The organism is Colwellia sp. 6_MG-2023 (genome assembly GCF_030547765.1).
Classification (GTDB): Bacteria; Pseudomonadota; Gammaproteobacteria; order Enterobacterales; family Alteromonadaceae; genus Colwellia.
Genome location: NZ_JAUOPP010000007.1, coordinates 115,343 through 167,373, shown reverse-complemented (window position 1 = coordinate 167,373; position 52,031 = coordinate 115,343). Strand labels below are relative to the sequence as shown.

47 protein-coding genes and 1 riboswitch (1 of these 48 cut by a window edge) are annotated in these 52,031 nt (G+C 37.2%); of the genes, 46 read left to right on the top strand and 1 reads right to left on the bottom strand.

What is annotated here, in order from left to right; genetic code table 11:
• The 46 genes from Q4503_RS06820 to Q4503_RS06595 all read left to right on the top strand — a co-directional run.
• Positions 1-672, top strand: a 672-nt coding sequence (locus Q4503_RS06820; protein WP_303601790.1) for a flagellin, incomplete at its 5' end; no start/stop codon positions are given.
• Positions 673-958: 286 nt separating this feature from the next.
• Positions 959-1,822: a flagellin gene (locus Q4503_RS06815; protein ID WP_303601789.1), complete on the top strand. Its 864-nt coding sequence runs from the start codon at positions 959-961 to the stop codon at positions 1,820-1,822.
• A gap of 278 nt (positions 1,823-2,100) precedes the next feature.
• Positions 2,101-2,937, top strand: coding sequence for a flagellin (locus Q4503_RS06810; protein ID WP_303601788.1), 837 nt, complete (start codon positions 2,101-2,103; stop codon positions 2,935-2,937).
• A 279-nt stretch (positions 2,938-3,216) separates the two neighbouring features.
• A complete protein-coding gene (locus Q4503_RS06805) occupies positions 3,217-4,083 on the top strand; it encodes a flagellin (RefSeq protein ID WP_303601787.1) in 867 nt (288 codons plus the stop codon).
• A 265-nt stretch (positions 4,084-4,348) separates the two neighbouring features.
• Complete coding sequence (locus Q4503_RS06800; protein ID WP_303601786.1) at positions 4,349-5,215, top strand: flagellin; 867 nt, start codon at positions 4,349-4,351, stop codon at positions 5,213-5,215.
• A 117-nt stretch (positions 5,216-5,332) separates the two neighbouring features.
• Entirely contained in the window at positions 5,333-6,640 is a 1,308-nt protein-coding gene (gene fliD, locus Q4503_RS06795; protein ID WP_303601785.1) for a flagellar filament capping protein FliD, read from the top strand.
• A 9-nt stretch (positions 6,641-6,649) separates the two neighbouring features.
• Positions 6,650-7,042: a flagellar export chaperone FliS gene (gene fliS / locus Q4503_RS06790; protein ID WP_215974147.1), complete on the top strand. Its 393-nt coding sequence runs from the start codon at positions 6,650-6,652 to the stop codon at positions 7,040-7,042.
• A 449-nt stretch (positions 7,043-7,491) separates the two neighbouring features.
• A complete protein-coding gene (locus tag Q4503_RS06785; protein ID WP_215974148.1) occupies positions 7,492-7,803 on the top strand; it encodes a hypothetical protein in 312 nt (103 codons plus the stop codon).
• Positions 7,800-9,215 carry a flagellar hook-length control protein FliK gene (locus Q4503_RS06780; RefSeq protein ID WP_303601784.1) on the top strand — a complete coding sequence of 472 codons (1,416 nt, stop codon included), beginning with the start codon at positions 7,800-7,802 and terminating at the stop codon, positions 9,213-9,215. The genes Q4503_RS06785 and Q4503_RS06780 overlap by 4 nt, the downstream gene beginning before the upstream one ends.
• Before the next feature lie 21 nt (positions 9,216-9,236).
• Positions 9,237-9,674 carry a flagellar basal body-associated FliL family protein gene (locus tag Q4503_RS06775; protein ID WP_215974149.1) on the top strand — a complete coding sequence of 146 codons (438 nt, stop codon included), beginning with the start codon at positions 9,237-9,239 and terminating at the stop codon, positions 9,672-9,674.
• Between the two features lie 8 nt (positions 9,675-9,682).
• Positions 9,683-10,405, top strand: coding sequence for a FliA/WhiG family RNA polymerase sigma factor (locus tag Q4503_RS06770; RefSeq protein WP_215974150.1), 723 nt, complete (start codon positions 9,683-9,685; stop codon positions 10,403-10,405).
• Positions 10,406-10,419: 14 nt separating this feature from the next.
• Positions 10,420-11,283: a flagellar motor stator protein MotA gene (gene motA, locus Q4503_RS06765; RefSeq protein ID WP_215974151.1), complete on the top strand. Its 864-nt coding sequence runs from the start codon at positions 10,420-10,422 to the stop codon at positions 11,281-11,283.
• Positions 11,283-12,275: a flagellar motor protein MotB gene (locus Q4503_RS06760; protein ID WP_252727638.1), complete on the top strand. Its 993-nt coding sequence runs from the start codon at positions 11,283-11,285 to the stop codon at positions 12,273-12,275. The genes motA and Q4503_RS06760 overlap by 1 nt, the downstream gene beginning before the upstream one ends.
• The gene (locus Q4503_RS06755) at positions 12,265-12,675 is read left to right on the top strand and encodes a PilZ domain-containing protein (RefSeq protein ID WP_215974152.1); all 411 of its coding nucleotides are present in this window, start codon (positions 12,265-12,267) and stop codon (positions 12,673-12,675) included. The genes Q4503_RS06760 and Q4503_RS06755 overlap by 11 nt, the downstream gene beginning before the upstream one ends.
• A gap of 39 nt (positions 12,676-12,714) precedes the next feature.
• Positions 12,715-13,719, top strand: a complete 1,005-nt coding sequence (locus tag Q4503_RS06750; protein ID WP_303601783.1) for a flagellar motor switch protein FliM — start codon at positions 12,715-12,717, stop codon at positions 13,717-13,719.
• Between the two features lies 1 nt (position 13,720).
• Entirely contained in the window at positions 13,721-14,050 is a 330-nt protein-coding gene (locus Q4503_RS06745) for a FliM/FliN family flagellar motor switch protein (protein ID WP_215974154.1), read from the top strand.
• Positions 14,051-14,054: 4 nt separating this feature from the next.
• Positions 14,055-14,807 (top strand): flagellar type III secretion system pore protein FliP, encoded by a 753-nt coding sequence (gene fliP / locus Q4503_RS06740; RefSeq protein WP_215974155.1) that lies wholly within the window; start codon positions 14,055-14,057, stop codon positions 14,805-14,807.
• Complete coding sequence (locus tag Q4503_RS06735) at positions 14,804-15,073, top strand: flagellar biosynthetic protein FliQ (protein WP_215974156.1); 270 nt, start codon at positions 14,804-14,806, stop codon at positions 15,071-15,073. The genes fliP and Q4503_RS06735 overlap by 4 nt, the downstream gene beginning before the upstream one ends.
• Positions 15,070-15,849: a flagellar biosynthetic protein FliR gene (gene fliR / locus Q4503_RS06730; RefSeq protein ID WP_215974157.1), complete on the top strand. Its 780-nt coding sequence runs from the start codon at positions 15,070-15,072 to the stop codon at positions 15,847-15,849. Before Q4503_RS06735 ends, fliR begins: the two co-directional genes overlap by 4 nt.
• 3 nt (positions 15,850-15,852) lie before the next feature.
• Entirely contained in the window at positions 15,853-16,983 is a 1,131-nt protein-coding gene (gene flhB / locus Q4503_RS06725; RefSeq protein ID WP_303601782.1) for a flagellar biosynthesis protein FlhB, read from the top strand.
• Positions 16,984-16,998: 15 nt separating this feature from the next.
• Positions 16,999-19,071, top strand: coding sequence for a flagellar biosynthesis protein FlhA (gene flhA, locus Q4503_RS06720; RefSeq protein ID WP_215974159.1), 2,073 nt, complete (start codon positions 16,999-17,001; stop codon positions 19,069-19,071).
• 366 nt (positions 19,072-19,437) lie between these two features.
• Positions 19,438-19,535: riboswitch (cyclic di-GMP riboswitch) on the top strand.
• A gap of 78 nt (positions 19,536-19,613) precedes the next feature.
• Entirely contained in the window at positions 19,614-20,492 is an 879-nt protein-coding gene (locus Q4503_RS06715) for an OmpA family protein (RefSeq protein ID WP_215974160.1), read from the top strand.
• Between the two features lie 20 nt (positions 20,493-20,512).
• Complete coding sequence (locus Q4503_RS06710) at positions 20,513-21,826, top strand: sigma-54 dependent transcriptional regulator (protein WP_303601781.1); 1,314 nt, start codon at positions 20,513-20,515, stop codon at positions 21,824-21,826.
• Between the two features lie 17 nt (positions 21,827-21,843).
• The gene (locus Q4503_RS06705; RefSeq protein WP_303601780.1) at positions 21,844-22,206 is read left to right on the top strand and encodes a flagellar hook-basal body complex protein FliE; all 363 of its coding nucleotides are present in this window, start codon (positions 21,844-21,846) and stop codon (positions 22,204-22,206) included.
• Positions 22,207-22,223: 17 nt separating this feature from the next.
• Complete coding sequence (gene fliF / locus Q4503_RS06700; protein WP_303601779.1) at positions 22,224-23,978, top strand: flagellar basal-body MS-ring/collar protein FliF; 1,755 nt, start codon at positions 22,224-22,226, stop codon at positions 23,976-23,978.
• A complete protein-coding gene (locus Q4503_RS06695; protein ID WP_303495283.1) occupies positions 23,959-25,011 on the top strand; it encodes a FliG C-terminal domain-containing protein in 1,053 nt (350 codons plus the stop codon). Before fliF ends, Q4503_RS06695 begins: the two co-directional genes overlap by 20 nt.
• Entirely contained in the window at positions 25,011-25,637 is a 627-nt protein-coding gene (locus Q4503_RS06690; protein ID WP_215974164.1) for a FliH/SctL family protein, read from the top strand. The genes Q4503_RS06695 and Q4503_RS06690 overlap by 1 nt, the downstream gene beginning before the upstream one ends.
• Before the next feature lie 3 nt (positions 25,638-25,640).
• On the top strand, positions 25,641-26,993 hold the full coding sequence (locus Q4503_RS06685; protein ID WP_303601778.1) for a FliI/YscN family ATPase: 1,353 nt from the start codon (positions 25,641-25,643) through the stop codon (positions 26,991-26,993).
• Positions 26,983-27,402, top strand: coding sequence for a hypothetical protein (locus Q4503_RS06680; RefSeq protein ID WP_215974166.1), 420 nt, complete (start codon positions 26,983-26,985; stop codon positions 27,400-27,402). Before Q4503_RS06685 ends, Q4503_RS06680 begins: the two co-directional genes overlap by 11 nt.
• 618 nt (positions 27,403-28,020) lie before the next feature.
• Entirely contained in the window at positions 28,021-29,736 is a 1,716-nt protein-coding gene (locus Q4503_RS06675) for a cytosine permease (protein ID WP_303601777.1), read from the top strand.
• Positions 29,737-29,838: 102 nt separating this feature from the next.
• A complete protein-coding gene (locus Q4503_RS06670; protein ID WP_303601776.1) occupies positions 29,839-31,374 on the top strand; it encodes a mannitol dehydrogenase family protein in 1,536 nt (511 codons plus the stop codon).
• Complete coding sequence (locus Q4503_RS06665) at positions 31,374-32,294, top strand: carbohydrate kinase (protein ID WP_215974169.1); 921 nt, start codon at positions 31,374-31,376, stop codon at positions 32,292-32,294. Before Q4503_RS06670 ends, Q4503_RS06665 begins: the two co-directional genes overlap by 1 nt.
• A 521-nt stretch (positions 32,295-32,815) precedes the next feature.
• Positions 32,816-33,550: an HAD family phosphatase gene (locus Q4503_RS06660; protein WP_252727639.1), complete on the top strand. Its 735-nt coding sequence runs from the start codon at positions 32,816-32,818 to the stop codon at positions 33,548-33,550.
• Between the two features lie 3 nt (positions 33,551-33,553).
• On the top strand, positions 33,554-34,513 hold the full coding sequence (locus tag Q4503_RS06655) for a sugar-binding transcriptional regulator (RefSeq protein WP_303601775.1): 960 nt from the start codon (positions 33,554-33,556) through the stop codon (positions 34,511-34,513).
• Between the two features lie 115 nt (positions 34,514-34,628).
• On the top strand, positions 34,629-36,269 hold the full coding sequence (gene pgi / locus Q4503_RS06650) for a glucose-6-phosphate isomerase (RefSeq protein WP_303601774.1): 1,641 nt from the start codon (positions 34,629-34,631) through the stop codon (positions 36,267-36,269).
• A gap of 241 nt (positions 36,270-36,510) precedes the next feature.
• Positions 36,511-39,003: an ATP-dependent helicase HrpB gene (gene hrpB, locus Q4503_RS06645; protein WP_303601792.1), complete on the top strand. Its 2,493-nt coding sequence runs from the start codon at positions 36,511-36,513 to the stop codon at positions 39,001-39,003.
• Between the two features lie 74 nt (positions 39,004-39,077).
• A complete protein-coding gene (locus Q4503_RS06640) occupies positions 39,078-41,051 on the top strand; it encodes an alkaline phosphatase family protein (protein WP_303601773.1) in 1,974 nt (657 codons plus the stop codon).
• Positions 41,052-41,139: 88 nt separating this feature from the next.
• Positions 41,140-43,521 (top strand): penicillin-binding protein 1B, encoded by a 2,382-nt coding sequence (gene mrcB / locus Q4503_RS06635; RefSeq protein ID WP_303601772.1) that lies wholly within the window; start codon positions 41,140-41,142, stop codon positions 43,519-43,521.
• A 329-nt stretch (positions 43,522-43,850) separates the two neighbouring features.
• Positions 43,851-44,216 (top strand): YebG family protein, encoded by a 366-nt coding sequence (locus Q4503_RS06630; RefSeq protein ID WP_303601771.1) that lies wholly within the window; start codon positions 43,851-43,853, stop codon positions 44,214-44,216.
• Between the two features lie 27 nt (positions 44,217-44,243).
• Positions 44,244-44,993 carry a M48 family metallopeptidase gene (locus Q4503_RS06625; RefSeq protein ID WP_303601770.1) on the top strand — a complete coding sequence of 250 codons (750 nt, stop codon included), beginning with the start codon at positions 44,244-44,246 and terminating at the stop codon, positions 44,991-44,993.
• Between the two features lie 484 nt (positions 44,994-45,477).
• A complete protein-coding gene (gene thrA / locus Q4503_RS06620; protein WP_303601769.1) occupies positions 45,478-47,964 on the top strand; it encodes a bifunctional aspartate kinase/homoserine dehydrogenase I in 2,487 nt (828 codons plus the stop codon).
• Positions 47,964-48,941 carry a homoserine kinase gene (gene thrB, locus Q4503_RS06615; RefSeq protein ID WP_303601768.1) on the top strand — a complete coding sequence of 326 codons (978 nt, stop codon included), beginning with the start codon at positions 47,964-47,966 and terminating at the stop codon, positions 48,939-48,941. The genes thrA and thrB overlap by 1 nt, the downstream gene beginning before the upstream one ends.
• A gap of 51 nt (positions 48,942-48,992) precedes the next feature.
• Complete coding sequence (gene thrC, locus Q4503_RS06610; RefSeq protein ID WP_215974177.1) at positions 48,993-50,297, top strand: threonine synthase; 1,305 nt, start codon at positions 48,993-48,995, stop codon at positions 50,295-50,297.
• A gap of 22 nt (positions 50,298-50,319) precedes the next feature.
• Positions 50,320-51,033 (top strand): uracil-DNA glycosylase, encoded by a 714-nt coding sequence (gene ung, locus Q4503_RS06605; RefSeq protein ID WP_215974178.1) that lies wholly within the window; start codon positions 50,320-50,322, stop codon positions 51,031-51,033.
• Positions 51,026-51,583 carry a hypothetical protein gene (locus Q4503_RS06600; protein WP_303601767.1) on the top strand — a complete coding sequence of 186 codons (558 nt, stop codon included), beginning with the start codon at positions 51,026-51,028 and terminating at the stop codon, positions 51,581-51,583. Before ung ends, Q4503_RS06600 begins: the two co-directional genes overlap by 8 nt.
• A gap of 1 nt (position 51,584) precedes the next feature.
• A complete protein-coding gene (locus tag Q4503_RS06595; RefSeq protein WP_303601766.1) occupies positions 51,585-52,004 on the top strand; it encodes a hypothetical protein in 420 nt (139 codons plus the stop codon).
• Between the two features lie 20 nt (positions 52,005-52,024).
• Here the strand turns inward: Q4503_RS06595 and Q4503_RS06590 are convergent, their stop codons facing one another.
• On the bottom strand, positions 52,025-52,031 hold the final stretch of the coding sequence (locus Q4503_RS06590) for a GNAT family N-acetyltransferase (protein WP_303601765.1). Its footprint extends 590 nt past the window's final position; the window shows 7 of its 597 coding nt (coding positions 591-597); its start codon lies beyond the right edge, outside the window; its stop codon occupies positions 52,025-52,027.

Genomic DNA, 52,031 nt, shown 5'->3' with positions numbered 1-52,031 from the left:
AATAATGCTATGTCAATGATGCAAACAGCGGAAGGCGCGTTTGATGAGATGACTAACATTGCATACCGTATGAAAGAACTTGCAACACAAGGTGCGAGTGACGCTAATGGTGATAGTGAATGGTTAGCCCAAAGTGCTGAGTTTGCAGCGTTATCAGCAGAGCTAACGAGTATTATGGAAAATACTTCTTTTGGTGGAACTGACTTATTAGATACTGCTGATAAATTTGGTGCGGCTGCTGGCGTGAAATTTCAAGTTGGGTCAAGTGCAGCGGAAACACTTACCGTAAATATTTCAACTGATTTAGCGGCAGTTAAAACAGCAATGACATCTTCATCTACTAGAGCTGCAACAGGTACGACAACAACTGCTGGTACCTTCTCTAATGTTGCTGATGCTCAGGCACAACTTGCTTTAGTTGATACTATTATCAGTTCTGTTGGTACCGCTCGCTCAGCGTTAGGTGCATCAATGAATCGTCTTGAGCATACCATGACGAACGTAACTAACATGAAAGAGAATACGCAAGCTGCGTCATCTACGTTAATGGATGCTGACTTTGCGGCTGAAACGTCTAACATGACTAAGCAGCAATTGTTAATGAACTCAGGTATTTCGGTATTGAGTACAGCGAACAGCACAACACAAATGATTGGTTCATTACTTAACTAATTTTTTGCAATAAATACGTAAGTTTATATCAATGGCTATACTCTTTGGGTATGGCCATTTTTTTAGTCTATTTAGTCTATTCTGTCGCTAATACTACCAAGCTCAGACAGAAAGACAGCTTTTCTTTCTGCTCAATTTCAAGCTTTGTAATTATATTATTTTAAATAATGCATTAAAAATGAAAAAAAGTTTAATTTTATAAATTTAATAGTCGCTATATAAATAAAGTAGCTGATGTTTATTGCCGAATTATAGCGATAAACGAATTAACCCAGAAGGAAATCTCATGGCTTTATCAATTCAATCAAATATGGCATCAATGTCAATTCAAAACCAATTAGGTCGTAGTAACGATAGTTTATCTACGGCGCTAGAGCGTTTAGGCTCTGGTTTTCGTATAAACTCAGCAAAAGATGATGCAGCAGGTTTACAAATTGCTTCACGTTTAAATGCGCAAGTAAAAGGTCAAGAAGCTGGTATTTATAATGGTAATAATGCGATGTCGATGATGCAAACAGCGGAAGGCGCGTTTGATGAGATGACTAACATTGCATACCGTATGAAAGAGCTTGCAACACAAGGTGCTAGTGACGCGAATGGCGCTACTGAATGGGCTGCGCAAAGTGCAGAATATGCTGCTTTGACTGCTGAGCTTAATAGTATTGTGGATAATACGTCTTTTGGTGGAACTAAGTTACTTGATGGCGGTAAATTTGATGCTGCAGTTAAATTTCAAGTAGGCTCAAGCACCGCTGAAACATTAGAGGTTGATATAACTGCTGCATTTGATGGATCGGCTGGTTCAGTAGATGCAGCGATTGATGGTATTGAAGCATCAGGTGGTACTGCAGGTACATTTGAAAATGTGGGTGAAGCGCAAGCTCATTTAGCACTAGTTGATACTTTAATTGCAGGAATTGGCAGTGCGCGCTCAGCGTTAGGTGCATCAATGAATCGTCTTGAGCATACCATGACGAACGTAACTAACATGAAAGAGAATACGCAAGCTGCGTCATCTACGTTAATGGATGCTGACTTTGCGGCTGAAACGTCTAACATGACTAAGCAGCAATTGTTAATGAACTCAGGTATTTCGGTATTGAGTACAGCGAACAGCACAACACAAATGATTGGTTCATTACTTAACTAATTTTTTGCAATAAATACGTAAGTTTATATCAATGGCTATACCCTTTGGGTATGGCCATTTTTTTAGTCTATTCTGTCGCTAATACCACCAAGAACAGACAGAAGAACAGCTTTATCTTTCTGCTAAATATCAAGCCTGGTAATTATATTATTTTTAATAATGCATTAAAAATGAAAAAAAGTTTAATTTTATAAACTTAATAGTCGCTATATATATAAAGTAGCTGATGTTTATTGTCGAGTTATAGCGATAAACGAATTAACCCAAAAGGAAATCTCATGGCTTTATCAATTCAATCGAATATGGCATCAATGTCAATTCAAAACCAATTAGGTCGTAGTAACGATAGTTTATCTACGGCACTAGAGCGTTTAGGCTCTGGTTTTCGTATAAACTCAGCAAAAGATGATGCAGCAGGTTTACAAATTGCTTCACGTTTAAATGCACAAGTAAGAGGTCAAGAAGCCGGTATTTATAACGGCAATAATGCGATGTCGATGATGCAAACAGCGGAAGGCGCGTTTGATGAAATGACTAATATTGCATACCGTATGAAAGAGCTTGCAACACAAGGTGCTAGTGACGCGAATGGTACTACTGAATGGGCTGCGCAAAGTGCTGAATATACAGCTTTGCAAAGTGAGTTAACCAGTATAATGTCAAATACCTCATTTGGTGGCACTGAATTATTAAGTGCTGCTGGTAAGTTTGGTGCGGGCTCACTTACTTTTCAAGTAGGTTCATCAACAGCTGAAAAACTTGATGTAGATATTTCTACTACATTAGCTACAGTAACGACAAACGTTGCGGCAGCAGCAGCTTTTACTAACGTAACTACAGCGCAAACTGAATTAGGTAAAATAGACACAATAATTGAAAATATCGGTACGGCTCGTTCATCACTAGGTGCATCAATGAATCGTCTTGAGCATACCATGACGAACGTAACTAACATGAAAGAGAATACGCAAGCTGCGTCATCTACGTTAATGGATGCTGACTTTGCGGCTGAAACGTCTAACATGACTAAGCAGCAATTGTTAATGAACTCAGGTATTTCGGTATTGAGTACAGCGAACAGCACAACTCAAATGATTGGTTCATTACTTAACTAATTTTTTGCAATAAATACGTAAGTTTATATCAATGGCTATACCCTTTGGGTATGGCCATTTTTTTAGTCTATTCTCTTGCTAATACTACCAAGATCAGACAGAAGAACAGCTTTTCTTTCTGCTCAATTTCAAGCTTTGTAATTATATTATTTTAAATAATGCATTGAAAATGAAAAAAAGTTTAATTTTATAAATTTAATAGTCGCTTATAAATAAATTAGTAGCTGATGTTTATTGTCGTGTTATAGCGATAAACGAATTAACCCAGAAGGAAATCTCATGGCTTTATCAATTCAATCGAATATGGCATCAATGTCAATTCAAAACCAATTAGGTCGTAGTAACGATAGTTTATCTACGGCGCTAGAGCGTTTAGGCTCTGGTTTTCGTATAAACTCAGCAAAAGATGATGCAGCAGGTTTACAAATTGCTTCACGTTTAAATGCACAAGTAAAAGGTCAAGAAGCCGGTATTTATAACGGTAATAATGCGATGTCAATGATGCAAACAGCGGAAGGTGCGTTTGATGAAATGACTAACATTGCATACCGTATGAAGGAGCTTGCAACACAAGGTGCTAGTGACGCGAATGGCACTACTGAATGGGCTGCACAAAGTGCGGAGTATGTTGCCTTGACCGCTGAGCTTAATAGTATAATGAATAATACTAATTTTGGTGGGACAGCGTTATTAGCTGGTGGCAAATTTGAAGCTGGTGATGTGAAATTTCAGGTTGGCTCAAGCACTGCTGAAACATTAACAGTGAATATCTCTGCATCTTTAGATGCTGCGACTGCAGGTTCAGTTGGTGAGGCTCTTGTAGATATTGCCGCTGGTGGTACAACTGGTACGTTCACTGATGTAACAGAAGCACAAGCGCATTTGGCGCTTGTAGATACCTTGATTTCAGGTATTGGTAGTGCACGATCAGCGTTAGGTGCGTCAATGAATCGTCTTGAGCATACCATGACGAACGTAACTAACATGAAAGAGAATACGCAAGCTGCGTCGTCTACGTTAATGGATGCTGATTTTGCGGCAGAAACGTCTAACATGACTAAGCAGCAATTGTTAATGAACTCAGGTATTTCGGTATTGAGTACAGCGAACAGCACAACACAAATGATTGGTTCATTACTTAACTAATTTTTTGCAATAAATACGTAAGTTTATATCAATGGCTATACCCTTTGGGTATGGCCATTTTTTTAGTCTATTCTGTCGCTAATACTACCAAGATCAGCTTTTCTTTCTGCTCAATTTCAAGCTTTGTAATTATATTATTTTAAATAATGCATTAAAAATGAAAAAAAGTTTAATTTTATAAATTTAATAGTCGCTATATATATAAAGTAGATGATGTTTATTGCCGAATTATAGCGATAAACGAATTAACCCAGAAGGAAATCTTATGGCTTTATCAATTCAATCAAATATGGCATCAATGTCAATTCAAAACCAATTAGGTCGTAGTAACGATAGTTTATCTACGGCGCTAGAGCGTTTAGGCTCTGGTTTTCGTATAAACTCAGCAAAAGATGATGCAGCAGGTTTACAAATTGCTTCACGTTTAAATGCGCAAGTAAAAGGTCAAGAAGCTGGTATTTATAATGGTAATAATGCGATGTCGATGATGCAAACAGCGGAAGGCGCGTTTGATGAGATGACTAACATTGCATACCGTATGAAAGAGCTTGCAACACAAGGTGCTAGTGACGCGAATGGCGCTACTGAATGGGCTGCGCAAAGTGCAGAATATACAGCCTTGACTTCAGAGCTTGATAGCATTATGAAAAACACTTCATTTGGTGGTACCTTATTACTAGAGGGTACGGGGAATAAATTTGCTGATGCTGCTGGTGTTAAATTTCAAGTAGGCTCAAGCACTGCTGAAACGCTAACGGTTGATATCTCAGGATCCTTGGATGCCACTACAGGTGTGGCTAAAAATATTGATGATATTCAAGGTCTAACTACAGGTGGTTTTGCATCTGTAGCTGAGGCGCAAGCTCATTTAGCGCTAATTGATACGTTGATTGCAGGTGTTGGTGGTGCTCGTTCAGCGTTAGGTGCGTCAATGAATCGTCTTGAGCACACCATGACGAACGTAACTAACATGAAAGAGAATACGCAAGCTGCGTCATCTACGTTAATGGATGCTGATTTTGCGGCAGAAACGTCTAACATGACTAAGCAGCAGTTGTTAATGAACTCAGGTATTTCAGTATTGAGTACGGCGAACAGCACAACACAAATGATTGGTTCATTACTTCGTTAATAGTTTAATGTACTAATTGATGTTACAAATTAAAATAGCTATTGGTAATATAGCTATTTTAATAAATAAAAATTCATTTGAGTTTTTATTTATTAAAATAAATACTTGGAGAATAAAATGTCTTTATCAGCATTAAGTATTGACCCAGCTAATTTGGCTAGTCAATATACACAAATTGAACGTGCTTCAAAAGATCAGTTGTTGAGTAATAAAAGTTATGAATTTTCTAGTAAAATAAGTGCATTTGATAGTTTAAAAAGCACATTAACCAGCTTTTATGATAGTTTGTCAGATAATCTTGATAGCGATAGCAGCTTTTTAGCAAATTCAGCTACTGTGACTGATGAAGCTGCGCTTAATATTACAACGACAGGTAGTGCATCACCAGGTGAGTATGATGTTTTTGTTGAACAATTAGCACAAGCACACCAAGTGGCACTTAGTTTTGATACCACTTTACCCTTAAGTACTAATGGCGAATTAAATATTGATTTAGCAGGTGATTCGTTCAGTGTTGATTTATCAACACTTGCAGCAGGCGCTTCGTTAAGTGATTTAGCCACTGCTATTAATTCGCATGTTGATAATAAAGGTGCTAAAGCAAGTGTTATACGTTCAGGCACTGAAACATTCTTAGTTATGACTAGTGAAGAGTCGGGTGCTGCAAATCAAATAGCGATTAGCTTTACACCTGCTGCAATTGCTCCTGATATCAATGGTGGTAATATAGCTAGCGCTATCACTGGGCAAACCGAGCTTACCGCAGCACAAGACTCTATCATTAAGTTAGGGGCAACGTCTGCTATTACAATTACCTCTTCAACCAATACACTTGATACTGTTATTGAAGGGGTAACGCTTAACCTAACGAAAGTACAAGCAGCCGGAGATAGTCCAGCGCACGTTTCGGTTGGGCAAGATGTAGAAAATACCAAGAGTAATATTCAAGGTTTTGTAGATGCGTTTAACAATTTATCAAGCAGTATAACAACGAACGATGATTTAAAAAGAGATAACTTAGCAAGTAGTCTAGCGCGTTCATTACGTAATGATTTTCAGGGTACATTCGAAGGTAAAACACTTTATTCGGTAGGGATCGAATTTGATCGTAGTGGTAATTTACAAATAAATAGTGATAGATTAGAAGATGCATTGATTTCTGATCCTGATTTGTTGACTAAGATGCTTACCGGCGATAATGGCATAATGTCGAAATTAGAAAAAAGAATAGAACCTTATACAAAAAGCTACGGCTTAATTACTGATAAAAAAGATACCTTGCAAGCTAGTTTAGATATTATTACTAGACAACAAGAAAGCCATGAATTCTCAATGGAGCAAGTATATCAACGTTATTTATCACAATTTACACAAATGCAGCAGACTATTGCACAATTAGAATCTACAATGGGTCAATTTGGTTAAGGATTAATAATGTTAGACATAAATGACGGCTTTTCGGCTTATAAAAGCACCTCTATTGACGGTCGTGCTGCCGGTGCAGATATTCATAAGTTAGTGTTGATGCTGTTTGATGGTTTTTTAGATGAATTAGAGAGTGTCACTGGCCATATTAATCAAAAGCGCTATGATAAAAAAGCGCAAAGTATTGAAAAAATGATGCGTATTTTGGGGGGGTTAGAAGCCTCACTTGATTTAGAGTCAGGTAGTGAAGTAGCCGTTAATATGCGAAATTTATATGAACACTGTGGACAATCACTTTTACAAGCAAGTTTAAAAAATGATTTAAGCTATATTGATTCTGTTCGTACTGTCATGACTAATCTACAAGAAGGTTGGAAAGGATTAGGTTCACAGGTAGCATAATTACCTAAGAAATATGTTTTTATAAACCAGTTGCATCGCAACTGGTTTTTTATTTTTAAGAGTACTGAATTGTTCTGATCAAATAGATGAATATGTACATTAATAAAATAAAGAATGATAGTTTTTCTATTTTATATAAAAAGTCAGTAAAGCAAGTAGAGTCTCAATAGCTCATCTTGTATAAGTGAATTTGACGATGAAGTCAGGAAAGTGGTTGCTAGAGAGATGTTTATTAAGTTGAATTCAGTTAAATAATAAATGGGTAAATTCTCTTCCATTTACTTCCGTTATGCGGAAGTTCCGCTTCCGCAGAGTTTGAATCAAAGTAAGATTATTTCTTGTATTTCAGTTACTTGACAGTTGGTGTGTTTTTTGCAATATTAATGAATTAAATAAATTTGGTATCGACAGAAGTGTTGTCATTGTGGTTTTGAGCGGAACAATTATTTATGAATCAGTTGCAGGCTGAACAAAAAATACAATCACTTTTATTGTATATGGCAGAATCCATTGAAAAAGGTAATTGGCATAAGATTCGTGAGGCTGATCGTCAATTGATGTCCTTAATTAATGGAATCAAAGAAGCTTCTTGGTTTACATCTTTTGAACCCAAATTAGTCTCATTAAAACGAGATTATGAAAAAAAAATACAACTGATTAATGCTCAAAAAGAAGATATGAGTAAAAAAATGCAACGTCACCAAACAGATAGTGATGGAATACTAGCTTATAAACAATTGACAGAGAGCATTGGGCAATGACGGTTCAACTACGCACACAAACTATAGCGCAACAAGACGTTTTAGGTGATAGCCAAATCAAGGCAAATTCTTCGCAAAGTTCAAATTCATCAGCGAACACAAATACTGCTGACCTGAATGCAGCTACAGCTACGTTAGCGACAACATCGAAGTCGTTGGACTCCAAGCCATCGGAGCACTCTACTGATCCTAGTCAAACATATGATGATGCGGAAGAAGCATTGGTATTTGTATTGCCTGATATTTTGGTAGATGATCAGAGTCTAGAAGCGAGTGATGTCTTGCTTGATAATGAACAACTAGATAGTACAAATAAAGATACGCCGAATGAATTACAAGCATTTATTCAAAACCCTAGAGCGCAGAGCTTTAAAACACAACCGATAACGTTGTCAGAAGATCTTATTGTACAGGCATCGGTGTCAAATAATCTAACCTCTTCTTTGTCAAACATAACGTCAATATCTCCGGTTGAAAATGGAGCCAAAGCTAGTGATGCTAAGTTAGTGGATCCAATAGTTACTCAAATAAATACAATGAGTAAGTTAGATGGCAATGACGTACTGCCACTGTCAACGACTATTCAACCAGCTTCAACCGTTATTAATGACGCAGCAAACGCTACCACAAACCCCGATATTATAAAGCCGTTGATACAAGCAGATAAGTTGCTCTCAAGTAGCCAACAGAGTGAGTTATTAGTGAAACCTTCGGGAGTTAATAATACAGTACAAGACCAATATTTAGCTACGCGACTTTTATCTGAGAATTCATCAAGTAACAGTGGTGTAAGTAATATAAATCATAAGTCTACAACGGCTGATGCTATTAATACATTGGCTTCGTCGGTAGTATTAAATGATGAAAAAGATTTTCAAAAAGGATTAATCCAGCAAGTTTTAAGTAGTGTTGAAAATCGTGAACATACCCTTTCAAAACCTGCTTTTGGATCCACAGCAGAGACTCAAACTGTGAGTCAACAATGGCGTAAAGAGCAATTAACGAGTAACACAAATGAGTGGGGGCAACGTTTACTACATGTTCTTAATGATAAAGTGAGCTTACAAATAGGCCAACAAATACAAAGAGCACAAATACGCTTAGATCCGCCGCAGTTAGGTAGTATTGAAATTGCCATTAGTGTGGAAGGAGATAAAACGACAGTTCACTTAGTTGCAGGTAATGCACAAATACGTGAAGCTATGCAACAAACACTGGATCAGTTACGACATTCACTATCACAAGCTGGTGATGTTACCGTTGAAGTTGATGTAGGGGAAAAACAGCAACAATCCGATAATTCAGGGGATACATCTGAAATGGATATAGCTGAAAATACAGCTATTGAAGAAGAAGCTACTTTAAAAACAACAGAAAATAGTGCCAGAGATTGGTTGAATCGATTAGTTTAAGAATAGTTGGAGTATGGATAAGTGAATAAAGTCGTTATAGGAATTATTGTAGTGGTGTTACTTGCAGGTGCTTTTTTTGCAGGTAAATTGTTAGATAGTCAAGACTCAGAAGAGCAAAGCAAAGGAGAAGTGGTAAGCGCAACCGAGCAGTACTTTGCTATGGAACGTTTTATTATAAGTATTAACGATGAAAATTTGACTCGCTATTTAGTATTAGATTTAAGTCTAGCGATTCCTGCTGATGGACAAAGCTCAATTACTGCAGAAACTTATGCGCCACTTTTGCGTAATGAATTAGTAAAAAGGTTTGTGAACTTAGATCGAGACCATGTGAAAAGTGAGTTTACCGATATAGAACAAATGCAAAAAACACTGTTGGAGAAATTTAACTCGGTATTAAAGACGAAATCGGACCTCGAGTTAAGTAATGTTATTATAACTAATGTTTTTATCCAGTAAGGAAAAGCATGTTAGTTCAAACGGAATGGTCTGAACAAGTCAGTGAAAATAGCACCTTGACTGCAGAAAAAGAAAGTGAATTATTAGCAAAGTATGCTTATTTAGTTAAGCGTGCAGGTGCTCATATGCGCACTCAACTTGGTGTCATTGTTGATGTCGATGATATTCAACAGATTGGTTTGGTTGCCTTACTTTCATCTATACGTCGTTATGGGCGTGATGTAGATGAAAAATTTGCGGCTTATGCGTTCAAATGTATTCGTGGTGCGATGCTGGATGAGTTTAGGCGTGTTGATTGGCGACCTAGACAGTTAAGACAAAAATCCCATAAATTAAGAGATTGTACAAGAGCCTTAGTGAAGAGGCTTGGCAGAGAGCCAAATGATAGTGAGCTGTGCGCGGCATTAAAGGTAAGCCCTGATGAATTGCTAGAACTTCATTATATTACCCAAGCAGAAGCGATGGATAGCTTAGAAAGTTTACTTGATGATGGTGGACAATATTGCTCGCCTACAGATGATACACTGTCAAAAGCTGAATCAGCAATGGAATTACAAGCCGCTATGGCAACACTGCCGGCGCGAAATAAACTGTTACTACAGCTTTATTACACCTATGAAATGAATATGAAAGAAATAGCTTTGACCCTTGAACTTACTGAAGCGAGAGTGTGTCAACTTCATAAAGAGGCATTAGTTGCCTTAACCCGAAAACTCAAACATAGCGAATAACCGAGGAAGCAAATATGCAACGATTGATAGGTTTACTGGTGGTGCTTGGTACCGTATTAGGTGGTTTTGCATTCGCCGGTGGGAATCTAGCCACAATGTGGCAGCCTGCGGAATTTTTAATTATATTTGGCGCTGGTATAGGAGCGTTAATTGTGGGTAACTCAAAGTTTGTATTGCTCGAAATGTTATCACAGCTAAAGTATCAATTATTTAGTAATAAAAACAGTCATACAACAGATCTTTATCACGACATACTCATGGTAATGTACTCATTGCTTGACTTAGTTCAAAGTAAAGGCATCAAGGCATTGGATGACCATGTAGAGAATAGTGAAACAAGCTCGATATTTCTCGCTTATCCTAAAGTGGCCGAGTTTCCACAATTAGTAACCTTTATCTGTGATAACTTTAGACTTTACAGTATGGGTAAAATTAATTCTCATGATTTTGATGCAATATTAGAGCAAGAAATTTATACCATTGAAGAGCAAAAACTAAAACCATCACATGCACTAGGTGATATTGCTGAAGCTATGCCTGGTTTTGGTATTTTGGCAGCGGTTGGCGGGATTATTATTACTATGCAACATCTTGATGGCCCAATGAGTGAGATCGGTTACCATGTTGCTGCGGCATTGGTTGGTACTTTTATTGGTATTTTTGCCTGTTATTGTTTAATGGCGCCTCTATCTACAGCGATGGCCTCGTATGTAAAAAAACAAATGGCATTGTTAGAATGTGTTAGAGCTATGTTGGTTGCGCACGCTAAAGGACATGTTGCTATTGTTGCTATTGATTCTGGACGTAAGCTTATCAATGAAGAAATTAAGCCTAGCTTTACAACCATGGAACAATGGATTAATAACCGAGCAGCATAATGTCAAATTCTGAACTGATTGTAATAAAGCGTGGCCGTCGTAATAAAGGTCATGGTAAACATGGCGGAGCCTGGAAAGTTGCGTTTGCTGATTTTACGTTAGCAATGATGGCTTTTTTTATGGTGCTTTGGATTTTAGCTATTACTAATGATGCAGAGCGTAAAAAAATTGCGCATTATATGCGTACTCATTCAGTGTTTGATGGCAGTCCATCTTTTTTTAAGCAGGGCAATAGTCCTTTTCCTATCGATTTAGGGGGGTCGCCCTCAATTATTGATAATCAAGCCTCAAATCGTCTACCACCAGATAATCCTCTGCCAGGTATAAGTGAATACCTTCAAGTTCCGGAAGGAGATAAAGAACCACTTGCAGGTAATGGAGATAAATTGAATTCGGCTATTGATAGCGAATTTGCTGCTTCATCAGAATTAAGTTTGTTATTAAAAAGTTTTGAAGAGCTTTCGAAGGAAGAGCTATTAAATAATAATATATTAGTTGAAGAGGTACCTTCAGGCTTGAGAATCATTATTAAGGATGATGACAATCATACGATGTTTGCTCCTTCACAAAAAACAATGTCACCTTTTTTTGAGGATTTGTTCTTGTATCTGGGTGGTATGTTCAAAGATATTAACAATAAAATTATAATATCAGGGCATAGTGATGCAAGCCCATTTAAAGGACAAACCTATACCAATTGGGAGCTTTCAGCTGAACGAGCACAACAAGCTAGAAAAATTATGGCTGCGGGTGGTATGCCAGCTTCGAGAGTAATGCAAGTTAATTCATTTTCTTCAAATCGCCTATTGAACAAGAAAGATAAAACAGCAAGTGAGAATAGAAGGGTTGAGTTACTCGTGCTTACATCTGATGCAGAAAAGAAAATTAACGATCTTTTTGCCGACGATAATGTGCAAAATCCTATTAAACAGTCAGCGAGCGCGGCGACAGCAAATAAGCCAGTGATGCGCTTGGAAAGCAATGATGAATGACAATAAGATAACAGAACAAGAGTGGGAAAAAGAAAACCAACGCCTATATAAACGTTGGTATTTAAATCATAAAGATGAGCATTTGTCGTTGGCAATACAACGAAGTGGTATTGCGGTTAAATTAAAGCATCCTTGGCTATTTGGTTATCAAATTTGTCAAGGGGTTATTAAAAATGTCAGTGTTGGTGGTGCAGGGTTATTGGTTCCGGCCGAAAAAAAATTACCAAAAAGAGTAGTTGTTGCTTTTAACCAAATAGAGAGTTTTACTGGTTTGGTTAAGTACAGCAAAAGCATTAATGAGCAGTTGAAATTTGTTGGACTTGAATGGGCAACAAAGAACGAGCAAGAACGAATGGATTTAGTCGCAAACTTGCAGGCTTTATCTAAGCAAGAAAAATAACATGAATGTATTTACATTTTTAATTGGAAAGCGATAGCAATGAAAATTTTATCCCCGTCAAAAAGTAAGCTTATTAAAGCTGAACAAGCGAGTAAATTTGCAGTGCTGCCTTTGACTTTAGAACAAAGAATTCACGAAGCAGCGGTTAAATCTGCTGCAAATGTAAATTTAAATAAGGTGTTAGAAATTGAGCTAGCGAAACTCTTTAATGATAGTAGCTTCTCTATAGAGGTAACCCCTTGTTCGTATACAGCTATCTATAGTTGGTTTAATGAAGCGCCTAGGGTGTTTGTGAAAAGTGCTTCTTTTGTGCCAGAGGATGAAGATACTTATTTGTCGTTCGATTATCAAAGTGCTCATCGGATGGCTGATTTATGTCTCGGTGGCGTGCTAAACTCGGTAAATAAAAAAGCGCCAGTTGATAGCTCAACCCAAGATGACAAGTCAGAATCAGATGATAACTCAGTTCAAGATGAAAAATTAGCGTCAGATGAGAATTTAGCTCAAGATAGTAATTTAGAATCAGTCGATAAGCCAAAGTCTGAACTTAGTGCGACCGAAGCACGAATTTGTGGGCGTCTATTACAAAGGCAAATACAAGGCATACAATATTTATTATTTAAAGAACGTGGTAGCCTTGCTGCAGAAATTTGTAAAGATGAAGCTATTCCTAATTCATTAAATCACTTAGCATTTAAAGTGAGACTTATTCTTGAAGAAGAGGTAGTTAGTTGGTTTATTTGGTTACCTGTTAGCTTTTTTAATACTTCAAAATTAACAAATGCTCAAAACAAGGATGCTCAGCCATTATCTATGGCTTGTAGCCATAAATTTATAGTAAAAGGCCGTGTTGAAATGGCTTCAAAAAGAGTGACACTAAAACAATTAAAAGCGTGTATGAATGGCGCTATTTTACCAATTGAATTAAATACTCCAGCACTATTTAAGCTTGGTAAAACAACATTTTTAAAAGGACAGGTTGCAGAGCAAGATGCAAATCTGACATTTCAAGTTACTGATATACCAGAAAAGAGTGAATTATAGTATGAATGACAATTTAGATGCTGCATTAGATGCCTTAGATTTAGATGATATCGACAATGAGTTAGTTGATAATAAGCAAGACAATAATATGTCTTTATTTGAAGGTGTACCTTTAACGATTACATTAGAAGTGGCCAGCACAGAAATTACCTTAGGTGAGTTAAGTCAAGCTAAACAAGGGGATGTACTTCGCTTAGATAAAGAAGCGGGGCAACCTTTAGATGTTAAAGTTAACGGCGTTTGTTTTGCTCAAGCTGAAGTGGTTATGGTTGATGGTCAATATGGTTTAAAGTTTATCAACGACGAAGAATCATCTACACAGGAATCATAAAGCAATGAGCAAAAGCGCATACATTAAAATAGGCTTTTTGTTATTGACTTTGCTATTGCCTGGTTGGTTAAATGCGCAAGAATTAACGTTATTTTCTTTGAAGTCAACAGAGGAAGGTCAAGATTATAACGTAAAGTTACAAATTCTATTAGTAATGACTCTGTTGAGTTTAATTCCTGCATTACTAATGGTACTCACTTCGTTTACTCGCATTATTATTGTATTAGCTATTTTGCGCCAAGCTATGGGGTTACAGCAAAGTCCGCCTAATCGTGTATTGATTGGGATTGCGCTGATGCTTACTGTGTTAATAATGCGACCTGTTTGGCAAGATGTGTATCATAATGCCTATAAACCATTTCAAGAAGAAACCATTGGCCTTGAAGAAGCGTTACTTAAGGCTGAAGTACCACTTCGAGCATTTATGCTTAAACAAACGCGTGAAAGTGAATTGCATCAGGTATTACTTATTGCCAACGAACCTACGACATTGAGCGCACAAGAAATACCTTTTGAAGTGCTTATGCCAGCGTTTGTGTTAAGTGAGTTAACAACAGCCTTTCAAATAGGTTTTATGTTATTTATTCCATTTTTGATTATAGATTTGGTGGTTGCTAGTATCTTGATGTCAATGGGGATGATGATGTTATCACCGTTGATTATTAGCCTACCCTTTAAATTAATGATCTTTGTGTTAGCGGATGGTTGGTCAATGTTGGCTGGAACGCTAGCTGCAACTTTTGGAATGTTACCATGACCCCTGAAATGGCAATGGAGCTTGTAGCAAGTGCAATTTATACTATTATCGAAATGATTTTAGTGTTAATTGTACCTGGTTTAATTCTTGGCATTATAGTCGCCGTTATTCAAGGTGCTACCTCTATTCAGGAACAAACGCTGACCTTTTTACCGCGAATGATACTAACCCTTTTGATGATAGTCTTTACCGGGCACTGGCTGGTACGGACAATGTTGGAATGGTTTGATAATTTGAAATTTATGATTCCAGGAACACTTGGTTGAATTCATTAATTGAGCTTACTAGTGGAGATATTGTGAGCTGGATGGGTACCATGTGGTGGCCATTTGTGCGTTTTTCAGCATTACTTTGGTCTATGCCTATTTTTGATAGCCCAGTGGTAACACCTAGATCTAGAATTCTACTATCAATGATGTTGTCTTTTTTAATTGCGCCACAATTACCATTGGCTCCGGCAATTGATATTTTCTCTTTTGATGCTGTATTATTAACCGTTGAGCAGGTCATATTTGGCGTATTGATGGGGCTTTCGTTACGTATTCTGTTTGAAGTTATGTCTTTAGTGGGCTTGGTACTGTCAATGCAAATGGGGTTATCCATGGCACTGGTTATGGATCCCGGCAGTGGTAGTCAGGTCGCGTTATTAGGCCAGATATTTTGGTTGATGGCGGCGTTGCTTTTTTTTGCTGCTGATGGGCATTTAATAACGTTGCATGTAATGACACAAAGTTTTACGGTATGGCCGATAGGAACAAGTATTTATGAGGTTGATATTCGTGCAATCCTTAATTTGTTTGCTTGGCTCTTTGCTTCTACCTTGTTGTTATCTTTACCTGGTGTAATTGCAATGTTATTAGTTAATTTAACCTTTGGTGTTGCTAGTAGAGCAGCACCTTCGTTAAATATTTTTGTATTAGGTTTTCCAATGGCTTTGTTAATGGGCTTCTTTTGTGTATTTATGACATTAACATATACTGGTGGTGCTTTTTCAAATCTGACCTACCATGTATTGTCTGTTTTTTCTGAGGCTATGGGATAAGTAATGTCTGAAGATAGTTCACAAGAAAAAACAGAGCAGCCCTCCGAAAAGCGCTTGAAAAAAGCGCGTAAAGATGGTCAAGTTGCGCGCTCTAAAGAATTGAATACCGCTATCTTGTTAATGATTAGTATCGCGGGCTTACTTTTTTTTGCAGATATGTTTTATAGTTTATTGTTAGAGATAATGCATAACACTATGATGTTAGATCATAGTATTCTGGATAATAAAAAATTAATGCCTATAGCGTTAGGTAATGCAATTTTAGATATGCTTTCTACATTAGTACCTTATTTACTTTTAGGGTTTGTCGCTATGTGGATTACGGGTATTTTACCCGGCGGATTTGTGTTTTCTATGAGCTTAGTCGCTCCTAAATTTAGTAAACTTAACCCGCTAAAAGGTTTAGGAAAAATGTTTGGTAAACAGACATTAATAGAGTTACTCAAATCAATTGTCAAAATAACTTTGCTTAGTATTTGTTTGTATACTTTTTTGACGCAATTGTGGGGGCAACTAGTGGCTTTACAAAGCCAAGATCTCTATGTAGCTATTTCTCATGGTATAGAGTTATTATTTCTAGCAATGATTATTACCGTAACATTATTACTAATTGTTGCAGCTATTGATGTACCTATTCAGCAGCATCAAACGCTAAGTAAAATAAAAATGACTCATCAAGAAGTAAAAGAAGAAAGAAAGTCATCAGATGGTAGCCCTGAAATAAAGAATCGAATTAGGCAAATTCAGTATCAACAAGCTAACCGAAAAATAGAAGAACGAGTGCCTAATGCTGATGTCATTATTACCAATCCAACCCATTATGCTGTTGCCATTCGCTATAGTGAAGATAAAGCAAAAGCACCCTACGTTGTTGCTAAAGGGATGGATGAGATGGCTTTACGGATTCGCGAGGTCGCCCGTAATCACAATAAAGAAATTATCGCATTACCTGCGCTTGCACGAGCTGTTTATTTTTCAACTCGTATTGATCAAGAGGTACCAAGAGGACTTTATACTGCCGTTGCCTATGTTTTAACGTATGTTATGCAATTAAAAGCCTATAAACAGGGACGTGGACAAGCCCCAGCCCCATTACCTAAACTTAAAATCCCTGCAAATTTGCAGAAACCATAACTGTGGAGTATTACATTGAACTGGCGTAGCCTTACTCGACCTTATACAGCGATACCTGTATTACTTTTAGCCATTTTATCTATGGTTATATTGCCTTTACCTGCCTGGCTATTAGATACGCTATTTACTTTTAATATCGTGCTTTCTGTTATTGTGTTATTAGTTGCTGTTTCGAGTAAAAGACCACTCGATTTCTCTGTTTTTCCAACGATTTTATTAGTGGCGACCTTAATGAGGTTGACACTTAATATTGCGTCAACCCGTGTAGTTTTACTCCATGGTCATGAAGGTTCAGATGTTGCTGGTCGTGTAATCCAAGCTTTTGGTGAAGTGGTTATTGGCGGTAACTATGTTGTTGGTATTGTTGTATTTATTATACTAATGATTATCAACTTTGTAGTTATTACGAAAGGTGGAGAGCGAATATCTGAAGTTGCTGCTCGATTTACCTTAGATGCTATGCCTGGCAAGCAAATGGCAATTGATGCAGATTTAAATGCCGGCTTGATCGGTCCTGAACAAGCTAAAGAGCGACGTAATACCATTGCGCAAGAAGCTGATTTTTATGGCTCTATGGATGGTGCTTCAAAGTTTGTTCGTGGTGACGCGATTGCAGGACTCATTATTTTAGTTATTAATTTACTTGGTGGTGTCTGCATCGGTGTTTTTCAGCATGATTTGAGTATGGCTGAAGCATTTCAACGCTTTGCATTATTAACCATTGGTGATGGCCTTGTAGCACAAATTCCTTCATTATTACTTGCTGTGGCTGCGGCAATTATTGTTACCAGAATGAATGATGCCGGTGATATTAGTGAAACTGTTGGATCGCAACTATTAGCCTCACCTCGCGTTATTTTTACCGCTGCACTAGTAATGCTGATTTTAGGTGTTGTGCCAGGTATGCCAATGCTTGCTTTTGTGAGCTTTGGTTTACCCTTATTATATGCTGCTTGGCGTTTAGAAAAGTCATCACCAGATGATGGTTTAATAGAAGCTGAAAGTATTACCGAGTCAATATCCAATGAGCAGACTGCACTAAAATGGAACGACATACCTCATGTTGAACAGTTATCTGTTGAGTTAGGCTTTCGACTGGTCTACCTTGCTGATAAAGGTAAAGGTGAAGAACTTGTAAAGACATTACGAGGTGTTCGTAAAAATTTATCGGAACAATTAGGCTTTTTACTGCCAGAAATAAGAATTAAAGATAACCTGAGATTAAACCCACAAGAGTATAAAATTAAACTTGCTGGTATAGCAGTCGCTTCGTCGCAGCTAAATGCTAAACAATTGTTAGCGTTAAATACGGGGGATGTATATGGGCAGCTAGATGGTGAATTAACAACGGACCCTGCTTATGGCTTAGAAGCAGTGTGGATACCAGAAGAGGCGAAAGCTAAAGCTTTAAATATGGGGTATTCAGTTGTTGATTTGGGCACTGTTATTGCGACTCATACTGGTAAAGTTATTAAAGAGCATTTAGATGAATTATTTGGCTATGAGGATATCCAACGCCTCAATGAACGTTTGAAAGAGATTTCACCAGGTCTAGCTGAAGCGCTTGAAAAAGCATTACCGATCAATTTACAACTTAAAGTGATGCGCTTACTTTTACGTGAACATGTTGCGTTAGGTGATATAGTAACAATTGCTGGTACTCTCATTGATAGTGTTGAAGTGACAAAGGATCCTATTTTACTTACTTCTGATGTTCGTTGCGCGCTGCAGCGAGTGTTGGTTAAACAAGTGATGGGTGAGCGAGATGAACTAGCCGTATATAGCTTAGATGAAAAACTCGAACAAACGATGCAAAGTTCTCTTGACCAAGCAATGCAGTCAGGCAAAGTCGCATTAGATAGCTTCCCGGTGGATCCTAATTTACTTGGTCAATTTCAACGTACTATGCCAGCTATTATGGATGATATGAAAAGTAAAGGGATTACCCCTGTACTTATAGTGATTCCTCAGTTAAGGCCTTTATTAGCACGTTATGCTCGTTCGTTTACTAAAGGCAGCTTAAGTGTATTATCTTATAATGAAGTGCCAGATAATGTGAGGGTGAATATTATTGGCTCCTTAGGTTAGCATCGTTATTATATTTTGGGGAAAACCTTTTGCTTTAATAACTGCGCTCAAATATAGTAAATTAGTACTTGTTTTGTTTTTTTAGCATTTATTTTTTAGCATGCACTTAGTTGTCACACTTTTACAGTATCGTTTTGGTTGTGTCTTCATGTGTTATTTGTTAAAAAGTAATACTTGCTTAATTAAATTTATTAAAAAGCTTTTATTTACAACGTATTAATTCCTAATTAAATATGAAGTAAATGCGAATTATGTATGTATATTTGATAATGGGTGATTGCAATTCAGTTGCGGTTACTTATAATGAATAAATCGAAATAGTAATTAATAACTATTTTTTATGGAATCGGGTAGGAATAAACTAAGAAAATTAACTAGCAAACTATTTGAAAGAATAGGACGCAAAACTGCCAGTCTAAAGCTTAATAAAAATAATATTAAGTCAAGATCGTGGAGTTACATTAACTTAGCGGCACTTTTCATCTCATCTTATATGTGATGTTCCGCTTATTGCTAATATTTTACAAGGAACAGGTACATAAATGTTAAATTGTTTCCGTCAATTTTGTATTTTTATTCTCTTTTTTTACACCTTATTATTTACGCAGTACAGTAATGCCGAGCGTAATATTCAACAAACCTATGAAAACAGCACTTGGCAAGTTAGTGGTGATTCTTTTTTTTGTCAGTTATCACAAACCATTGATGAATATGCAGAGTTGAGTGTAACCTCGAGAGCAGGAGAGCCTCAAAACTTGAGTCTTCGATGGTTATTAACTGATCGTGAAATTACCAATGTGCAAGTTTTTACACGTCGAGCAGATTGGCAATCAGCACAAACAATACCCCCTAAAATAATGTTTAATTCATCTGAAATAGAACAGCAGCAAGTCTATTTTTATTCAGGAATCGCCTCGTTACTACGAGCTATTAAACAAGGTTTTTGGCTCGATGCTATTGTTGGTTTTGGTGATGAAGAACTACGTCTAACGTTTGCAAATACCTTTAGCGATAATGTCATTTCAAAGTATCAAGATTGTCGTCACCAACTTTCTCCATTATCGTGGGATCAAGCACGAGATCATGAATTTGAATTTGAACTAGGTGAACGCATAGTAAGAAAACAAGCAGATATTACTTTTTTAAAAGATTTAGCGCGCTTTATAGCATTAGATCCTAGCGTTGAAAAAGTGATGATAGATGGTCATACCGATGATGTTGGTTCACCACTAGCAAATAGACTGCTTTCGAAAGAACGTGCTGATGATGTTGCGGCTCGCTTAGTCGAATTTGGCTTACCAGAAAGTATGTTAGAAGTACGCGCGCACGGTCAGCGTTACCCTGTTGCTAACAATAGTACCATTCTTGGGAAATCTTCAAATAGACGAGTATTAGTTCGTTTATTTAGACGCTCAAATTGATTTCGGGCAAGGAGAAAATAATGGATCAAAAATACCTATTGTGGTTTGCACATACAAAGCCTAGTCAAGAAATTGAAAGCGCTGTAAGTGGTGAAAACTTTAAACTATTGCATACTAATTCACTACCTGATGCAATTAGCTACTGTTTAGACCTAAAGCCTCAGTTGATTTTTATTGATGCTGATAATGACCAAATGTCGCTGGTAGACTTAGTAATACTCATTCGTAGAACTTGTCAACATGGACAAATTATATCCCTTGTTGATTCGTCTCAAAGTGAGCTTGCTTCCTTATCGTTAACTAAAGGCGGCGCAGTTGACTTTTTACTTAAACCTTTTTTTCCTGAACAGCTGAAATTAACTATCCGTAACGCTGATTCTATGAAGCAAGGAGCCGAAGGTTTAATTGCTGTTTCTAATAAATCTCAACAATTACTACGCTTAGCTAACCGCGCAGGGCAGACGAATGCAAGTGTATTAATTATGGGGGAATCAGGAACAGGTAAGGAGAAGTTGGCGCATTTTATTCATAAAGCGTCTGCTCGTGCAAGCCAGCCTTTTGTGGCTATTAACTGTGCCGCGATTCCAGAAAATATGCTTGAGTCAATGTTATTTGGCTATAACAAAGGAGCATTCACAGGTGCTACGAGTAATCAAGTTGGTAAGTTTGAATTAGCAAACGGTGGTACGATTTTATTAGATGAAATTTCTGAGTTACCATTAGAGCTACAAGCTAAGTTATTAAGAGTTATTCAAGAGCGAGAAGTTGAGAGATTAGGTAGTCACCAACGTATTAAGCTCGATATTAGGATAATAGCTTCTTGTAATAAACCACTGCGAGAACAAGTAGAAAAAGGCTTATTTAGAGAAGATTTGTTTTATCGTTTAGATGTACTCCCCCTTAGTTGTCCAACGCTTAGAGAACGCTCTGAAGATATACTCCCACTAGCACAGCATTTTATTACTAAGTATGGCTCAGATAAATTTAGTTTTAGTCCACAAGCCGAAGATATTTTACTTTGTTATAACTGGCCAGGTAATGTTCGAGAGTTAGAAAACGTAATTCAACGAGCGATTGTCATGGCTAGAGGGGTAGAGATCCAAGTCGGTGATTTAAATTTACCGCATTGTTTTCAAAAAGCAGCAAATATTTGTGCTAACCAGTTAAAAAACAATAAAAAACAAGCGGAATTTGATTATATATATGATTTATTAGGTCGCTTTAAGGGACACCGAAAACAGACTGCAGAGGCACTAGGTGTAAGTACTCGTGCACTTAGATACAAACTTGCTGCCATGCGTGAAAATGGCATTGATATAGATGCAATAGCTTAAATGTAAGGAATTTAAAAATGTCACCAATTGAAAGCCAAAGGTTAATGCTGAGTAAAATGACTGATATGCAGCAAATTGCGAGCGATCGCATTATGCCTGCTGATATTACTGCAGATAGAATTATGTCTACTGAAATTAATACTCAGTTTTATGGGAGAAGTGATTCTATTAGCGGAGATTTTAAATCAGTTGTGCGCTCTATTAATGAGCAGCAAAATATTTCAGGTCAAATGATGGCTGCTGTAGATACTGGACGTAGTGATGACGTTGTCGGTGCAATGGTTGCGAGTCAAAAAGCTAGCTTAAGTTTTTCTATGTTAATGGAAATTCGAAACAAAGTGTTAAATGGCGTTGATGATGTCATGCGCATGTCACTGTAATGGGAAAGTATTAAAGTATGAAAGGTGAACTAACAAAAGCTGACTCACAGCCACGTAATGAAGTGAACTTGCGCGAAAAAGTGGTTAACTTTTCCAATAAAATCAGTACAGCAGCGAGTCATGGTGAGAAGAATGTAGCAACAATTGCATTGTTAGCCACCTTAGTTGCAGCTACTATTGTTATTATTTTATGGACTTCCGCAAAAAATTATGTGCCTTTATACGGCAATCAAGAAAGTTATGATAAAGCAAATATTCTTGAAATTTTAGATAAAGAAGAAATTACCTTTCGAATAGATACGGATAGCGGCAATATCTTGGTACCTCAAGAAAAACTTGCTGACGCTCGTATCACTTTAGCAGCAAGAGGTATTAAAGCTTCTATGCCTGAAGGTATTGAAAATATTGGCAGTAAAGTATCAATGGGTACTAGTCAATTTATTGAATCAATGCAATATCAACATGCGCTTGAAGGAGAGCTTGCTCGTACCATTATTAATATGCAAGGAGTACGTAATGCCCGTGTCCATTTAGCTATTCCTAAACGTACATTATTTGTTGGTCGTAATGAGCAAAAAACTGCGGCATCGGTGATGGTTGATTTAGCACCAGGACATGAGCTCAAAGCTGAACATGTAGAGGCTATCATCTCGTTAGTGATTGGCAGTGTACCTGGGCTAGATCCACGTTCTGTTTCTGTTGTTGATCAACGTGGTGAGTTACTTAGTGGTAATTTATATGATAGTACTCCCATCGGTAAAGAGACAGATAAGAAACTCGCTTTTATTGAAAAAGTGGAGCGTAATATCGAGCAACGAGCATCGATCATGCTATTACCTATTTTAGGTGAAGGTAACTATCGAATTCAGGTTTCAACAGAAGTTGATTTTAGTGTTGTTGAAGAAACGAAAGAAGCCGTTGACCCGCAAAATGTTCTTAAGCAAGAGCGATTAAAATCAGACTCAACGGAAGACCAATTTGCCGGTGGTATACCGGGAGCACTTGCGAATCAACCACCATTACCTGAGGCTGATGGGGAAGAAGACAATAATGAACGAATCTCTGAGCGCAGTGAGAGCAGTCGTGAATATGAAAATGGTCGCTCTGTAACACATACGCGTTACGAAGTTGGTCGTTTAACTAATATGAGTCTGTCTGTGCTGGTAAACGAGGCTGCATCAGGCTCTGAAGAGGGCTGGCAACAAGCAAACCTTGATGCTTTAGGTCAAATGGTTAAAACCGCAACAGGATATAATTTAGAGCGTGGTGATCAATTCAATATTACTAGTTTCGCTTTTGTTGAGGCAAAAGTACTCGCGCCTGGCGAAGGTTTACAGTGGTGGCAGATGCCTGAAGTTAGAGAATATGCGCGTTATATTTTCGGTTTATTAATAAGCTTAGTACTTATTTTATTTGGTGTTCGTCCGCTTGTTAACCATTTAATTAAAGGTAAAAATATTACTGCACCTGCTGCAACTCTTGTTGAAAATCAAGTTAATGGCGCTAGCTCAGAGCATCCTTTTGAGCGTCAAAGTACACCGTTGGATGACGCACTTGAGAAAAGTACAACTGAAGAAAATAACACTGCTGGCGCTAACGCAAACGCTAATACTAATACTAACTCTACTATTGCATTACCTAAAGTCGGTAGTGATTTCGAAGAGCAAATTGCGCATATGCAATTATTGGCTAGCCGTGAAACTGAGCGTGTGACATCAGTCATTAAATATTGGGTAGAGCAAGGGGTTGAAAGTGAATCAGGAAAATCATGATGGTATAGATATATCGGTACCGGGTCCAGACCGTGCCGCTATATCAATACCAGCGCTAGACCGTGCCGCTATTTTATTACTCAGTATGGGTGAAGAAAATGCGGCAAGTGTGATACGTAAATTAGGTCGACGTGAAGTTAAAGCTATTTCAGAGCGTATGGCAAAAATATCAAATATTACTAAAAATGATGTTGCTAATACACTGACTCACTTTTTTGATTGTTATCGTAACGAAAGCGGTGTAAATGGTGCTTCTCGTGCATACCTAGAACGTGCTTTAGATAAGGCTGTAGGTCGACGTCTTGCTCGAGGAATGCTTGATGATATTTACGGTGGGGCTATGAATGATGATTTACGTCGTTTGGAATGGGTGCCTGCCGAACTTATTATGCGCTTTTTAGAGCAAGAACATGTACAAATGCAGGCACTATTTTTGGCTTTTTTACCGCCAGAGCAAGCGGCGGCTGTTATATCACTATTTCCAGAGCCAAAACATGATGATTTATTGTATCGAATAGCAAGTTTACGCGAAGTAAGCGAACATGTAATGGACGATATTCGTTTGACAATTGAAGCGTGTATTGAATTTGTTGGTTGTCAAGTTGGTGCACAGGTCAATGGTGTTGATAAAGTAGCTGAAATTATGAGTCGATACAGTGGTAATAAGAGTCATATTATCTCGGTAATGAAAAAGCACGATAATAATGTTGCTGATGCGATTCAAGAGCGTATGTATGACTTTAGTAGTCTAACTTTACAGTCAGACGAAATATTATCTCAACTGTTAAATGATATCCCAGATGAACTTTGGACCATGGCATTAAAAGGGTCGAAACCTGATTTTATGGAACGTCTACTAAGCTCGTTACCTAAGCGTTTGGCGCAAGTATATACACAGCAAATCGAAAATTTATCGGCGCAACCTGTTAGCAAAGTTGAAGCCGCTAGACGGGAAATTATGAACATAATACGAGATATGAGCAAAAAAGGTGAAGTTGATTATAGACTCTACCAAGAAGAAACGGCTGGTTAATGATGAGTGAACCGTTTCGATTTCCTACGCTAACAAAAACCGATCAACAGCAAAGCTTACATCAACGCTTAAAGCAGGCGGAAGAGTTTGGTTGGCAAAAAGGCTTTGATGAAGGAATTCGTCAAAGTATTGAGGAACAAAAAGAAAAAATGGCTCAGGAAGTGAATGAGCGTGTTGAAACTTTAATTAAAGAGCAGATAGATGAGCATAAGCAAACATTACTTTTGCGCTTTAATGATCTATTTGAACAGTCTGAAAAAAATATTAACTTACAATCAGATGACGTTATTAAAGAGTTATGTGTTTTAATTACTAAAGTCACCAAAACGGTTTTAGATTGTGAGCTAAAAATACAGCCTCAGCGCATGATTGTGCTTGTTCAGCAAGCTATAGAGTTATTAGCTGGACGGGATAAGATCAAAGAGGTTGTTTTTTCATCAGCAGATAAAGACTGGCTTGATGGTGCTGCATTAGAGGTGCTTACTACACAAGTTACGTTTGATGAACAACTCTCCCAAGGTGATGTTCAACTAATTGCTGATCAGCAAACACATAGTTTATCATTCTCGCAACGCTTAGATGCCTTGCTAAATGAAGCAACTACAGCACTATTGAGTGATGATTAATTCATGACTAGCACCCTATTAGAGCGCTTAGGAAAAGCAACTTGCGCGTTAACATCTCCACCACTCTTGCAAAGCTACGGCCGTTTGGTCCGTGTAAATGGCTTGACGCTGACAGCAGTAGGAGGTGTTTTCACCATGGGGAAAAAGTATCAAGTTGAGGGTATTGATGGTACTTGGTATGACGTTGAAGTTATTGGTTTTCATGAGTCTGAAGCCTATTTAATGCCATTGAATAAAATTCAAGATTTGTACGCTGGCGCTCGTGTTCGAGTTGCCAGGAATGAGCCTTCTGTCTGTATTGATGAACGATTGTTAGGGCGTGTGCTTGATGCACAAATGAATCCTATTGATGACCTCGGGCCATTAGCAAAAGATCAAGAAAATGTTGCGCTTAAGCTTTCAAAATCGACTCAATTAAACCCTCTACAACGTAAAGGGGTCACTGAGCCATTGGATGTTGGTATTCGAGCCATCAATAGTTTATTTACTGTTGGAAAAGGTCAACGTCTGGGACTATTTGCAGGGTCAGGCGTAGGTAAAAGTAAGCTATTGGGCATGATGACTAAATTTACCTCAGCGGACGTGGTTATTGTTTCGCTTGTTGGTGAGCGAGGTTGGGAAGTTAAGGAATTTATCGAACAAAGTCTCGGTCCTGAAGGCTTAAAAAAAGCAATTATTATCGCTTCACCTGCTGATGATTCTCCTTTACTTAGAGTTAAAGCTGCGGAGTTAAGCCATCAACTTGCTATATATTTTCGAGATAAAAACCTTAATGTGCTGCTACTGATGGACTCCCTAACACGCTATGCGCAAGCCTATAGAGAAATAGGCTTATCTGTAGGAGAGTTACCCGCTTCTAAAGGCTATCCTCCTTCAGTTTATAGTAAATTAACTCAGCTTGTTGAAAGCTCAGGTAATAGCGAAAAAAGCCAGGGCTCAATGACAGCAATTTATACGGTATTGGCCGAAGGTGATGATCAACAAGATCCTATCGCCGATAACGCTCGGGCAATTTTAGATGGTCACATCGTTCTTGATCGTACGCTGGCTGAAAAAGGGCATTACCCAGCGATAAATATTGGTGCTTCTATTAGTCGTGTTATGCCAAATATTGTGAATCCATCGCAATTGCAAAATTGCTATACATTAAAGAAATTATATAGTCGCTATTTACAAGTTCATGAACTTATTCCACTTGGCGCGTATCAAGCAGGTAAAGATGCTGAACTCGATGCCGCTGTGACGTTATATCCAGAAATTGAAAATTTTTTGTGTCAAAAGCTTAATGAAAAAATTGATTTTTCAGACTCAGCTACACAGTTAGAATTAATAATGGGGAAGTATAATGCTAACTAAGTTTAAAGATATGCAAAAAGATAAGCTTGATCAGATGCTAGCTAAACAATCGGAATTACAACAGCGTAGTGCTCAAGAGCAACAACGTTTACAATTATTGCAGCAACATATCGACAGCATGGAAAAGAATGTAAGTATGAAATCATCTATATGCTTGCAAAATCTTTCAGGTATGAAAGTGATCTTGAACAACTTATCTAACCAACAAAGTGCATTAATCACTCAGTCACAAAATGACGAATCACGTCAACAGCAAGCCTGTTTAAAGCAGATGAACTTTACCAAAGGAATAGAAGGGATTGTACAAAGTCGCCATCAAGTCTTACAAGAGCAGTTACAGCAACAAGAAAATAAAGACCTCGATGAAATGGTTATTCAAGGCTATGTTCGCAATAAACAAACAGGTTGAAGCCATTTTTATACCTTGTCTATACCATAAAATAACAAGCTAATCTGACCATAGTTTTGATTAGTATGGCTTAACTTTATTTCACTTCTTCTTCAATGGTGCTTAGCCATCAGCACTTAGATATCACACACTTGTATTAAATACTGTACCCCAAGCAGTCACTCTTTCTACTATTTGATCATATTTTAATTCAAAATCAATTAGATGATCCTTTTCTTATTTTTTATAAGTGATTGTTTTTATTTTTATTTTATAAGTTTTATTACCATGAATACATCAATTAATTTAAAATTTAACTGTAGGTTTATCTACAACTACCATTATTTTTATTAATAAATTTGTTGACTATATAAACTTGTGGTGGGATTATGCTCGGTATCTGGGCATTTGCCCTAGTAATTTATAAAAATAAAATATTTAAACAAAGTGAAGTTATTGCGCTAAATAATAGTTTCATTTTTCTAGGTCTGACTTTGCTGATTGTTACGCAAATACTTTCGATCTTACTGAATTTACGGTTAATACATAAAATAAAAGCAAAATAATAGAGGCGTAAATATGTAACACATATTTATCTCTTAATATTTGTTTATAAAATGAAAATGGGGAAAAAGATAAATGTCTGATATTCAGAGAGATAATTCATTTAGTGATATAAATGAAGAACAAATGCCCGTTGCAAAAAGCAAATTACATGGCTGGAAACATTTCGCTGGTTTGTATGCAGGAGAGCATGTTGCTGCGACCGAATTTGTTATTGGGGCAACCTTTGTTGCCTTAGGTGCATCGACCAAAGATATCCTTTTAGGTTTAGTTATCGGTAACTTATTAGCAATGATGTCTTGGTGGTTATTAACAGCACCTATTGCTGTTGAAACTCGCTTAAGTTTATATAATTACCTTAATAAAATTGCTGGTAATTCAATGACCAAGCTTTATAACTGGGCTAATGTCGTTATTTTCTCGGTTATCTCTGCAGCCATGATCACAGTATCTTCTACCGCGGTCAGGTTTTTATTCGACATACCTGCACAACTTAATTGGTATCCAAATAGTTTTTGGTTTGTGGCAATCGTCTTAGCGGTTGGTTCTATTGTTGTGTTTGTTGCTATGTACGGTTTCTCGACCGTTGCGGACTTCTCTAAAATATGCGCGCCTTGGTTATTTGTTATTTTTATAGCGGGCTCTTTCACGCTTTTCCCTGCCTTATCTAATCATGTTTTAGGTACAACCACCTTAACTGGGTGGGGTGATTTTATGACTATTGGTGATAGCTCTATTTGGACTGGATTTACCAGTGATGGTGAAAAAGGTATTGGCTTGTTTGAAGTTATTGGTTTCGCTTGGGCAGCCAACTCAATTACACACTTTGGTTTAATTGATATGGCGATATTTCGTTTTGCTAAACGTAAAAGTTATGGCTTGTTCTCTGGTGTTGGTATGTTTTTTGGGCATTACTTAGCTTGGATTTCGGCAGGTATTATGGGCGCAGGTGCTGCGGTATTACTTAAAACAAGTATTAGTTCATTAGACCCAGGCGATGTTGCTTATCATGCATTAGGTTTAACTGGCTTTGTTATTATTATTATTGCCGGTTGGACCACGGCGAATGCTAATTTATATCGTGCAGGGCTAGCTGCTCAGTCTATTTTTGTTAATCAATCACGTGAAAAAACAACCGCTATTGTTGGTGTTGTTACCGTAATTATTGCTTGTTTCCCGTTTGTATTCTCTCAAATGTTACCATTATTAACTTACGCTGGTTTATTAGTTGTTCCTGTTGGCGGTATTGTTTTTGCAGAGCATGTATTATTTCCAAAAGTTGGTTTAACGCGTTATTGGGCTAAATACCAAAATATTTCTCGTAGTATACCTGCCATTGCTACTTGGGCTTTAGCTTTAGTTTTTGGTTTTGGTTTAAATATTTTAGACGTAATGTCTTTCTATTACTTATTCATCCCTACTTGGATATTCAGCATTGTTATTTACACCTTTTTAGCTAAGCAATATGGTGCTGATCAAGACTATACCAGAGCAGAAGCGGCAGAATTACTTGAGCAGCAAGAAATTGTCGCTTATCAAGTTAAGCAAGCTACTAACAATAAGCCTTTTATTCTTGATACAAGTGTCATGAGCAAACTATTAAATGTTGTCTCAGTTATTTCATTATTGGTTATTACTGCCTTTGCTTGTCAAGTTATGTTTTTCAGTGAAACCATGGATATTTATGATGTAAATAAAGCGGAATTCGAATTTTACTGTTTTATCTTTACTATCACCTATTTCGCGAGCGCTTATATGTCGCTAAAACGTCAAAAAGCGCTGAACAAGTAGTAATTTAAAAGTAAATAAATACATTCAACAAACTGGATAGCCTGAATTAGCGTTATCCAGCCTATATTTTTAGGGTTAATCCTATACCGTAAGGCAAAGAACATGACTATTACTTCATTAAATGAAACACAAAGCAACTCGTTAAACCAGTTAACATTAGCGAGTTTACCTAGCAATATTGATATTCCTACTTATGATCGTAGTCAGCTTAAGCCGGGTATTGTTCATATTGGTGTTGGTGGTTTTCATCGTGCCCATCAAGCGGTATATATTAATGAATTATTAAAAACACCAGGCTCTGAGCAATGGGGAATTTGTGGTGTAGGTTTATTAGAAAATAATCGCGGTTTACGTGATGTTTTAGTTAAACAAGACTACTTGTATTCTTTAGTGGTACGTCATCCAAATGGCCAAATAGATAACAAAATTATTGGTTCAATGATTGACTTTATCTTTGCACCAGATAGCAAACAGGCAGTGGTAGACAAGCTAGCGCATAACGATACAAAAATTGTGTCGTTAACTATTACTGAAGGAGGTTATAACCTAAACCCTATTACTGGCGATTTAGATTTAGAAAACGAAAGCATAATACACGACATTGCCAATCCTGAAGATCCAACAACAGCATTTGGTTATATTGCTGCAGCATTACAAATACGTAAAAGCCAAGGTATGAAAGCTTTTACTGTGCAGTCTTGTGATAATATTCAACATAACGGTGCCGTAACACGTAAAATGCTACTTACTTTTACTCAGCAACAAGATCCTGAATTAAGTCAATGGATTGAAGATCATGTTGAGTTCCCTAATGCTATGGTCGATCGCATTACCCCGGTAACAACAAAAGCTGATATTGACTATGTGGCAGATACTTTTGGTTTAATCGACGAATGGCCAATTACCTGTGAATCATTTTCACAATGGGTAATTGAAGATAACTTCAGTGATGGTCGTCCTAATTGGGATTTAGTTGGTGCGCAGTTTGTCACAGATGTAACACCATTTGAAAAAATGAAAATACGTTTATTGAACGCAGGTCATTCAGTATTAGGTTTATTAGGTTCAATCCATGGTTATGCAACAATAGATGAAACCGTATCAGATAAAGATTTTGCCCAATATCTACGTGCTTTTATGGACTTAGAAGTTACACCACTACTTGATGAATTAGAGGGTATTGATCTCGATGAATACAAAGACACGTTAATTGAACGCTTTTCAAATCCAAACATTAAAGATAGTTTAGCGCGTATTTGTTCTGAAAGTTCAGCTAAATTACCTAAGTTTTTAATCGCCACCATAAATGAAAACTTAGCGCTTGGGCGTGACTGTTCACTTGCTACGTTAGTTATTGCAACATGGTGTTTATACAGTGACAAACAAGTTAACCAAGCGTTAGAAGCGTTAGATATTCAAGATGCAATGAAAAATGATCTTGCTAAGTATGCGCATAAAACCACTGAAGATAAGTTAGCTTTCTTAAGAATTAATAGCTTGTTTGGTGATCTCATTGAACAACCTGTTTTTAGTGAGTTGTATGGCAACGCGATTGATGAATTATATTTACCAATCAGTAATATCAAAAATATTATGAAGAATACCCTTAACCAAAAACTAGCAGCGGAGAAATTATAATGAATAGCTTATTCATCAATGATAAAGCGCCAAGTGAAATCACCATTAACTGCTTTGGTGAAGTGTTATGGGACTGTTTTACTAGTGGTAAACGTTTAGGTGGCGCGCCGCTAAACGTCTGTTTACGCTTAAATTCTCTTGGTATAAAAGCACAAATGCTCAGTGCTGTAGGTGATGATGTTTTAGGTCATGAAATTGTTGATCAAATAAAAGATCGACAAATGAACACTGATTTTATTGCAATTAATTCTGAAAAGAAAACCAGTACGGTTGAAGTGACATTAGATCAAAGTGGCTCAGCTTCCTACGAAATTGTTGCGGACACTGCTTGGGATAACATTGCCTTAACTCCAGACCTTATTGAGCAAGTGACGTCTGCTGATATTTTTGTTTTTGGTAGTTTAGTTTGTCGTCAAGCTACCTCATTAAATACTTTAAGAGAGTTAATAAAGGTAGCCAAGTTTAAGATTTTTGACGTGAACTTACGCAAACCGCATTACCAACTAGAAACCTTAGTTGAACTAATGCAAGAAGCAGATTTTGTTAAGCTGAACGATGATGAACTTTACGAAATCGCGCATGCTATGGGCTCTAAGTTTAACTCGTTAGAACAAAACCTTGAGTTTATTGCTGAACAAACCAATACACCCTATATGTGCGTTACCAAAGGCTCTCATGGTGCGTTACTTAAAATTAATGATAAAAATTATTATAACTCAGGTTTTTTAATTAAGGTTGTTGATACGGTAGGGGCTGGTGATTCATTTTTAGGTTCTTTGATCTATCAATTATGCAATACAACCAATGCACAATATGCGGTTGATTTTGCCTGTGCTGTCGGTGCTATGGTGGCTCAAAATCATGGTGCGACACCTGAATTATCAATTAAAGATATTGAACAGTTTATCAACCCAATGTAACGACAGTTAATCCATCATTAGTAATAGATGGAGGCTAAAATATCGTTTAAGCCTCCTATTAAACCGTTTATTAAGTGAGATTAATTGGCTAATACAGTCATTATATTGCAGAACTATCATCTGGAGCGACTTAACTTTTAATTAGTACTCCATGGGTAATAATTGAATCAATTTGGTATGATTGTAGTAGTATCTATTGGATTAACTGACTGATTAACTAAGTAATACCAAACGGATTATTAAATTGACCAACTTAGAGCTACATTAGCGAGCTTAGAACAAACACAATGAGTTAATTATAGTCATTCTATATTTCATTCATTTTGTGCGGTTATCAGTTTGCTAATGAGCTCCCGAAGGGCGATTTTATAAGGCTTATATGCCGCGTTATTGATTTTGACAAGGGAATAACCATTCTCTGCAATCAATGCCTTGCCTCTAAGCCTTTTAATTCTCGCTAAGTGATCAATTAATTAGTCCGATTGGTATAATTAACCAAAACTCAATAAGGATAAGTAGAGTTGAACAAATCTATAGCTTTATCTCCACATGAGCCGATAAAATTAATTATCTTCGATTGTGATGGTGTATTAGTCGATAGTGAAATATTAAGTCAGCGTGTACTGCTAGGTATGCTAAAAAAGTTAGACGTTGTTGTCTCTGAAGACTATTTCCTCACTAACTTTTTAGGCTTTAATTTTAAGCATGTCACCGCGAAAGTTTTTGAAGACTTTTCAGTCAAGCTGACGAGTGAATTTCGTGAACGCTATCGAGCAGAACTGATTAACGTGTTTGCTGTAGAACTGCAACAGACCAATGATCTTGAGTGGATGCTATCTCAGCTTAAAATAGACAGTTGTGTTGCGACAAGTGGTAGCCCAGAAAAAGTAAAACACTCGTTACATTATACCAAGCTTGAAGACTATTTTGCTGGCAAGGTATTTACTTCTTCAGAGGTTAAACACGGTAAACCTGCCCCTGATTTATTTTTACATGCCGCCAATTCAATGGGGGTAGCAGCTAAAAACTGTTTAGTGATAGAAGACTCTCATGCTGGTGTTTGCGCAGCCCAAGCGGCCAATATGAATGTTATTAGGTATGTAGGTGCGAGCCACCTGAACAGTAAAAATATTCTGACTCAAATATCTGATGGCAGTAATAGTGATAACCTTAGTCGCGTTTGCACTATAGAACATTGGTCACAATTATTTGAGCAAGTACCTTCGCTTATTTCATCATGCAACATCGAGAGGTAACACGTGTTAAAGCGATCTAAGTCAGAAATAAGAAAGTTAGACGATGCCGCTAAAGCCGGTTGGTTGTATTACGTTGCAGGTAATACGCAAGAAGAAATAGCTAAAAAACTCAATATATCGCGTCAATCAGCGCAGCGAATGGTAGCATTATCAGTTAGCGAAGGCTTGATTAAAGTCAGGTTAGAGCATCCAATAGCTAAGTGCATGGACCTTCAGCTCCAGCTTAAGAGTCGTTTTGGCTTAACGTCATGTACGGTTGTGCCAAGCGACAATAGTGAGCCAAATTCTACATTAGGACTTGCTCAAGCGGGCGCTAAAGAAATAGAATTTCATTTAAAATCGCCAGAGCCGAAAGTAATAGCGATGGGAACTGGTCGAGTTTTACGTGCTTGTGTGGAAGAATTGGCTTTATTGAACTGTGAACAACATCAAATAGTTGCTTTATTGGGTAATATGGCTTTAGATGGTTCAGCTTCATCATACGATGTTGTGATGCGCATGGCTGAACATATTAATGCCAAGCATTATCCTATGCCTTTACCTGTACTTCCGAGCAGCAAAGAAGAAAAAGAACAATTGCATACTCAGCGCTATATTGCGAATAATTTAAAATTAGCATCGCAAGCTGACGTTACTTTTATTGGGGTAGGTAATTTAGCCATTAATTCACCGCTTCATATAGACGGTTTTGTCAGCCCAGAAGAACTTGAAGAGCTACAAACTAAAGGCGCGGTAGGAGAGTTAATTAGTTGGGTATTAGATGTTGACGGTAATCTGATTGATTGCACTGTTAATCAACGAGTTGCTAGCACTCCTTTGAAAGTAAACCCTGATAAGGCTGTGTATGCTATTGCTGCGGGTGAAGAAAAGGTATTAGCAATATTAGGTGCGCTTAGATCTAAACTAATTAATGGCTTAATCACCAATGAATACACAGCTGAACGCTTATTAAGCATAGCGTAAAACCAGCAACATTTACTGGTGCTATGCTAAATTAATGATGACGACTAAGCTAGCATGTTTTGTCAGATTCAATTATTGAAACAAACTTAAATTTTATTATAAAGGCTTATTAAACATGTTAACTAATTCACTGGCATGGCAAAACTTACAAATTCATTATTTAGACAGTAAATCAATTCATCTTAAATCATTGTTTCGTATGGATCCTGAACGATTTGATAGATTTACAATATCTGCCTCAGGATTAACCTTAGATTACTCAAAAAATCATTTAGTACCAGAAACTAAAGCGTTACTTGTTGAGTTAGCAGAACAATGCGGTGTTAAAGAAAAAATAGAAAAAATGTTTTCAGGTGAGCCGATTAATACTACTGAAAACCGTCCGGTGTTACATACAGCGCTACGTAATTTTTCTGATGAACCCGTGTATGTTGATGGCGAAAATATAATGCCATTAGTAAAAAGTACCTTAGACAAAATAAAAAGTTTTGTGGATGATGTCTCTTCTGGTGTTACCAAAGGTTATAGCGGCAAGGCATTTAAAGATATAGTGGCAATTGGTATTGGCGGCTCATTTTTGGGGCCTAAAATCATGTCTGAAGCACTAAAACCATATCGTCAAAAGCACTTAAATGTACACTATGTTGCCAATGTTGATGGTTGTCATATTCATGATGTGTTGTCAGGGCTAGATCCAGAAACAACCTTGATAATTACCTCATCAAAAACCTTAACGACTCAAGAAACACTAAGAAACACTGAAACAGCTAAAGAATGGTTTTTAGAAAAAGCTGACAGTAGTGATATTCAACATAACTTTGCTTGTGTATCGGCCAATGTTGAAGCGGCTAAAAGTTTTGGTATCAGCGAAGAAAATATTTTCCCAATGTGGGACTGGGTTGGCGGACGATACTCAATTTGGTCAGCCATTGGCTTACCACTTGCCATTGGTATTGGTTTTGACAACTATTTAGAGTTTTTAAATGGTGCATTTGAAATGGATGAACATTTTAGAAAAGCACCTTTTGAAGACAATATGCCAGTAATTATGGCGCTATTGGGTATTTGGTATCGAAATTTCCATGGTGCACAGTCGCAAGTATTATTACCGTATTATCATTATTTACGTGGTTTACCTGCTTATATACAACAGCTTGATATGGAAAGTAATGGTAAGTCGGTTAATCTAGATAATAAAGAAACAGACTACGATACTGGTCCTATTATTTGGGGTAGTGAAGGTACGAATGGACAACATTCATTTCATCAATTAATTCATCAAAGTAAGACACCTATACCGGTCGATTTTATTTTGCCGCTTAATCCACATGTAGATATTTCTGATCATCACGACATGTTGATTGCTAACTGTTTAGGGCAAAGCCAAGCATTAATGGAAGGCCAAACAGAAGAGCAAGTTATTGCCGCAATGACAAAAGCAAAATGCAGCACTGATGAAATCAGTTACTTGTCATCTCATAAAGTGATGAAAGGCAATAAACCTAGCAATACTTTACTTATGCCAAAACTAACACCTAAAGCGTTAGGTAGTCTTATTGCATTGTATGAACATAAAGTTTTTGTGCAAGGTGTTATTTGGCAAATCAACTCGTTTGATCAATGGGGTGTAGAATTGGGTAAAGCCCTTGGCAATGAAATATTTAGTAAGCTGTCGAATGTGGATATGCCTTTGAACGAAGATGGTTCAACGAAAGGTTTGATAAACATTTGCCGAAACAGACGTAATATAAGTTAACGTCGTTAATCGGTTAAATACACAAAATATATAAGCCCTGGTAATTAATGTTATTGCCAGGGCTTAATTTTTCACAACACAACAAAATAGGCATTAATACTACCAACTTTACCATCGCACCATTATCATTTTTACTTCATACTTATAAGACAATTTGAATGACTCAAATCTAATCTGCTAATTTTCAGTTAGTTTGATCTTTTAAGTTTGTCCTTATTAATAAAAAGTAGAGTATTGAAAAATTAGCCTTCCAATTCATAAAATATTAGCTGACCTGTTGCGTGAGCTAAAAGATAACCCGAGTGTAGTATTGCAAGCTGAGCCAGGGGCTGGTAAGTCTACCGTTGTGCCGCTTGAGTTGTTAAAAGCTGACTTTTTGAATGGTCAACGAATTATTATGCTTGAGCCTAGACGAATGGCGGCAAGATCAATTGCTAATTACTTAGCTAAATGCCTGGGTGAAAAAGTTGGGGAAACCGTCGGTTACCAAGTCAAAAATGATAAGAAAATATCTGCGGCAACTCGGCTTGAAATTCTAACCGAAGGCGTGTTAACAAGAAGGCTTCAGTTAAATCCTGAATTAGACGGTGTTGGGCTGATCATCTTTGATGAATTTCATGAGCGTTCTATTAATACTGATTTGTCACTTATGCTTTCGCTCGAAATTCAACAAGTGATTCGTGAAGATCTCCGTTTGTTAGTGATGTCAGCAACACTAGACACTAATTTAGTATCAAAGTACCTTGATGATGCCCCTGTAATGTTGTGTAAAGGGAGGGCTTATCCTGTTAGTGTTTCTCATCAGAAAACTGACAGCAGACAGTTAGCATCAAATGTCTGTAAAGCGATATCTAATGTTATTCAAGATGAAGGTGATGTTTTGGTATTCCTCCCCGGAGTTGCTGATATCAAAAGGTGTATTTCACAGGCGACAACCGTATTTTCAGCACATCAAAACCTTAAACTTATTGCCTTATATGGTGCATTGCCATTAGAAGAGCAGGAAAAGGCGATTGCATTAGCACCCCAAGGCACTCGAAAGGTTATTTTCACCACCAACATTGCAGAAACGAGTTTAACCATTGAAGGAATTACTTGTGTAATTGACTCAGGACTTGAAAAGACACTTATTTTCAACCCTTCAAGTGGCATGTCAAAGTTAACAACAACAACGATATCAAAAGCCTCAGCTGAGCAACGCAAAGGTCGTGCCGGTAGGTTATCTGAAGGGAAGTGCTTAAGGTTATGGAGTGAATCCGAACATAGATCGTTGAAGGACTATCAAGAAGAAGAGATCTTAAATGCAGATTTAGCTGATGCGGTGTTAGAGCTTGCCAGTGCTGGCCATGCAAGTTATGAAGAAATCAATTGGTTAACGCCCCCGCCAAAAGCCCATTATGATTCAACTCAAGATTTACTCGTAAAACTAGGAATGTTAGACACTTTAGGAAAGATCACTGCACTTGGTAAAAAAGCAAGTGGGCTACCAATTCATCCAAGGTTAGCCAAGATGATGTTGGCTGCCAATGACAAGCAAGAGCGCGAAATTGCGTGTAATCTTGCTGCTCTTTTGTCAGAGCGAGATATATTACAGGGTGGCGGTAGTGCCGATTTATTGATGCGATTACAAGTTTTGATTGAGAGTGATACAGACAATATTAATAAAGCTTATGTTAATAGAAATACGCTGAAAACGGTCGTTAGAGATGTTCGGACACTGCAGTCATTGATACAACATAAGAAAAGTAAAGTAGACATCTCAGGTATGCCTGATATCGCCGCCTATTTATTGTTGTTAGCGTTTCCAGAAAGGTTAGCGAAAAGGCGTTCAGCTAATAGCCATAAATATCAATTAGCGAATGGTAAGGGCGTTTATCTGGCAGAAGAAGATCCGCTTATTAATAATGAATATTTAGTGGTTAATGATTGTGATGCTCAAACCAAAGAAGGCCGTGTTTTTAGTGCTATTACTTTTAATAAACATCTTTTAGTTGACAAGTTTTCTCACCAAATTTCAGAAAAAATAGACTATGAATTAGCAGCCAATAATAGCCGAGTATATGCAAGAAGACTGAAAAAATATGGCAGTTTAATTATTGAGGAAACAAGAAGTAATGATGTCCCCGCAGAGTTTATATTAGACAGTATTCAATCTCTGATAAAAACTGATGCTAAAAGTATATTGCACTGGACTCAGGAGTGTGAAGATTGGTTAAAAAGAGTGGAATGGCTTGGTAGTAAGATGGAGGGTTTTCCTGTGCTATCAGAAGCGTTAATTATGGAAAGTGCCGAAAATTGGTTGTTGCCTTACATTACCAATATTAAAAAAATATCGGAATTAAAACAGGTGAAAATACTGCCGCTCTTATCTTCATTATTAACTTATGAAGAATCAAAAATACTTGAGCAAGAAGCACCAATAACCTATACCACACCGAGCAATAAAAAAGTGTCCATCTTGTATGATAAAAACTCAGAGCCTACCGTTGCTGTTGTACTGCAAGAGTTATTTGGTGAGCTTGAATCTCCCATGTTGGCAGGTAATAGCGTTGCACTGCGTTTTGAACTGTTATCACCTGCTAGAAGGCCAATACAAATAACCAGTGATTTAGCTAACTTTTGGGGCGGGTCTTATGTTGAAGTTGCTAAAGATATGCGCGCTAAATACCCTCGACATCGATGGCCTATTGACCCTTTTTCTGAAAAAGCAGGCCGTTCTATTAAGCCAAAATAAGCCGTATGAAATAAAAAGTATCAATTAGCATTTTGAATATGAATAATAATTGTAGTTAAATAGAGATATATCATTTGCTTAGATCTTTAACATACTATAAATACTTTACTTTTTCGAGGTCTCTTATTAGCACTCAAACACCATTATCATCAATTGTTGCTGGCCCTGTTGTCCGTCATTGTGATGTTGACCAAGTTAACTTTTGGTTGGTAACAACACAAAAATATAGTATTGCTTGTAAAATAGTGATGGTTAAAGATCATAATGTAATTTTTGATAAGCATTTAGATTCTGCGGAACTACAACAAATTCAAGTTGGTAAGCAGGCATTTATCAATCTTATTTCAATCAAAGTAACTGACGGTTTACCTGAAAATGAGTTATTAGCATATGATTTTTGTTTCAAAGACGGCGTTACAGAATATGGCTTAGTCGAGTTATTACCCGATCTGGTTTACCCGAACCAAAGTCTACCTAGCTTTGTTATTAAGAAAAATATTAATAAAATACTGCATGGCTCTTGTCGAAAACCTCACTTTAAAAGTAGTGATGCGTTATGCCAAGTTGATAACTTATTAAAAGGAAGTGATTTTTCAGCTGAACAACGGCCTTCAATGTTAATGATGTCAGGTGATCAAGTCTATGCTGATGATGTGTCAGGACCTATGCTGGTTGCTATTCATCAAGTGATAACATTACTTGGTTTATTCGATGAATCATGGCGTAATGAGTCTTCGAACTCTCCTCATATACATAATAATCAACAACTGTTAGATAGCCCATTTTGTTATTATCAGAGAGAAAAAATATTACCTCACGAACGCGTTAATCGAGGCGGTATTAATAAATATCTCTCGCTTAATAAGCAACCTATATTCACATCTGATAATGCCAAAAATCATTTAGTGACGTTTGCTGAAGTCATGGCAATGTATTTGTTAGTTTGGTCGCCAGAGTTATGGGGCGTTGTTGATTTATCCTTAGAAAAACAGACGAATATTCCTCTTTCATTTCAGCAAAAATATCAAGATGAGCTGATTGTTATTAATGATTTTTCATCGGGATTAACAAAGGTTAGACGTGCGATGGCACATTTACCGAGTTATATGATTTTTGATGATCACGATGTCACAGATGACTGGAATTTAACGCGAGGTTGGGAGGAAGCGGCCTATAACAATAGTTTTTCTAAGCATATTTTAGGTAATGCATTAATTGGTTATTGGTTGTGCCAAGGGTGGGGAAATGCGCCTGACAAATTTACCGCACTGAATGAGGATATTCCAAAGCACTTTACTGATGTCGGCATAGAAGAGCATACGTCATTAATTAATAAGTTATTTTCTTGGGAAGAATGGCATTATACTTTGGCCACTTCACCTAAAGTAGTGGTGTTAGATACCCGCACAAGACGCTGGCGCTCTGAAAGTAATGCAGGAAAACCCTCAGGTTTAATGGATTGGGAATCGTTATCTGAATTACAACAAGAATTAATAAATGAAACTGATGTTATTGTTGTTTCCCCTGCACCAATATATGGAGTAAAATTAATTGAAACCATACAGCGTATATTTACTTTTTTTGGTAAACCTTTACTGGTTGATGCTGAAAATTGGATGGCGCACCCAGGTACAGCGAATGTTATGCTAAATATTTTTCGGCATTACAAAACACCGCCAAACTTTATTATCTTATCGGGCGATGTTCACTATTCTTTTGTTTATGAAGTTACACATAGATTTATACGAAGCCATTCAAAAATATTACAAGTAACCTGTAGTGGTATTAAAAATCAATTTCCTTCTACTTTATTAAATACACTGGAAAAACTTAATCGCTTTTTATATGCCACATATTCACCGCTTAATTGGTTTACGAAACGTAGGCGCATGAAAATTAAAGTACGTAAATTCAGTGATGACTCGAACATGAGTTTGTATAATGGTAGCGGTATAGGTTTGCTTAAAATAAGTGACAAAAATCAAAAAATAGAAGCATTTGTTATTAATGCGGATACTGGTGATTCTATAGAATTTACTAAGGTATAACATTAAGATAACGACGACATTTTAACACTTAATGATTTAATAAATGGTAAATATCATATACTCATCAATGCTAGGATTTTATACCTAAATGACAACAAAGAAGAAAAGTAATAAAGCAGAAAACACTGTTAAATCAAAGCAGGGTAAAAATGTTAGTAAACCTCAAAGAGCATGGTTGCGTCGCATTACTGTTATAGGTGTAAAACTTGCAATTGCGCTTTTTTTTACGCTGGCTATTTTTACTATTTACCTTGATGCAAAAGTGCAGCAAACGTTTGAAGGGCAACGTTGGCAAGTACCTGCACAAGTCTATGGTAAAATTGAATCGTTGGTAATTGGTGAGCGACTCAACCTTAATCATTTAGCACAATCGTTAAAATTAAATGGCTATAAAAAAGTAAGAACCGTTACTGCTTCAGGACAGTATGCTCAATCAGCCCATCGAATTATTATCTACCGTCGTCCGTTTGTTTTTCCACAAACACATACCGTTACTACGACTGATGCCATTCAACTAACAATTGATGTTTCCGCGGGGAAAATAAGTCAGCTTTTTATTGATGATGTTCCCGTAACTTCATTACAGGTAGAGCCCATATTACTCGCTCGATTAGTCCCTAATAACAAAGAAGATCGTATCTTAACGGCTTTAGAAAATACTCCTACGTTATTATTAGATACATTATTACTGATTGAAGATCGTGAGTTTTATCATCACCAAGGTATTTCTCCTTTAGGTATCTTACGTGCGCTTTATAATAATATTATTGCAGGGCGAACTGTTCAAGGCGGGAGCACGCTAACCCAGCAACTAGTTAAGAATATGTTCTTAACGCAAGAGCGTACCCTGACGCGCAAAGTGAAAGAAGCAATAATGGCAATCATTATTGAAGTGCGCTATAGCAAAGATCAATTACTTGAAGCTTATATTAACGAAGTTTATTTAGGTCAACATTATGCGAATGGTATTTATGGCTTTGGTTTAGCGGCTAAATTCTATTTTGGCACAACACTTGAAGAATTAAATAGTGCACAAATAGCGTTGTTAGTTGCACAAGTGAAAGGGCCAAGTTATTACGATCCATGGCGAAACCCTGTTAGAGCAAAAGAACGTCGAGACTTGGTTTTGAGACTTATGTTTGAAGAAAACTTTCTTACGGTCGAAGAGTTTAAACAAAGGGTTAGTTCGCCGTTATCAATACGTAAAAATAGACGCTTCAAAGCGCAAGAGTACCCCGCTTATTTACAAGTAGTACAGCAAGAGTTAAATCAATTGTTACCCTCTGTTCAGCAAAAAAATGGTATTCGCGTATTTACGGGGTTTTCTCACTTATCACAGCAATTTCTAGAACAAACGGTTACCAGTCAGTTAACGGCACTCGAACAAAAATATAAGCAAACTGATTTACAAGCTGCAATGATTGTGACCGATATTAACAGTGCTGAAATTAGGGCATTAGTTGGCGATAGAAAAGCTGGTTACGCAGGTTTTAATCGGGCAATAAATGCGAAACGTCCTATAGGATCATTAATCAAACCGGCTATTTATTTAGCGGCTTTAGAGCGTTATGAACAATTTAATTTTGCTACTTTATTGGCAGATGAACCTATAACCTTAACAAATGGCGTAGATACAACTAGTAAGCAAGGGAGCCAAGCCGAAGCCGCGTGGCAACCTAAAAACTATGATGGCAAGTATCGCCATCAAGTACCGTTAATTGATGGTTTAGTCAATTCGCTTAATATTCCTACTGTCAATTTAGGTATGGCTTTAGGGTTAGATAATGTGGCCAAAGCGATTCATTTATTTGGTTTTGACGAAGATATTGTTATGAGACCGTCAATGCTACTGGGGGCGATTAACATGTCACCTTTACAGATTAATCAGTTGTATTTATCGCTGGCTAATCAAGGCTATGCTGAACAGGCGCATACAATTAATATCATTACGTCCAACAAGGGGGAAACCCTATGGCAATATCAAGCGAGTAATGCTCAAGTTATTTCAACGAATGCTGCTTATTTAATGGATTATGCTTTAACGCAGGTTACTAAAACAGGCACCGCCAGATCACTGACTTGGCGATTAAAAAATAATGAGCTAGCGGGAAAAACAGGTACCAGTAATGATTTACGTGATAGCTGGTTTGTTGGATATGATGACCAGCATTTAGTTACTACGTGGTTAGGTAAAGATGATAATAAACCAACTGGCTTAACCGGAAGTAGTGGAGCTTTGGTATTATTTTCTGACTTTCTTAAAAAGCAAGGCGTTGTGAATAAAACGCGCATTAAACCTGAGGCCATAGCGACAACCTTATTTGAGGAAAAAACAGGGCATGCAGTGTCAGATCAGTGCGATAATACTAAAGCTTACCCTGCAATATCGGCTGGAATAACAGTAAAAGATGGTTGCTTGAAAGAAAAAGTAGATGAACGATCTTGGTTTGAAAAGTTATTTTCTGATTAATATCACCTTATCCCATGAAGTAAACTTTAAATATTTACTAGTAAATGATAACCCAATAACTGTTTTTATATACAGCTTGTTATTTGTTGTGATATTGTTAGTTTATTAACAATGAAAATTTTATTTTTATTGAGCTCTCTTTTAATACCAATTTTATTAATTAAGTGAGCAATTTTATAGGTAAAAAAATTGCCAACAAATAGAAGGCATTTATTTTAATAACTAGTGGTTATAATTATTAAATAAATAACGATGTCGTTGGTGATCTTAGCAAGTAGAAATGATCATATAGCTAGTAAGAATTGGTATAACATGACTAAGGAAGAATAATGGCAGTTGAAAGTCGATTCGTCGTCATTAGACACGGGGTGGAGGCAAAAACATTTATGGATAAGAAATCAGCAGATGAATATGACAAAATGTTGGATATGGCTGATAACTTGGCTGATGTATTTGCGCAATCACCAATAGAATTAAGTGACAGTGTTAGCGAAGAACTGAGTATTTATTTAGCTCAACATCGCGAAGAAGTGCTAGTTGCTTTACTTGCGAAGAAACCTGCAAGTAAAGCTCCTACCAAAAAAGCACCTAAGAAAGCCGCTGATAAAACTCCCGAAAAGGTGGCCGAAAAAACAGTTGAAGCAAAACCAGCAAAACCAGCGACTAAGTCAGCTAAATTAACTAAAGAGAATTGATTTTGTAACGCAAAATCAAAGATTATCATGATTGATTATCAAGTTTTACGCAGTCATCGTAAAACACTTTCGCTGCAGGTAAAACAGGGGCTGGTTTATGTTCGTGCCCCTCATCATGTTGATGAAAAGTTTATTAGCCTCTTTATTCAGAAAAAAAGCGCATGGTTGAAAGCTAAAATTACCGAGCAAAATCAAAGTGCTGATCTTTGTTGTGATTTTACTCAGGGCTCAAAGCTATTTGTATTTGGTCAACTGGTTACACTCAATATTATATTTGCTGATACAGCTGAAAAATTAGATCCAAAAAGTAATGTTGTACTTACCGAAACCATGAGCGAACAACAAACCCTTACTGTTAAATTACCAACACGTATTCAACGTAAACAACTCGATGAATTAAGCTTGGCTATTGCCGTTAAAAAACAACTAGAATGCTATTTTAAACAGCAAGCTCAAAATATTATCTTACCGAGAGTAGAGTATTACGCAAAATTAACCAAGTTAAACTATACCTCAATAAAAATAAGACAATATCGTGCTCGTTGGGGAAGCTGTAATAATAAAGGTGAGCTGAGCTTTAACTATTTATTAATGATGCTACCTAGGCAAGTTATTGATTATGTTATTGTGCATGAATTGTGTCACTTGCGTTATTTAAATCATTCAAAGTACTTCTGGCAATTAGTGGCCAAACACTTTCCCGATTATATTGAAGCGCAACAATGGGTAAAAACGCATCAGTCAGCGTTGTATTGGCAGTCTCCTGTATCGAGTTAACGTTTGCATAAATTCTCATCGACCCAGTTAGCGATAGCGCCTATTGTCTAATGTTTTTCCTATCATTTTATTGGTTGCTCTTGTAATTAATAAACTATGAATATGCAAGTAACGCTAGGTGCATAAAAATCACGCTGTACTTGAACATTTATTAATATCAATGAATATATAGCTATCCTTGAAGATTACTTAAGTGACAATATAGTTGATCAATTAACCACATATAACTTTTTTTTAATATATATGCATATACTATAACTTTTTATTCTCTTTCTAATTGGTCAATAAATGTTGACACTATTAAGTAAATCAGGCATTTTATGACCCATGAATATTACCTTTAGCCAAATTATTATTATTATAACCACCACCACCACCCGAATAGGATGATGGTTGCAGGCTGACGTGTAAAAAAAATAATTTTATCGAAGCTCGTAACCTGCAAAGGTTACGAGTTTTTTGCTTTCAAGAAAGGGAAAAAATAATGCGTGTACTTAAATTTGGTGGCTCATCGTTGGCATCAGCTGAGCGTTTTCGTCAAGTTGCTGATATCATCAAAGACAAAAGCCAATTGACCAAAGTTGCTATCGTTGTTTCAGCACCCCAAGGTGTTACTAATCATTTGGTAGCTATGGCTGAAAATATTACTGATGAAGCAAAGTTAATCACCGATTTAGGACATTTCAAACGTGCTATTACCACCATTATTGAAGACTTGTCTGCAAGTTTAAGTAACTTTAATTCACATCATTGTGAACAGGCATTAGCTAATTATGAGCATCAGCTACAGCGTTATATGCAAGGCGCTACAATGCTTACTTATTGCCCTGATCATATCCGTGCTCGAATTATTAGTACAGGCGAGCGATTAAGTGTTGCCATTCTTGATTCAGTTTTACAATCTCAAGGTTTACAAGTTTCGTTACTTTCACCTGAAAAATTCCTTTGTACTAATGAATCGTCATTAAATGCTGTGGCTGACTTAGTGCTTTCTAAAGAGAAGTTTTCAATAGAATATGAAAAATTGAATCAGATCTCATTAATGCCAGGTTTCATTGGTATTTGTCTCGGCAAAGATAATAAAGAAGATCAAGTTACTACACTAGGACGTAATGGCTCTGATTATTCTGCAGCCGTTTTAGCAGTATGTTTACAAGCAGAATGCTGTGAAATTTGGACAGATGTTGACGGTGTTTATAATGCTGATCCTCGTATGATTAAAGAAGCTAAACTTCTTGATTACTTGTCTTATCAAGAAGCAATGGAGTTATCTTATTTTGGTGCAAGCGTGTTACATCCGAAAACAATTGGTCCAATCGCTCAATATCACATCCCTTGTTTAATCAAGAATACCAGTAATCCAGCGGCACCGGGTACACTCATTTCAAATGAAAATGATCAGCAAAAGCGCGTTAAAGCGATATCCAATCTTGATGATTTAACTATGGTTAATGTTTCAGGACCAGGTATGAAGGGCATGGTAGGCATGGCAAGTCGCGTATTTGCTACCATGAGTAGAGAAAACATCTCGTTAGTATTAATTAGCCAATCATCAAGCGAATATTGTATTAGTTTCTGTATTCATTCAGCGGATGCTCAACAAGCTGAAGAAAGCTTAAAAGAAGAGTTCGAACTTGAATTGCTTAATGGCTTACTTGAGCCGATTGCCCTAAAAGGTCAATTATCTATTGTGTCGCTAGTGGGTGATGGTATGCATCATCAACGTGGTGTGGCAGCGAAATTCTTTAGTTCATTAGCACAAGCACGCGTTAACGTCGTTGCTATTGCTCAGGATTCTTCAGAGCGTAGTATTTCGGTAGTAATAGAAGAAAGAAAATGTACTGCTGCTATGAAAGTTAGTCATCAAAACTTCTTTTCACATAAACCAGCAATTGATGTGTTCTTAGTTGGTTGTGGTGTCGTAGGTAGTGAGTTAATCGCACAAATTTCACGTCAACAAGAAAGCTTGAAAAAGCAAAATATCGCTTTAACTGTTTATGGTATCGCTAATTCAAAAGGGATGGTATTTGCAAAAGAGGGTATCGACTTAGATAACTGGCAAGAAGCAATGACACAAGGCATTGAAAATAAAAATGCCGTTGAGGTTAATGCTAAAAACTTAAAAACTTTTGTTAGTGATAACCACTTAATTAACCCTGTTTTAGTTGACTCAACATCTAATGAAGCATTGGCTATGAGCTATGTAGATTACTTGGCGGAAGGTTTTCATGTTGTGACACCAAACAAAAAAGCCAATACTGATTCATGGGAATACTATCAACAATTACGTAGTACCGCGCAAGCAACTAATCGTCGATTCTTATATGAAACAACGGTAGGTGCAGGTTTACCAGTAATCGATACCTTACAAAGCTTGATTAAAGCAGGCGATGAATTATTACGTTTTGAAGGTATATTATCCGGTTCGTTATCTTATATTTTTGGCAAGCTTGATGAAGGTATGTCTTTATCAGAAGCAACGGCTATTGCTAAAACAAATGGTTTTACTGAGCCTGATCCTCGTGACGATTTAAGTGGAATGGATGTTGCGCGTAAATTATTAATTATGGCGCGTGAATCTGGCATGCAGCTTGAACTGTCTGATATTAACATTGAATCAGTATTACCAAGTGATTTTGATGATAGTGGTGATGTGGATACTTTTATGAATAACTTATCAAAACTAGACGCTGCTGTGAATGCTCGTTGTGAAGCCGCAAAAGCCGAAGGAAAAGTGTTACGTTATATTGGTAATATTGTTGATGGGAAATGTCAGGTTTCTATTGAAGCGGTAGATGCTAGCCATCCACTTTATAGTATTAAAGATGGCGAAAATGCATTGGCAATACATAGTCGTTATTATCAACCACTACCATTTGTTTTACGTGGCTATGGCGCTGGCGCTGCAGTAACTGCTGCTGGTGTTTTTGGTGATATATTAAGAACACTAGCGTGGGAGCAACAACACTAATGTCTACTTTATCTTCTTTGTCAGCTAATGTCTCTGTTTTCGCTCCGGCCTCAATTGGTAATCTTAGCGTTGGTTTTGATGTATTAGGCTTAGCCGTTAAACCTGTTGATGGCACTTTACTTGGTGATGTTGTCACTGTAGAAAGCGCAACGGAAGACAGTTTAGTCGTCGTTGGTGCTTTTGCTGATAAATTACCTAAAGAAAAAGAAAATAATATTGTTTGGTCATGCTTGCAATTGTTTAATCAAGCATTGGTTGCCCAAGGGCAAACCGTTGTTACTGTACAAATGACCTTAGACAAAAAAATGCCTGTAGGTAGTGGGTTAGGCTCTAGTGCTTGTTCGGTAGTAGCAGCACTTGCCGGCTTAAATACTTTTTACAGTAAACACCATAATTTCAGCTTTGACGAAAAAACTGTACTGAAAATGACCGGGCAAATGGAAGCGCAAATTAGCGGTAGTTTACATTATGATAATGTCGCACCTTGTTACTTAGGTGGTCTACAGTTAATGGTGCCAGATAGCGAAGTTATTAGCCGAGTTTTACCTGGTTTCAATGATTGCTATTATGTTATGGCTTATCCTGGTATTGAGGTGTCAACTAAAGCGGCTCGTGATGTATTACCGACAAGTTATAGTCGTGCTGATGTGATAAGCTATGGTCAAAATTTAGCAACGTTTGTTGATGCGTGTCATCGACAAGACAAAGCACAAGCATTTTCAGTATTAACGGATGTTGTTGCTGAACCCTATAGAGTTAATTTATTACCGAAATATCAACAAGCCCATGATTATTTAATGGCTGAAGGCGCTCACGCGGTTGGTATTTCTGGTTCGGGCCCCACATTATTTTGTATATGTGATAACGAACAACAAGCACAACGTTATGCGTTATGGCTTAAAGAAAATTATTTACAAACAGCACTAGGCTTTGTACATGTTTGCAAAGTAGATGAAGCGGGTGCAGTAGAAGTTTAATAGCATGGCTATCAGTCGCTAAACATATTTAAGAATTAGTAGGATAAAACAGTGAAATTTTATAACTTAAAAGAAAATGACGAGCAAGTAAGTTTTGCTCAAGCAGTTAAGCAAGGTTTAGGTAAAAATCAGGGGCTGTTTTTTCCTGAAACTATGCCTAAATTTGACAATATCGATGAATTATTAGCACTGCCACTTGTTGAGCGTAGCGTTAAGATTTTACATCCTTTTGTCGAAGATGACCTTAGCGAAGCTGAATTAACCCAAATTGTTACTGATGCTTTCAATTTTCCTGCTGTGTTACAACCTATTAGTAACGATCGTGCTATTCTCGAATTATTTCATGGACCAACATTAGCATTTAAAGATTTTGGTGCCCGTTTTATGGCGAAATGTTTACAAGCATTTGTTGCCAAAGATGCTAAAGCGACAGGTGAAACCAAGCCGTTAACAATATTAACAGCTACTTCTGGTGATACTGGTGCTGCTGTTGCTCATGCTTTTCATGGTATTGATAATATCCGTGTAGTAATTATGTACCCTAAAGGTAAAATTTCACTGCTTCAAGAAAAAATGTTTACTACCTTAGGTGGTAACATTGAAACATTGATGGTTGATGGTGATTTCGATGACTGCCAAGCATTAGTTAAAAAATCTTTTGACGATAAAGAGCTAGCTAATACTATTGGTTTGAACTCTGCTAATTCAATCAATATTAGCCGTTTATTAGCGCAAATTTGTTATTACTTTGAAGCTGTTGCTCAACTTTCTCGTGCTAAAAGCGATTTAGAAAATATTGTGTTTTCTATTCCAAGCGGTAACTTTGGTAACTTAACTGCTGGCTTGTTTGCTAAAGCAATGGGTTTACCAATTAAGCGTTTTATTGCCGCAACTAACTTAAACGATACTGTGCCACGTTATTTAGAAACAGGTGAGTGGACCCCTAATACAACGGTTGCTACTATTTCTAACGCAATGGATGTGAGTAATCCTAATAACTGGCCGCGTGTAGAACACATGCTTAAGTCAGGTATTGTTGAAGATGGCTGTGTAACATCAGTTTCAATTGACGAAGAGCAAACACAATCTACAGTTATTGGTTTAGGTAAGTTAGGTTATATTAGCGAACCACATGCAGCTGTTGCTTATAAAGCATTAAAGCATAGTGCTGAAGAAGGTGAGTTTGGCGTTTTCTTAGGAACTGCTCACCCTGCTAAATTTAAAGACGTGGTTGAAAGTATTTTAGGTCAGCCTTTAGGGTTACCAAAAGAACTAGCAGACTGTGCAGGCGAGCCAATCTTATCGCAAGATATGAGTACCGACTTTGCAGACTTACGTGCTTATCTTTTAAAGTAACACACAGAAATAAGCGTTTATTATGATCAAACCTCACTGGCAGCAGATAATTAAGCATGAACAATTGCAAGATTACTATTGCCAGCTACAGGCTGAAATTACTTATCAAAGAGCGCAGGGAATTACTATTTTTCCTGAAGAAAAAGATGTTTTCAGAGCATTTGAGTTTGCAGACTTAGCAGATGTAAAAGTGGTTGTGTTAGGCCAAGATCCCTATCATGGTGTTTCAGGAAAAGCGGCCTTAAAACAAGGCATGCCTGATGACATTCCTCAAGCGCATGGTTTAGCTTTTTCTGTTCAGTCTGGCGTCAAAGTCCCACCTTCATTAGTGAATATATACAAAGAATTAACTACCGATATTGAAGGTTTTGTTACGCCGAAACACGGTAATTTAACCGCTTGGGCCGAACAAGGTGTTTTATTATTAAACACTGTGCTGACAGTACAGCAAGGCATGGCGCATTCACATGCTAAGTTAGGCTGGGAAGCTTTTACCGACAAAATAATTGAACAAATTAATCGACACAATAAGGGCTGTGTTTTTATTCTTTGGGGCGCTCACGCACAAAAGAAAGGGCGCAATATTGATAACGCAAAACACCTTATATTAAATGGTCCTCATCCTTCACCACTATCCGCTTATCGCGGTTTTTTTGGCAGTCAGCCTTTTTCCAAAGCAAATAATTGGTTGGTAGCGCAAGGTGTCGCTCCAATAGATTGGTGCTTAAATGCTTAACGTTGCTCAAAATGTTGGTTTTGGGGACAAGTGTTGTAGCATAGCGGTATATATTGGTAATCAGCCACCCATGGATGAGTATCAACACCTTGATCATTTAACGGCGCTTCGCACAGGCGATATTGCCAATATAGGACAACATTGCGGTAACGGCTGGCGTAAGGTTTTTAATGTTTACGCAAAGCTACTCTATAGCTTAGATACAGAACTTTTTTCTTTCAAAAAATTAGCCCCTACATGGCAAGAGTATAGGGACAGCTTTTTATTACAAGCCCATTCCAATACCGCATTATTATTCAATGCACCGATTTTATCGAGTCATAACCAAACAGCCCTTTCACATGAAAAAGTTATCCATATTATTATGGGAAGAACCTATGCTAAGTCGTTAGTTAATTCACAACTCTTAACGGCACCACTGACTTGGCTTGATGATGAGTTTGCGATTAACCAGCAAGCAGGTGTTATTGTTTGTCCTTATTTTGATTATCGCCAATTATCTAATATCAAAATTGTGCGGTTAGCTGCATTAATGAAAAGTGTGCGTTAGCATGTTGATACGTATTCTTATGACTTTTATGCTAGCGAGTTTGGCTGCTGTTGTATTCGCTGACACGTTAAAGCCTTTTACAAGTGATGGCTGTAGTGCATTTCCTGACGGTACTTTTGCACAAAAGAAATTGTGGTTAACCTGTTGCCAACGACATGATTTTGATTATTGGCAAGGAGGCACCTATCAACAACGATTAGCATCGGATAACCGTTTAAAAATGTGTGTAACACAAGTAGGCGAGCCTACTATTGCTGCACTGATGTTGGCGGGTGTCAGAGTGGGTGGTACACCTTATTTACCAACAAGTTTTCGATGGGGTTATGGTTGGAGTTATCCTCGATTTTATGGCGCGCTTTCTGTAGAAGAGTTGCGACAAGTTCAACTCCTTTCAACAGATATAGTGCTCAACGTAAATTGATTTAGTGAATTGAAATAGCGTCATTTA

Excerpts from the sequence above, each read along its gene's own strand:
- Q4503_RS06815 (WP_303601789.1), top strand. The coding sequence starts at position 959 with ATGGCTTTATCAATTCAATCAAATATGGCATCAATGTCAATTCAAAAC.
- Q4503_RS06810 (WP_303601788.1), top strand. The coding sequence starts at position 2,101 with ATGGCTTTATCAATTCAATCGAATATGGCATCAATGTCAATTCAAAAC.
- Q4503_RS06805 (WP_303601787.1), top strand. The coding sequence starts at position 3,217 with ATGGCTTTATCAATTCAATCGAATATGGCATCAATGTCAATTCAAAAC.
- Q4503_RS06800 (WP_303601786.1), top strand. The coding sequence starts at position 4,349 with ATGGCTTTATCAATTCAATCAAATATGGCATCAATGTCAATTCAAAAC.
- fliD (WP_303601785.1), top strand. The coding sequence starts at position 5,333 with ATGTCTTTATCAGCATTAAGTATTGACCCAGCTAATTTGGCTAGTCAA.
- fliS (WP_215974147.1), top strand. The coding sequence starts at position 6,650 with ATGTTAGACATAAATGACGGCTTTTCGGCTTATAAAAGCACCTCTATT.
- Q4503_RS06785 (WP_215974148.1), top strand. The coding sequence starts at position 7,492 with ATGAATCAGTTGCAGGCTGAACAAAAAATACAATCACTTTTATTGTAT.
- Q4503_RS06780 (WP_303601784.1), top strand. The coding sequence starts at position 7,800 with ATGACGGTTCAACTACGCACACAAACTATAGCGCAACAAGACGTTTTA.
- Q4503_RS06770 (WP_215974150.1), top strand. The coding sequence starts at position 9,683 with ATGTTAGTTCAAACGGAATGGTCTGAACAAGTCAGTGAAAATAGCACC.
- motA (WP_215974151.1), top strand. The coding sequence starts at position 10,420 with ATGCAACGATTGATAGGTTTACTGGTGGTGCTTGGTACCGTATTAGGT.
- Q4503_RS06760 (WP_252727638.1), top strand. The coding sequence starts at position 11,283 with ATGTCAAATTCTGAACTGATTGTAATAAAGCGTGGCCGTCGTAATAAA.
- Q4503_RS06755 (WP_215974152.1), top strand. The coding sequence starts at position 12,265 with ATGATGAATGACAATAAGATAACAGAACAAGAGTGGGAAAAAGAAAAC.
- Q4503_RS06750 (WP_303601783.1), top strand. The coding sequence starts at position 12,715 with ATGAAAATTTTATCCCCGTCAAAAAGTAAGCTTATTAAAGCTGAACAA.
- Q4503_RS06745 (WP_215974154.1), top strand. The coding sequence starts at position 13,721 with ATGAATGACAATTTAGATGCTGCATTAGATGCCTTAGATTTAGATGAT.
- fliP (WP_215974155.1), top strand. The coding sequence starts at position 14,055 with ATGAGCAAAAGCGCATACATTAAAATAGGCTTTTTGTTATTGACTTTG.
- Q4503_RS06735 (WP_215974156.1), top strand. The coding sequence starts at position 14,804 with ATGACCCCTGAAATGGCAATGGAGCTTGTAGCAAGTGCAATTTATACT.
- flhB (WP_303601782.1), top strand. The coding sequence starts at position 15,853 with ATGTCTGAAGATAGTTCACAAGAAAAAACAGAGCAGCCCTCCGAAAAG.
- Q4503_RS06715 (WP_215974160.1), top strand. The coding sequence starts at position 19,614 with ATGTTAAATTGTTTCCGTCAATTTTGTATTTTTATTCTCTTTTTTTAC.
- Q4503_RS06710 (WP_303601781.1), top strand. The coding sequence starts at position 20,513 with ATGGATCAAAAATACCTATTGTGGTTTGCACATACAAAGCCTAGTCAA.
- Q4503_RS06705 (WP_303601780.1), top strand. The coding sequence starts at position 21,844 with ATGTCACCAATTGAAAGCCAAAGGTTAATGCTGAGTAAAATGACTGAT.
- fliF (WP_303601779.1), top strand. The coding sequence starts at position 22,224 with ATGAAAGGTGAACTAACAAAAGCTGACTCACAGCCACGTAATGAAGTG.
- Q4503_RS06690 (WP_215974164.1), top strand. The coding sequence starts at position 25,011 with ATGATGAGTGAACCGTTTCGATTTCCTACGCTAACAAAAACCGATCAA.
- Q4503_RS06685 (WP_303601778.1), top strand. The coding sequence starts at position 25,641 with ATGACTAGCACCCTATTAGAGCGCTTAGGAAAAGCAACTTGCGCGTTA.
- Q4503_RS06680 (WP_215974166.1), top strand. The coding sequence starts at position 26,983 with ATGCTAACTAAGTTTAAAGATATGCAAAAAGATAAGCTTGATCAGATG.
- Q4503_RS06675 (WP_303601777.1), top strand. The coding sequence starts at position 28,021 with ATGTCTGATATTCAGAGAGATAATTCATTTAGTGATATAAATGAAGAA.
- Q4503_RS06670 (WP_303601776.1), top strand. The coding sequence starts at position 29,839 with ATGACTATTACTTCATTAAATGAAACACAAAGCAACTCGTTAAACCAG.
- Q4503_RS06665 (WP_215974169.1), top strand. The coding sequence starts at position 31,374 with ATGAATAGCTTATTCATCAATGATAAAGCGCCAAGTGAAATCACCATT.
- pgi (WP_303601774.1), top strand. The coding sequence starts at position 34,629 with ATGTTAACTAATTCACTGGCATGGCAAAACTTACAAATTCATTATTTA.
- mrcB (WP_303601772.1), top strand. The coding sequence starts at position 41,140 with ATGACAACAAAGAAGAAAAGTAATAAAGCAGAAAACACTGTTAAATCA.
- Q4503_RS06630 (WP_303601771.1), top strand. The coding sequence starts at position 43,851 with ATGGCAGTTGAAAGTCGATTCGTCGTCATTAGACACGGGGTGGAGGCA.
- Q4503_RS06625 (WP_303601770.1), top strand. The coding sequence starts at position 44,244 with ATGATTGATTATCAAGTTTTACGCAGTCATCGTAAAACACTTTCGCTG.
- thrA (WP_303601769.1), top strand. The coding sequence starts at position 45,478 with ATGCGTGTACTTAAATTTGGTGGCTCATCGTTGGCATCAGCTGAGCGT.
- thrB (WP_303601768.1), top strand. The coding sequence starts at position 47,964 with ATGTCTACTTTATCTTCTTTGTCAGCTAATGTCTCTGTTTTCGCTCCG.
- ung (WP_215974178.1), top strand. The coding sequence starts at position 50,320 with ATGATCAAACCTCACTGGCAGCAGATAATTAAGCATGAACAATTGCAA.
- Q4503_RS06600 (WP_303601767.1), top strand. The coding sequence starts at position 51,026 with ATGCTTAACGTTGCTCAAAATGTTGGTTTTGGGGACAAGTGTTGTAGC.
- Q4503_RS06595 (WP_303601766.1), top strand. The coding sequence starts at position 51,585 with ATGTTGATACGTATTCTTATGACTTTTATGCTAGCGAGTTTGGCTGCT.